General features: G+C 63.6%; 55 protein-coding genes and 2 pseudogenes (1 of these 57 running past the window's edge). 23 read left to right on the top strand and 34 right to left on the bottom strand.

From position 1 onward, the window contains the following. Nucleotides 1-265: 265 nt before the first annotated feature. On the top strand, nt 266-1,756 hold the full coding sequence (locus ACESL9_RS04980; protein WP_372614994.1) for a SulP family inorganic anion transporter: 1,491 nt from the start codon (nt 266-268) through the stop codon (nt 1,754-1,756). A 16-nt stretch (nt 1,757-1,772) separates the two neighbouring features. Beyond that, nucleotides 1,773-2,636, top strand: a complete 864-nt coding sequence (locus tag ACESL9_RS04985) for a universal stress protein (protein WP_372614993.1) — start codon at nt 1,773-1,775, stop codon at nt 2,634-2,636. A gap of 55 nt (nt 2,637-2,691) precedes the next feature. Here the strand turns inward: ACESL9_RS04985 and ACESL9_RS04990 are convergent, their stop codons facing one another. The 6 genes from ACESL9_RS04990 to ectA form a co-directional block, all read right to left on the bottom strand. After that, a complete protein-coding gene (locus ACESL9_RS04990) occupies nt 2,692-5,808 on the bottom strand; it encodes an efflux RND transporter permease subunit (protein WP_372674565.1) in 3,117 nt (1,038 codons plus the stop codon). Beyond that, nucleotides 5,805-6,914, bottom strand: a complete 1,110-nt coding sequence (locus tag ACESL9_RS04995) for an efflux RND transporter periplasmic adaptor subunit (protein ID WP_372674566.1) — start codon at nt 6,912-6,914, stop codon at nt 5,805-5,807. The genes ACESL9_RS04990 and ACESL9_RS04995 overlap by 4 nt, the downstream gene beginning before the upstream one ends. 265 nt (nt 6,915-7,179) lie before the next feature. Beyond that, entirely contained in the window at nt 7,180-8,616 is a 1,437-nt protein-coding gene (locus ACESL9_RS05000; protein ID WP_372614990.1) for an aspartate kinase, read from the bottom strand. Nucleotides 8,617-8,653: 37 nt separating this feature from the next. After that, nucleotides 8,654-9,046 carry an ectoine synthase gene (locus ACESL9_RS05005; RefSeq protein ID WP_372614989.1) on the bottom strand — a complete coding sequence of 131 codons (393 nt, stop codon included), beginning with the start codon at nt 9,044-9,046 and terminating at the stop codon, nt 8,654-8,656. Between the two features lie 4 nt (nt 9,047-9,050). Then, entirely contained in the window at nt 9,051-10,337 is a 1,287-nt protein-coding gene (ectB, locus tag ACESL9_RS05010; RefSeq protein WP_372614988.1) for a diaminobutyrate--2-oxoglutarate transaminase, read from the bottom strand. A gap of 54 nt (nt 10,338-10,391) precedes the next feature. Continuing rightward, nucleotides 10,392-10,928, bottom strand: a complete 537-nt coding sequence (gene ectA / locus ACESL9_RS05015; protein WP_372614987.1) for a diaminobutyrate acetyltransferase — start codon at nt 10,926-10,928, stop codon at nt 10,392-10,394. Between the two features lie 233 nt (nt 10,929-11,161). On the opposite strand from ectA, the gene ACESL9_RS05020 reads away from it, so the two are divergent. After that, on the top strand, nt 11,162-11,638 hold the full coding sequence (locus tag ACESL9_RS05020; RefSeq protein ID WP_372614986.1) for a MarR family winged helix-turn-helix transcriptional regulator: 477 nt from the start codon (nt 11,162-11,164) through the stop codon (nt 11,636-11,638). A gap of 30 nt (nt 11,639-11,668) precedes the next feature. On the opposite strand, the gene ACESL9_RS05025 is transcribed toward ACESL9_RS05020, so the two are convergent. The 8 genes from ACESL9_RS05025 to ACESL9_RS05060 all read right to left on the bottom strand — a co-directional run bounded on the left by ACESL9_RS05025 (nt 11,669) and on the right by ACESL9_RS05060 (nt 18,889). Continuing rightward, a complete protein-coding gene (locus tag ACESL9_RS05025; RefSeq protein WP_372615001.1) occupies nt 11,669-12,313 on the bottom strand; it encodes a 3-oxoacid CoA-transferase subunit B in 645 nt (214 codons plus the stop codon). Continuing rightward, nucleotides 12,306-13,001 (bottom strand): CoA transferase subunit A, encoded by a 696-nt coding sequence (locus ACESL9_RS05030; protein ID WP_372614985.1) that lies wholly within the window; start codon nt 12,999-13,001, stop codon nt 12,306-12,308. Before ACESL9_RS05030 ends, ACESL9_RS05025 begins: the two co-directional genes overlap by 8 nt. Beyond that, nucleotides 12,998-13,492 (bottom strand): GNAT family N-acetyltransferase, encoded by a 495-nt coding sequence (locus ACESL9_RS05035; RefSeq protein WP_372614984.1) that lies wholly within the window; start codon nt 13,490-13,492, stop codon nt 12,998-13,000. Before ACESL9_RS05035 ends, ACESL9_RS05030 begins: the two co-directional genes overlap by 4 nt. Then, nucleotides 13,489-14,829 carry an aspartate aminotransferase family protein gene (locus tag ACESL9_RS05040; RefSeq protein WP_372614983.1) on the bottom strand — a complete coding sequence of 447 codons (1,341 nt, stop codon included), beginning with the start codon at nt 14,827-14,829 and terminating at the stop codon, nt 13,489-13,491. Before ACESL9_RS05040 ends, ACESL9_RS05035 begins: the two co-directional genes overlap by 4 nt. Next, nucleotides 14,830-15,909, bottom strand: coding sequence for an ABC transporter ATP-binding protein (locus ACESL9_RS05045; RefSeq protein WP_372614982.1), 1,080 nt, complete (start codon nt 15,907-15,909; stop codon nt 14,830-14,832). 88 nt (nt 15,910-15,997) lie between these two features. Then, on the bottom strand, nt 15,998-17,167 hold the full coding sequence (locus ACESL9_RS05050; RefSeq protein WP_372614981.1) for a PotD/PotF family extracellular solute-binding protein: 1,170 nt from the start codon (nt 17,165-17,167) through the stop codon (nt 15,998-16,000). 50 nt (nt 17,168-17,217) lie between these two features. After that, on the bottom strand, nt 17,218-18,003 hold the full coding sequence (locus ACESL9_RS05055) for an ABC transporter permease (protein WP_372614980.1): 786 nt from the start codon (nt 18,001-18,003) through the stop codon (nt 17,218-17,220). Between the two features lie 13 nt (nt 18,004-18,016). Next, nucleotides 18,017-18,889, bottom strand: coding sequence for an ABC transporter permease (locus ACESL9_RS05060; protein WP_372614979.1), 873 nt, complete (start codon nt 18,887-18,889; stop codon nt 18,017-18,019). A 76-nt stretch (nt 18,890-18,965) separates the two neighbouring features. Here ACESL9_RS05060 and ACESL9_RS05065 point away from each other — a divergent pair, with 76 nt between their 5' ends. Next, nucleotides 18,966-19,949 carry a LysR family transcriptional regulator gene (locus tag ACESL9_RS05065; RefSeq protein ID WP_372614978.1) on the top strand — a complete coding sequence of 328 codons (984 nt, stop codon included), beginning with the start codon at nt 18,966-18,968 and terminating at the stop codon, nt 19,947-19,949. 10 nt (nt 19,950-19,959) lie between these two features. Here ACESL9_RS05065 and msrA read toward each other — a convergent pair whose 3' ends face one another. The 4 genes from msrA to ACESL9_RS05085 all read right to left on the bottom strand — a co-directional run bounded on the left by msrA (nt 19,960) and on the right by ACESL9_RS05085 (nt 23,173). After that, on the bottom strand, nt 19,960-20,469 hold the full coding sequence (msrA, locus tag ACESL9_RS05070) for a peptide-methionine (S)-S-oxide reductase MsrA (RefSeq protein WP_372614977.1): 510 nt from the start codon (nt 20,467-20,469) through the stop codon (nt 19,960-19,962). A 3-nt stretch (nt 20,470-20,472) separates the two neighbouring features. Next, a complete protein-coding gene (gene msrB, locus ACESL9_RS05075) occupies nt 20,473-20,913 on the bottom strand; it encodes a peptide-methionine (R)-S-oxide reductase MsrB (protein WP_372614976.1) in 441 nt (146 codons plus the stop codon). Between the two features lie 372 nt (nt 20,914-21,285). Then, nucleotides 21,286-22,062, bottom strand: coding sequence for a Bax inhibitor-1 family protein (locus ACESL9_RS05080; protein ID WP_372614975.1), 777 nt, complete (start codon nt 22,060-22,062; stop codon nt 21,286-21,288). Between the two features lie 151 nt (nt 22,063-22,213). Next, nucleotides 22,214-23,173 (bottom strand): NADPH:quinone oxidoreductase family protein, encoded by a 960-nt coding sequence (locus ACESL9_RS05085; protein ID WP_372674568.1) that lies wholly within the window; start codon nt 23,171-23,173, stop codon nt 22,214-22,216. 316 nt (nt 23,174-23,489) lie between these two features. Here ACESL9_RS05085 and ACESL9_RS05090 point away from each other — a divergent pair, with 316 nt between their 5' ends. From ACESL9_RS05090 to ACESL9_RS05120, 7 genes are all read left to right on the top strand, one after another. Then, entirely contained in the window at nt 23,490-23,864 is a 375-nt protein-coding gene (locus ACESL9_RS05090; protein WP_372614597.1) for a helix-turn-helix domain-containing protein, read from the top strand. Nucleotides 23,865-23,940: 76 nt separating this feature from the next. Then, nucleotides 23,941-24,750: an inositol monophosphatase family protein gene (locus ACESL9_RS05095; RefSeq protein ID WP_372614599.1), complete on the top strand. Its 810-nt coding sequence runs from the start codon at nt 23,941-23,943 to the stop codon at nt 24,748-24,750. Nucleotides 24,751-25,039: 289 nt separating this feature from the next. After that, a complete protein-coding gene (locus tag ACESL9_RS05100; RefSeq protein ID WP_372614601.1) occupies nt 25,040-26,380 on the top strand; it encodes an 8-oxoguanine deaminase in 1,341 nt (446 codons plus the stop codon). Between the two features lie 138 nt (nt 26,381-26,518). Beyond that, entirely contained in the window at nt 26,519-27,913 is a 1,395-nt protein-coding gene (gene mgtE / locus ACESL9_RS05105) for a magnesium transporter (protein ID WP_372614603.1), read from the top strand. Then, complete coding sequence (locus ACESL9_RS05110; protein ID WP_372614605.1) at nt 27,910-28,470, top strand: 5-formyltetrahydrofolate cyclo-ligase; 561 nt, start codon at nt 27,910-27,912, stop codon at nt 28,468-28,470. Before mgtE ends, ACESL9_RS05110 begins: the two co-directional genes overlap by 4 nt. Before the next feature lie 456 nt (nt 28,471-28,926). Then, the gene (locus tag ACESL9_RS05115) at nt 28,927-29,739 is read left to right on the top strand and encodes a TIGR00282 family metallophosphoesterase (protein WP_372614607.1); all 813 of its coding nucleotides are present in this window, start codon (nt 28,927-28,929) and stop codon (nt 29,737-29,739) included. A 135-nt stretch (nt 29,740-29,874) separates the two neighbouring features. Beyond that, nucleotides 29,875-31,653, top strand: a complete 1,779-nt coding sequence (locus ACESL9_RS05120) for an SLC13 family permease (protein WP_372614667.1) — start codon at nt 29,875-29,877, stop codon at nt 31,651-31,653. Nucleotides 31,654-31,678: 25 nt separating this feature from the next. Here the strand turns inward: ACESL9_RS05120 and ACESL9_RS05125 are convergent, their stop codons facing one another. From ACESL9_RS05125 to ACESL9_RS05165, 9 genes are all read right to left on the bottom strand, one after another. After that, nucleotides 31,679-32,566 carry a TonB family protein gene (locus ACESL9_RS05125; protein ID WP_372614609.1) on the bottom strand — a complete coding sequence of 296 codons (888 nt, stop codon included), beginning with the start codon at nt 32,564-32,566 and terminating at the stop codon, nt 31,679-31,681. Next, nucleotides 32,567-32,971, bottom strand: a complete 405-nt coding sequence (locus ACESL9_RS05130; protein WP_372674569.1) for an ExbD/TolR family protein — start codon at nt 32,969-32,971, stop codon at nt 32,567-32,569. Further along, on the bottom strand, nt 32,968-33,321 hold the full coding sequence (locus ACESL9_RS05135) for an ExbD/TolR family protein (protein WP_372614613.1): 354 nt from the start codon (nt 33,319-33,321) through the stop codon (nt 32,968-32,970). Before ACESL9_RS05135 ends, ACESL9_RS05130 begins: the two co-directional genes overlap by 4 nt. Nucleotides 33,322-33,340: 19 nt before the next feature. Then, a complete protein-coding gene (locus tag ACESL9_RS05140; protein WP_372614615.1) occupies nt 33,341-33,979 on the bottom strand; it encodes a MotA/TolQ/ExbB proton channel family protein in 639 nt (212 codons plus the stop codon). Next, entirely contained in the window at nt 33,979-34,413 is a 435-nt protein-coding gene (locus tag ACESL9_RS05145) for a hypothetical protein (RefSeq protein ID WP_372614617.1), read from the bottom strand. The genes ACESL9_RS05140 and ACESL9_RS05145 overlap by 1 nt, the downstream gene beginning before the upstream one ends. A 241-nt stretch (nt 34,414-34,654) precedes the next feature. After that, nucleotides 34,655-35,908 carry a lytic murein transglycosylase gene (locus ACESL9_RS05150; protein ID WP_372614619.1) on the bottom strand — a complete coding sequence of 418 codons (1,254 nt, stop codon included), beginning with the start codon at nt 35,906-35,908 and terminating at the stop codon, nt 34,655-34,657. A gap of 95 nt (nt 35,909-36,003) precedes the next feature. Continuing rightward, nucleotides 36,004-37,335, bottom strand: a complete 1,332-nt coding sequence (locus ACESL9_RS05155) for an MATE family efflux transporter (RefSeq protein ID WP_372614621.1) — start codon at nt 37,333-37,335, stop codon at nt 36,004-36,006. Next, nucleotides 37,328-37,837 (bottom strand): PaaI family thioesterase, encoded by a 510-nt coding sequence (locus ACESL9_RS05160; RefSeq protein ID WP_372614623.1) that lies wholly within the window; start codon nt 37,835-37,837, stop codon nt 37,328-37,330. The genes ACESL9_RS05155 and ACESL9_RS05160 overlap by 8 nt, the downstream gene beginning before the upstream one ends. Next, complete coding sequence (locus tag ACESL9_RS05165; protein WP_372674570.1) at nt 37,837-38,253, bottom strand: PaaI family thioesterase; 417 nt, start codon at nt 38,251-38,253, stop codon at nt 37,837-37,839. Before ACESL9_RS05165 ends, ACESL9_RS05160 begins: the two co-directional genes overlap by 1 nt. A gap of 242 nt (nt 38,254-38,495) precedes the next feature. Here ACESL9_RS05165 and ACESL9_RS05170 point away from each other — a divergent pair. From ACESL9_RS05170 to ACESL9_RS05215, 10 genes and pseudogenes are all read left to right on the top strand, one after another. Continuing rightward, nucleotides 38,496-38,843, top strand: a pseudogene (locus ACESL9_RS05170) (MerR family transcriptional regulator); the annotation flags it as partial. Between the two features lie 56 nt (nt 38,844-38,899). After that, nucleotides 38,900-38,986: pseudogene (locus ACESL9_RS05175) on the top strand (hypothetical protein); the annotation flags it as partial. Between the two features lie 58 nt (nt 38,987-39,044). Next, on the top strand, nt 39,045-39,452 hold the full coding sequence (locus tag ACESL9_RS05180) for a MerR family transcriptional regulator (RefSeq protein ID WP_372614627.1): 408 nt from the start codon (nt 39,045-39,047) through the stop codon (nt 39,450-39,452). A 52-nt stretch (nt 39,453-39,504) separates the two neighbouring features. Further along, complete coding sequence (locus ACESL9_RS05185; protein ID WP_372614629.1) at nt 39,505-41,280, top strand: acyl-CoA dehydrogenase C-terminal domain-containing protein; 1,776 nt, start codon at nt 39,505-39,507, stop codon at nt 41,278-41,280. A 46-nt stretch (nt 41,281-41,326) separates the two neighbouring features. Beyond that, on the top strand, nt 41,327-41,539 hold the full coding sequence (locus tag ACESL9_RS05190; RefSeq protein WP_372614631.1) for a hypothetical protein: 213 nt from the start codon (nt 41,327-41,329) through the stop codon (nt 41,537-41,539). A gap of 20 nt (nt 41,540-41,559) precedes the next feature. After that, nucleotides 41,560-42,696: an acyl-CoA dehydrogenase family protein gene (locus ACESL9_RS05195; protein ID WP_372614633.1), complete on the top strand. Its 1,137-nt coding sequence runs from the start codon at nt 41,560-41,562 to the stop codon at nt 42,694-42,696. Nucleotides 42,697-42,997: 301 nt separating this feature from the next. Next, nucleotides 42,998-43,630 (top strand): glutathione S-transferase family protein, encoded by a 633-nt coding sequence (locus ACESL9_RS05200; RefSeq protein WP_372614635.1) that lies wholly within the window; start codon nt 42,998-43,000, stop codon nt 43,628-43,630. Between the two features lie 26 nt (nt 43,631-43,656). Next, a complete protein-coding gene (locus ACESL9_RS05205) occupies nt 43,657-44,868 on the top strand; it encodes an acetyl-CoA C-acetyltransferase (protein WP_372614637.1) in 1,212 nt (403 codons plus the stop codon). Nucleotides 44,869-44,887: 19 nt separating this feature from the next. After that, entirely contained in the window at nt 44,888-47,092 is a 2,205-nt protein-coding gene (locus tag ACESL9_RS05210; RefSeq protein WP_372614639.1) for a 3-hydroxyacyl-CoA dehydrogenase NAD-binding domain-containing protein, read from the top strand. 322 nt (nt 47,093-47,414) lie between these two features. Then, on the top strand, nt 47,415-47,795 hold the full coding sequence (locus ACESL9_RS05215) for a hypothetical protein (RefSeq protein ID WP_372614641.1): 381 nt from the start codon (nt 47,415-47,417) through the stop codon (nt 47,793-47,795). On the opposite strand, the gene ACESL9_RS05220 is transcribed toward ACESL9_RS05215, so the two are convergent. The 7 genes from ACESL9_RS05220 to ACESL9_RS05250 form a co-directional block, all read right to left on the bottom strand. Beyond that, nucleotides 47,764-49,347 (bottom strand): fatty acyl-CoA synthetase, encoded by a 1,584-nt coding sequence (locus ACESL9_RS05220; RefSeq protein ID WP_372614643.1) that lies wholly within the window; start codon nt 49,345-49,347, stop codon nt 47,764-47,766. The genes ACESL9_RS05215 and ACESL9_RS05220 overlap by 32 nt on opposite strands. A gap of 61 nt (nt 49,348-49,408) precedes the next feature. Then, on the bottom strand, nt 49,409-50,716 hold the full coding sequence (locus tag ACESL9_RS05225; RefSeq protein WP_372614645.1) for a TRAP transporter large permease: 1,308 nt from the start codon (nt 50,714-50,716) through the stop codon (nt 49,409-49,411). Continuing rightward, complete coding sequence (locus ACESL9_RS05230; protein ID WP_372614647.1) at nt 50,709-51,245, bottom strand: TRAP transporter small permease; 537 nt, start codon at nt 51,243-51,245, stop codon at nt 50,709-50,711. The genes ACESL9_RS05225 and ACESL9_RS05230 overlap by 8 nt, the downstream gene beginning before the upstream one ends. Nucleotides 51,246-51,317: 72 nt before the next feature. After that, on the bottom strand, nt 51,318-52,454 hold the full coding sequence (locus tag ACESL9_RS05235) for a C4-dicarboxylate TRAP transporter substrate-binding protein (protein WP_372614649.1): 1,137 nt from the start codon (nt 52,452-52,454) through the stop codon (nt 51,318-51,320). Nucleotides 52,455-52,572: 118 nt separating this feature from the next. Next, a complete protein-coding gene (locus ACESL9_RS05240) occupies nt 52,573-53,352 on the bottom strand; it encodes an enoyl-CoA hydratase-related protein (RefSeq protein WP_372614651.1) in 780 nt (259 codons plus the stop codon). Continuing rightward, nucleotides 53,349-54,239: a crotonase/enoyl-CoA hydratase family protein gene (locus ACESL9_RS05245; RefSeq protein ID WP_372614653.1), complete on the bottom strand. Its 891-nt coding sequence runs from the start codon at nt 54,237-54,239 to the stop codon at nt 53,349-53,351. The genes ACESL9_RS05240 and ACESL9_RS05245 overlap by 4 nt, the downstream gene beginning before the upstream one ends. A 36-nt stretch (nt 54,240-54,275) precedes the next feature. Next, the gene (locus ACESL9_RS05250) at nt 54,276-55,016 is read right to left on the bottom strand and encodes a FadR/GntR family transcriptional regulator (protein ID WP_372614655.1); all 741 of its coding nucleotides are present in this window, start codon (nt 55,014-55,016) and stop codon (nt 54,276-54,278) included. Between the two features lie 448 nt (nt 55,017-55,464). Between ACESL9_RS05250 and ACESL9_RS05255 the strand changes: the two genes are divergently transcribed. Continuing rightward, entirely contained in the window at nt 55,465-56,475 is a 1,011-nt protein-coding gene (locus ACESL9_RS05255) for a phosphotransferase family protein (protein WP_372674571.1), read from the top strand. Nucleotides 56,476-56,486: 11 nt separating this feature from the next. Beyond that, nucleotides 56,487-56,726: the beginning of an acyl-CoA dehydrogenase family protein gene (locus ACESL9_RS05260; protein WP_372614659.1), read on the top strand. It continues 1,017 nt past the right edge of the window; only the first 240 of its 1,257 coding nucleotides appear in the window; the start codon lies at nt 56,487-56,489; its stop codon lies beyond the right edge, outside the window.

Here is a 56,726-nt window from a genome sequence, read left to right on the forward strand (position 1 = left end):
CGAGAATTCACCAGTCAATGCACGATAGCGTACCAGAAAACACCAAGGCCCGCACATCTTCCCTGACTTAAGACTTGGCAAACCCATCAAGACCCGCTAGGGCGCGCCGCAGCAATCGCGCAGCCGGTAAGACCGGGCGAGAGGCCATTGAGTTCGAGCCACGAACCCGATGTATCCCGCCTGCGCCCGTCGGACGCTCCAAAAAGACATCTATCAACAGGATCGAGACGCGGCGAACGCTCGTATCGACGAGGAATCCTCTTTCATGATCTCACTCGACGCCTACCGAAACCAATGGTTTGGCAATATCCGCGGCGACCTCATGGCAGGACTCGTCGTGGCATTGGCCCTGATTCCCGAAGCCATCGCCTTCTCGATCATCGCGGGCGTGGACCCCAAGGTCGGCCTGTTCGCAAGCTTCTCGATTGCCGTCCTGACAGCCCTCACAGGCGGGCGCGCGGGCATGATCTCGGCGGCCACGGCTGCCACGGCTGTTTTGATGATCACACTGGTCAAGGATCACGGCCTTCAATACCTGCTGGCCGCAACGGTTCTGGCTGGTCTGCTGCAAATCGCCGCTGGTATTTTCCGACTGGGGTTTGTCATGCGCTACGTGTCGAAATCTGTGATGACCGGCTTTGTCAACGCGCTGGCGATCCTGATCTTCATCGCGCAACTGCCCGAGCTGGACCCGCGCACGGTGACATGGCTGACCTATGCGCTGGTCGCCGCTGGTCTGGCCATCATCTATCTTTTCCCACTCCTGACACGGGCAGTCCCCTCGCCACTGGTCACGATCGTCGTGCTCACCGTTCTGATCATGGTGTTCGGCTGGGATGTGCGCACCGTTGGCGACATGGGCGACTTGCCCGATACTCTGCCGGTATTCCTGATCCCGCAGATTCCGCTGACGCTCGAAACCTTGTTGATTATCCTGCCCTATTCGGTCGCCGTGGCCGTAGTAGGTCTGCTGGAAAGCCTGATGACCCAGAATATCGTGGACGACCTCACCGATACGAAATCGAACCGCAACCAGGAATGCGTGGGCCAGGGCATCGCCAACACGGCCACCGGGTTCATCGGCGGCATGGCGGGTTGCGCAATGATTGGCCAGTCGATCATCAACGTCAAATCCGGTGGCCGCGGGCGGCTTTCATCTTTCGCAGCAGGGGTCTGCCTGCTGTTCATGGTGGTCGTTCTGGGCGATCTGGTCAGCCAAATTCCGATGGCCGCGCTGGTAGCGATCATGATAATGGTTTCGGTCGGGACGTTCTCATGGTCGTCGATCAAGTCGCTCGGGACGCATCCGCGCTCCTCCTCCATCGTGATGATCGCCACCGTCGTCACCGTGGTCTATACCCACAACCTCGCCATCGGGGTGCTGGTCGGGGTTCTCTTGTCGGGCATCTTCTTTGCCGGCAAAATCGCTCAACTGTTCAGGGTCACGACCACGATTTCCGATGACGGACGTGAACGGACCTATGTCGTCGAGGGTCAGCTATTCTACGGATCGGTCGAGGACTTCATGAACGCCTTCGATTTCAAGGAGGCACTCGAACGCGTCGTCATCGACGTAAGTCGCGCACATATCTGGGATATTTCCTCCGTTCAGGCGCTCGATATGGCCATTCTGAAATTCCGCCGTGACGGGGCCGAAGTCGACATCGTCGGCATGAACGAAGCGACCGAAACCATCGTCGACCGGCTTGCCATTCATGACAAGCCCGGCGCGATGGACAAGCTGATGGCCCATTGAACGAAGAGCAAGACAGATGACACAACAAACTCAAAAGATTGTCGCCCTCGTGGACGGCTCGCTCTATTCGACAAGCGTCTGCGACCATGCCGCATGGATATCCCAGCGCACCGGCGCCCCGGTCGAACTGATCCATGTCCTTGGCCGCCGCGAGGCACCCGAGAAACAGGATCTCTCCGGTGCCATCAAGCTCGGGGCGCGCACCGCGCTGCTCGAAGAGCTGGCCGAACTCGATGCCCAGCGCGCCAGGCTCATCAGCCACCGTGGCCGCGCCATTCTCGAAGACGCACGCAGCATCCTCGATAAGGCCGGCGTGACCGACATCACCACCCGGCTGCGGCACGGTGATATCGTCGAGGCCGTGGCCGAGGTCGAAGCCGATGCGCGCGTCGTTCTGATCGGCAAACGCGGTGAAGCGGCCGATTTCGCCAAAGGCCATCTCGGTTCCAACCTCGAACGTATCGTGCGCGCGAGCCATAAACCCGTATTTGTCGCCTCGCGCGCATTTCAGCCGATCGCAAAGATTCTGGTCGCCTATGACGGTGGGATTTCGGCGATGAAGGCCATCGACCACATCGCCCGCTCGCCACTATTTCGGGGGCTGGCGATCCATGTCGTCACCGTGGGTAATGAGACTGCCGAAGTGGCGAAAGGGCTGGAAAATGCCAGAGCCCTCCTAAAGGCCGCCGGGATCGAGGCCGAAACTTCGGTTCTGCCCGGCCAGCCCGAAACTGCACTCGGCAGGCTGGTGGAAGAGGAAGAGTTCGACATGCTGGTCATGGGCGCCTATGGCCATTCCCGCATCCGCAGCCTGATCATCGGATCGACCACGACAGAGATGATCCGCTCTTGCAAGGTTCCGGTCGTCCTGATGCGGTAAGAATGTATCGGATGCTCGGACGTCGGGGCATCACCCTTCTGGCACCCGTGCCCGCTCACTCGGCGGGTGCTTTGGAGCCTGCGACGGTACCAGCCTCCGACCCCAATTCCCGTTCAAGTGCGCGCTCGATATGACCACGCGGACGGGTGAACCGGGCCAGCAGGTCATAGATCACCGGCGTCACCACCAGCATAAGCAGCGCCGACAGCGCAAGCCCAGCGATAATCACCGTGCCAATTGCGTTGCGGCTCTCGGCCCCGGCCCCTGTGGCCAGAACCAGCGGCAGCGCGCCCAGAACGGTGGAAAGCACGGTCATCATGATCGGCCTAAACCGCAGCGCCGCCGCCATGATCACCGCCTCGCGCACGCTCTTGCCCTGATCGCGCAGCTGATTGGCAAATTCGACGATCAGAATGCCGTTCTTGGCCACCAGGCCAATCAGAAGAATGATCCCGATCTGACTGTAAATATTCAGAGAAAGCCCCCCCAGCGCCATTGCATAGACTGCGCCTGCCACTCCCGTGGGCACCGTCAACAGAATAGTGACCGGATGTATGAAACTCTCGAACTGCGCCGAAAGAACCAGAAAGACAATGAGCAGCGACAGCGCGAATACCATCCCCGCCCCGGCGGATGTGTCCTTGAACGTGCGCGATTGACCCTCGTAGCCCAGCTTGCCACTGGGCGGTATGATCTCGGCCGCCGCCGCCTCGACCCGGGCCAGAACGCTGCCAAGGTCTGCGCCCGGCTCCAGCGCACCCGACAACTGGATCGAGGGTAGCCGATCGAACCGGCGCAGCGAGGGGGCCGCAGCATTCTCTTGAACCGTGACCAATGCACCCAACGGGACCAGCGATTGCCCATCTCCCGAACGGATGAAAATGTTGTTGATATCCGAGGGCGAACGCCGGTCGCGTTCCTCGGCCTGCACGATCACCGGGTATTCCCGGCCTCTCGTCATGAATTCCGTCGCTTGCCGCGAGGCCAGCATGGTTTGCATCGTATTGGCAATGACCTCCACGCTGATGCCCAGATCATCGGCCCGTTCGCGGTCGATCTGCACATCAAGCTGCGGCAGGTTCTGCTCGAAATTGATCTCGGGATTGACCAGCCCCTCTATCTCTCCGGCCCGCTCCTGCAAGGCGTTGGCCCAGTCCTTGACACTGTCGAAATCCGGCCCGCTCACCACCACCTGGATCGGTGTCGAACTCCCGCGCAGGCCAAGCCCCGCCGGTGTGACCGGAAAACCGCGGGCCGACGTCAGATCGCCCATTTTCGGCCCGATCCGTTGTGCCACGTCCGCCGCCGACTGCTCGCGTTCGTCCCAGGGCGCAAGCCGAAAGACGACGAACGAGCGCCACGCCCGGTTGCCCCAGCCGGTAAAGGTAAACACCGTTTCGATCACGCCCTCGTCGCGCATCGGTCGCAGGATCTCCTCGACTTGCCGTGCGGCATTGTCCGTGTATTCAAGGGTGCTTCCCTGCGGCGCCGTGAGCGGGATAAATCCCACCCCCCGATCCTCCCGCGGGGCCAGTTCGCGTGGCAGCGCATCATAGAAAAGCACTGCGCCCCCGGTCACTGCACCGCCCAAAACGATGACAACCAGCGGCATCCGCACCGCCCGGCGCAAAATCCCGGCATAAAACCGCTGTACCCCCCCGCGCAGCCCGCTCTCGTCAGTGGGCGACGCGCCGGTGCCCTTGCTCAGCACTTTCGAAGCCAGCGCCGGGCAGGCGGTCAGCGCCACGAAGGTCGAAAATGCCACCGTCCCGGCCATGACCCAACCGAACTCGATGAAAAGCCGCCCTACCTGGCCCGGCATGAACGACAGCGGCACGAACACAGCGATCAGCGTGACCGATGTGGCCAGAACCGCGAATGTCACCTGCCGCGCGCCCCTGAGGCTGGCCACAAGCGGGCTCTCTCCGTCCTCGATGCGGCGCTGAATGTTTTCCAGCACCACGATCGCATCATCCACCACCAGCCCGATCGCCAGCAAGAGCGCCAGAAGTGTCAGGGTGTTGAGCGAGAACCCCCAGGCCCCGATCAGGATGAACGACCCCAGAAGCGACACCGGAATGGTGATCGCCGGGATCAGCGTGGCACGCAGACTGCGCAGGAAGAAGAGGATCACCAGCACTACCAGCCCGAGCGAGATCATAAGCGCCAGCACAACCTCGCGGATAGACGCACCCACGAAAAGCGCATCATCCGACCCCACCATGATCTCCATCCCCTCGGGCAGGGTCGGGCGCAGAGAGTCGAGCTCGGCCCGCACGGCGTTGGAAATCTGAAGGGTGTTCGACTGGCTCTGGCGCTGCACGGCCAGGCCGACCGCATCGCGCCCGTCACTTCGCGCTATGGTGGAATCGTCTGCCACCCCCGCCTCGACCCGGGCCACATCACCCAGCCGCACCGGGTATCCCGCCACCCGGTCGAGAACCACGTCGCGAAAATCGTCGATGCTCTGCAACCGGCTATTCAAGCGCACGGTCAACTCGCGGTCGCGGGACGTCACCTTGCCCGCGGGCAGCTCGATATTGTTGCGCAGAAGGGCTTGTTCCACATCCGCCACGGTCAGCTTGCGCGCTGCCAGCGCCCGCCGGTCCAGCCAGATGCGCACAGCAAAGGACCGCTCACCGTAAATGACGATATTGGCCACGCCATCCAGCGTGGCCAGCCGGTCGACAACGAAACGGTCCACGTAGTCGGTGATCTCGGCGGTGGTCATACGGTCCGATGTCACCGCCAGCCGCATCACCGGGTCGGCATCGGCATCGCTTTTCTCGACATCCGGCGGATCGGCTTCCTGAGGCAGGTTGGCACGCACGCGGCCAACCGCGTCGCGCACGTCGTTGGCCGCCACGTCGATATCGCGCCCGGTGTCGAACTCGATCGTGACGCGCGACCGGCCCTGGCGACTTTCCGAACTGATCGAGCGTATCCCCGAAATCGAGGCGACCGCCCCCTCGATGGTTTCGGTCACATCCGTATCGATAACCTCGGGGGCTGCACCGCGATAGGTGGTCGTGATTGTCACGACAGCATTGTCGACATCCGGCAATTCGCGAACCGAGATCTCGCGCAGCGCACTCAGCCCGAACACGATCAACAAAAGGCTCGCCACCGCCGCCAGAACCGGCCGGCGCACCGAAATGTCAGATAGGGTCACGATTCCGCCTCGTCCGTCATCTCGGACTCGTCCGACGAGCCGGTGTCCTCCAGCACGTCAACCTCACTGCCATCACGCACACGGTGCAGCCCCCGCACCACGACCTCGGCGCCCTCTTCGAGCCCCGACAGGATAGCGACCTCTCCCTCGCGCCGCACGCCGGTCTCCACCGTGACGCGCCGCGCCACGCCTTCCTCGACGCTGAAGACATAGGTTTCCGCAGCCTGAAAGATTATCGCCTCTTCCGGCACGACGACATGTTCGGCCTGTCCCAAGGTCAGTTCCAGCGAAATGAACATTCCCGCGGGCAAAACCCCTTCGGGGTTCGGGATAACGGCGCGGGTACGAAATGCACGGCTCACCGGATCGATCCGGGTGTCCACGGCCTCGATGGCGCCCTCAAAAATGCGGTCCTCGAACGCGGCGCTGGTGGCCTTGATGGTCTGGCCCTGGCGAATCCGCGCAAACAAGGTCTCGGGCAGCGAGAATTCGACAACCACCGCCGAAAGATCATCCAGCCGCGTAATCGACTGCCCTTCAGCGACGCGCGCGCCCTCGTCGACCTCTGCCAGCCCTACGATGCCGGCAAAGGGTGCGCGAATTGTCCGATCCTCCAGCCGCTGGGTCGCGCGATCGATCCGTGCCCGCGTTTCGGCCAGGCGTGCCACCGCCTCCTCAAGCGTGGCCTCGGCAACCGCGTTGGACAGCTTGAGTTGAGTTGACCGTTCCACCGCTTGCACGTGCTCTTGCAAACGCGCCTTGATCTCGGCGAGGTTGGCACGTTCGATCGTGTCATCGAGGCGCGCCAGGACATCGCCCTTCTCGACGCTCTGGCCCGGGGTGAAATTCAGCTCCTCGATCCGGCCAGAGGTCTCTGGGACGATTTCCACCGATTGCCGCGCCCGTGTCGTGCCGACAGCCTCGACCGTATCGCGCAACACCCGCAACTCGGCTCGTGCAGCCTCCACCGCCGCGACCCGCGAGCCACCGCCTGCTTGCGACGGCGCCGCCTCTTCGGACGCGAAATAACGCTGATACCCTTCGTATCCGCCATAGCCGAGCACGACCAGGACGCACAGAACAAGCAACTGTTTCCAAAGGGCCATGCGGGCTTTCCAACTCCTGATCCCGGCGCGAAAGCGCGCGCGCCCCAACCTTAAGGCGGGAATACGGCATAATACAACACCAACCGCACCCCTCACGAACTGGTGTTCACAAGCCGATTACGGTGCAGGCACAAGATCGGATCACACAACACCCACCGCGTTCAAGCGCCCAAGAACATGAAAAAGCCAGGTGCACAGGACACCCGGCTCTACTGATCTTTTCCGTGAACAGCCCACGATGAGGGCGGGCACAACATGTCGTCCGTTACGCGGCCAATTGAGGAGCTTTGCGTTCCGGCGCCTCGACAAAGGCGCCGTGCAGCAATTTGATCGCGGTGTCACAGGCATCCTCGGGCACGACAAACTGTACGTCGACGCTACCGGGCACATGCTGAACCGCGCGCACCCCGACATCACCCTCGCGCAGCGCGGCCAGACCACGCTCGACACTGTGCAAACCTTCGAGACTGCGCCCGATCACGGCAACCAATGCAAGCCGCGTGAGCCGCAGCTCGGCATTGGGGAAATGCGCGGTCAGATCGCGCTCGACCCGGCGCAGCGCCTTGCGCGACGCATCGAGATAGTGGGTAATCGTATTGGCATTGGTCGCCTTCGACACGATCCGCACCTTGTGCCGCGCCAAAACCTCGAGCACCTTGGAATCATACCCTTTGACGCCAACCATGTCCTGTTCAAAGAGCTCCAGCGCCGTCACCGGCAGCCCTGTCACGATCTCGACTGCTGCGTTTTCAGCGGGCTCCTCGTCGATCAGGGTGCCAGGATCGTCGGGGTCGAACGCATTGGTTACGCGCAGCGGGATCCCCGCCCTGCGCAGGATCTTGGCCGCATTGGGATGGATTGCCTCCATCCCAAGATTGGAAAGCTGATCGGCCACGTCATAATTGGTGTGCCCGAGCTTGCGCACCGCATCCTCGCCGACCAGCTTGGGGTCGGTCGAACTGAGGTGAAATTCCTTGTGAATGATCGCCTCGGCGGCTTCGGTCTGCGCGGCGATGTTCGAAAACGTAACCTCGGAATAGCCGCGGTCATATTCACGCATCAAACCCTCGCTGCACTGGGCATAGCCGGTCACGATCGGCAATTCGCTGGCGATATCCACATCCGCGAACCCCGCCGCGATCCGTTCTTCGAGAGTATATTCGTTCTCGTCGCGCCAGCCCGACAGATCGACAAAGCGCGCGTTGACACCGGCGCGCTGCAATGTCAGCGCAGCCACGAAGGCCGAATGCGCCTCGCCCAGCCCGGCCAGCAATTCGCGCGTGACCGCCATGTGATCAGACAGGCGGAAATGGCCATAGGAGCACAGCCTTTGCAGGTCGATCAGGCAGGAACGCGCGCCCTCGATCCGCTCGCGCACGAACTCGCTCGCTTGCGTACGATCTCCAGGTTGGTCAAGCACAGCCTCATGCGCGGCGACCATCTCCTCGCTGACCCGGGTCAGCGCGTCATGCCAACCGTGCGCGCTTTCATCATTGGCGAAAAGCTCGTAAACGCCGGCCTCACCGGTCTTCTTGTGCTCGAGCAGCAGGTCAGTGATCCCGCCAAAGGCCGAAACGACAAAGACCCGGTTGTAAAGCTCGGCTCCCTTGCGGTTGCCGATCAGAAGCGTGTCGCGCAACTCATCAAGCCGCGACATTGACGTGCCACCGATCTTCTCGACGGTGTGTTTCTGGAGTGTCATTCTTTCCGGCCCGGAGGTATCGCCCCGGGCCCCTCTTTCAACTGGTTTCTAGCGCGTAGGAGCCGTCGGCCTGGTGCACTTCGTTGCCGGTCACCGGCGGGTTGAAGCAGCACGCCATCACGAGTTCTTCCTCGGCTCGCAGGATGTGGCGGTCATGCTTGTTGAGCGCGTACATCACCCCCGGATGAATCTCGTGTGTCTCGCCGGTTGCAATGTCGGTGATCGACCCTTTGCCTTTCATGCAATAGACGCTCTCGAAGTGGTTCTTGTATTCGAACTCATGCTCCGATCCCTCTTCGAGAAAGGTGATGTGGAACGAGAATCCCATCCCGTCATCGGCCAGAAGCATCCGAACGCTGGTCCATTGCGCGTCTGCCACGACACGGTCGCGCTCGTTCTCGACGATCTTGTTGAAATCTCTCACGATCATTGGATTACTCCGCTGCCATCTTGGTTGTGTCCAGAACCTCGCGCGCAGCATCGAGCAGAATGCTCAGCCCTTTGCGCAGCGTCTCTTCGGACGTTGTCAGCGGCGCCAGGATCTTGACCACCTCATCTTCGGGGCCCGATGTCTCGATCACAAGGCCCTTCTTGAAGGCGCGCGCGCAAATCTCGCCGGCGAGTTCACCCGATCCGACATCCACGCCACGCATCAGCCCTCGGCCTTTCATGTTCGAGCCCTCGACCATCAGCGCAAGGCTTGCCAGCCCCTCGGCGATCACATCCGCCTTCACGGCGAGATCCTTTTCGAACGCGTCGTCCTTCCAGAACTTCTCGATCGCCACCTTTGCGGTGACAAAGGCATGGGTATTGCCCCGGAAGGTGCCGTTATGCTCGGCCGGGCCAAACACGTCATGTTCGGGACGCACCAGCACGAGGGCCATCGGCAGGCCGAAACCCGAGACCGATTTCGCCATGGTAACGATGTCAGGCTCGATCCCCATCTTCTCGAAGGAAAAGAATGTGCCCGTCCGGCCACATCCAGCCTGGATATCGTCGACGATCAACAGAGCGCCATGTTCGTGGGCCAACTCGGCCACCCGCTTGACCCATTCGGGCCGCGCGGCATTGAGCCCGCCTTCGCCCTGAACGGTTTCCAGCATGATCGCAGCAGGCGCATCCATGCCGGACGAGCGGTCGGACAACATCTTCTCCAGCAACTCGACCGTGTCGAAATCCGGACCCATGTATTCATCGAACGGCATCCGTGTGACACCGTTGAGCGTCATGCCCGCACCACCCCGGTGATAGCTGTTGCCGGTTGCGGCCAGCGCGCCCATCGTCACACCGTGAAACCCGTTGGTAAAGGCGATGACATTCGTGCGCCCGGTCACCTTGCGCGCCAGCTTCATCGCCGCTTCGACGGCGTTGGCGCCGGTCGGGCCGGTGAACATAACGCGGTGATCCATTCCGCGCGGTTGCAGAATATGCTTCTCGAAACTTTCGAGGAAGTCCGCCTTGACGTCGGTATGGAGGTCCAGCGCATGGGAAAGCCCGTCACTCATGACATGCTCGACCAGCGCGTTCTTCATGTCCGGGTCGTTGTGTCCGTAGTTGAGCGAGGAGCACCCCGCCAGAAAGTCGATATAGCTGCGCCCTTCGGCATCGGTCATTTCCGACCCCTGCGCGCTTGTGAACACCGTGTCGAAGCCACGGCAATACGAGCGCACTTCGGATTCGCGTCGCTCGAAGACAGAAATTTTGGATGACTTGTCAGTCATTGTGTATCCTTTTGGGATTGCTTTGATTTCAGTGTTCGCTGGCGGCAAGTCGCCTCAGGCTGCCTTGCGCAGCGTCTCGCGCTCCAGCGTGATCGTGACCATGTGTTCGGTCTCGTGACGCCCGCGGAAGTGGAGCGACTGGGTGAAATGGGCCTGTGCATCCAGCGTTCCATCGCGCAGATCCGAGAACTTGCGGAACAGCGCCCAGCTTGCCTCGTTGTCTGCGGTGATCGTGGTCTGAAGCCGGTTCACGCCATCGCATTCGTCGCGACGGATCAAGTGATCAAGCATCAGGGTGCCAAGCCCCATGCCACGCGCCCTGGATGACACGGCGACCTGCCAGACAAAGAAGGTCTCGGCATCATAGGGCAGCACATAGCCCGAGACCCACCCCATGATCTCGCCATCGATCTCCGCGACCACACAGGTGTCGCGGAAATGATCCGCTTGAAGCAGGTTGCAATACATCGAGTTCTCATCGAGCGGCTTGCAGGCGCGCACAAGTTCCCAGATAGCCGCGCCATCCGCGGCCTCGGGCTTGCGCAGAACCGGCTGCGCCTTCTTCCTGAGCTGCTCAACTGCATGGGTCATCTGAATGGGCCTCCTATTGCTTTGGAAGGCTAAGTAACAAGTTCTGGACTTTATTTCAAGTATCAAAGCATTTTTTTGGCAAGTACGGTCAATTTTAGATCGATAAGGCCGATTTCCTTTGTAAATTCTGCATAAATTGCTTAGATTGCCCTTTGCATAATTATTACAGGAGGCGATTGAACTTGAACTTTCCATCTGCCAACATTCTCGCGTTTCACCGCAAGGGGAAGACCATGGACCGCATCGACTCGAGTCTTGTCGCGTTGCGCCGCATCCTGCGCGCAACCGATCTTTACGGGCGCGACCTTGCACAATCCGCCGGCCTCACCGCCGCCCAGTTCCGGGTGCTGCAACTGGTTGCGGAAAAGGGTGATGCCACCGCCACCGCGATCGCCCAGCGCATGCGCGTCTCGCAGGCGACCGTGACCTCGCTGGTCGACAAGCTCGTGGCCAAGGGCGTTGTGGTGCGCGAGAAATCGCAGACCGACCGCCGCCAGATCAATATCTGCATCACCGACAAGGGGCGCGAAACCATCGCCGACGCGCCGGATGCGCTGCAACAGCGCTATGTGCGCAAGTTCCAGTCGCTTGAAGATTGGGAACAGGCGATGATCGTCTCCTCGCTCGAACGGGTGGCCACGATGCTCGACGCGGAGGATCTCGACGCCTCGCCCGTGCTCGATTCCCGCGACATTCGTTCCGGCACCTGACTGACGATCTTCTTGCGAAAGATCGTCGGCTCAGAACCGCGGCAACTCCCCCTCTGGGACAATCAGCCCGGCCCCCGTCGCCCTGACAACATCCGCCACGCTCAGCCCCTCGGCGATCTCGCGCAGGTGAAAGCGCCCCTCTGCCACATCGACCACCGCCATGTCCGTGAACACCCGGTTCACACAGGCAGTTGCGGTCAGCGGAAGACTGCATTGCTCCAGCAGCTTGGGGTTGCCCTTGCGATCCACATGCGTGGTCAGGACCACCACCCGTCGCGCCTTCTGCGCCAGTTCGATGCCCCCGCCCGCCCCAGGCGAGAACTTGCCCGGGATCTTCCAGTTGGCGAGGTCGCCGTTCTGCGCCACTTCGAAGGCGCCCAGCATCGTGAGATCCAGCCGCCCGCTTCGGACCAGCGCGAAACTCACCGCGCTGTCGAAGAAGGCGCTGCCCGGGATGGTTGACACATAGGCCCCGCCCGCGTCGATCAGGTTCCGGTCGGCCTGCTCATACGGCAATGTCGGGCCGATCCCGGAAAGCCCGTTCTCGGTATGCAGGCAGACCGGGAAATCCGCCGCCAGATGGTCGATCACCCGCGTCGGCAACCCGATGCCGAGATTGACCACCATGCCCCGCGCGATCTCGCGTGCCGCGCGCGCCACCATCCTCTCACGCACGTCTGACAACGCCATACTCCTCGCCCAGCGCGCCCAAGGGCACCAAGTGATCCACGAACGGCCCCGGCGTATGCACTTCCTCGGGTACGATACCGCCCGGCGCCACCACCTCTTCGGCCTCGGCAATCACCCTGTCGGCGGCCATCGCCATCAGTGGGCTGAAATTCCGCGCCGCCGCCGCATAGCACAGGTTGCCGAACGTGTCGGCGCGCGCTGCATGGATCAGCGCCACGTCGGCGCGCAACGCGGATTCCAGAACACCCTCGCGCCCGCCAAGCTCAACCCTCGTCTTGCCCTCGGCCAATTCAGTCCCCAGCCCGATATCCGTCAAGAAACCCATAAGTCCGGCGCCGCCCGCGCGCACCCGCTCGGCCAGCATGCCTTGCGCACAGAACTCGACCTCGATATCGCCAGCGTTCATCATCGCCATCGCCCGCGCGTTGAGCCCGATATGCGTCACGATCAGCTTTTTCACCATCCCCGCCGCCAGCAGATGATCGACACCCATGCCCTTCTCGTTGGCATCGTTCTTGATGATGGTCAGGCCCTTCGGCCCCTGCCGCACCAATTCACGGATGAGCGCGAAGGGTGTGCCCGGCACGCCAAAGCCGCCCAGCATTACCGTGGCGCCCTCGCCGATCCGCGACACCGCCTCTTCCATTACACAGCTCTTGTCGGCAAGTTTCATGTTTTCCCCTCGCCCACCAGCCGAACAAACCGCTCACCGACCAGCGCCATCGGCAAATCGTTGGCAAATCTCTCGAACCCCAGCCGATCATAGAACCGCACCGCGCCGCTATTGCCGCGGTTGGCCGTCAGCATGAGGTAGGCGGCATCCCAGCGCCCCGCCGCCTCCCGCGCCACGGCGGCGAGCAACCGGCGGCCCAGCCCGCTTCCACGTTGTTCCGGCGCGATCCAGAGATCCTGGACATACACCCCCGGCTCACCGCGCAGCGTCGAGAAATGCCGGAAATACAGGCTCATCCCGCAGGTATTCGCCCCGGCTTCGGCGATAACAGCCTCAAAAAACCCAGTCCCCCATGGGCCGTGGCGGTGCAGCGCCTTGGCATTGCCGGTATGGAGGTCATGATCTCCCAGATGCTCGGACAATGCCCGCAGCATCGCGTCCATCGCGCCGACATCATCCTCGGTCGCCAGACGTATCCGCGCCTTGATCACGCCGCGCGCCCTGTCTCAAGCCCCGCCTCACCCGCGAAATCCTCAAGCGCGGCACTCAGACCCTCAATGATCTCGTCGATCCCCTCCTCGCCGACGACCATCGGCGGGCAGACAAGAAAATGATCGCCCTCAAGGCCGCCACGCGTGCGCCGCGAATAAATAATCAGCCCCCGGTCATAGGCAATATCGACCAGCCGGGAATGCGCGTTCAGATCCTTGGGCAGTGGCGCCATGCTGTCGCGGTCGCTGACCAGTTCGAAGGCGAGCAATAGCCCCTTGCCACGCACATCACCTATAAAAGGGAACCGCTGCATCAGCGCCTCGAGCCGCGACTTGAGCCGTGCGCCCATCCGCTCAGCATTGCCAATCATGTCTTGGCGCGCGATCTCATCGAGGACCGCGACACCGGCTGCACAGGCCAGCGGGTTGCCCGCATAGGTATGCCCATGCACGAACCCACCCTTGTCGAGCACCGCCTCGACGATGTCCTCGCGCGCAATCATCGCGCCCAGCGGCACGTAACCACCGCCGAACCCCTTGGAAATGCAGATGATATCCGGCACCGTCTGCCAATGCTCGGCGCCCCAGAATTTGCCCGTGCGCCCACCGCCCGACATCACCTCGTCATGGATCAGCAGCACGCCGTAGCGGTCACAGATCTCGCGAATGCGCTGCATGTAGCCCTCTGGCGGCACCAAGGCCCCGGTTGATGCCCCGCCCACCGGCTCGACGATGAAGGCCAGCACCGTTTCCGGCCCTTCGTCGCGAATCTTCTGCTCCAGCATGTCGGCATAATGGTGGCCCGTCGCCACGTCCTCCATATCCAGGCCGTCGAGATAAGCGCGCGGCGCGGGAATCTTCGGCATCCGCATCAGCATCGGGTCAAATGGCGCGCTCATCGGCGCATATCCGGTCACCGCCAGCGCGCCCAGCGTCGCCCCATGATAGGACGGCATCCTCGAAATAACCTTGAACCGCTGCGCCTCGCCCTTCGCGATCGCGTATTGCCGCGCAAGCTTGATCGTGCTTTCCACTGCCTCGGACCCGCCCGAGACGAAAAACACCTTGTTGAGGCCCGGCGGCGACAGTTCGGCCGTCCGTGCCGCCAGCGCCTCGGAGGCTTCGGTCTGGAAATGCAGCCGATAGCCGAAGGTCGATTTCTCCATCTGTGCACGCATCGCCGTCAGAACGGCCGGGTTGGAATGGCCGATATTGCTCACCATCGCGCCGCTCGAGCCGTCAAGATAGCGTTTTCCGGCCTTGTCCCACATGTAGATGCCCTCGGCACGGTCGAGTTCCGGCCGCGCCAGGCGGCTTTGATAGAATAGATGGCTCATTCACGCCTCGTTCGCCAATACACTGCAATCGTCAGGGTTCAGAACCACCGACACCTCGTCCCCTTCGGCAAAGGGCACCCTATCAATCATGTTCATCGCCTGGAGCTGGGTCTCGCCAATCCGCACGAAGTAACGCGCCAGCTGGCCCTGATAGTCAACCGCCTCGACCACGCCGCGCGTCGAAACCGTGCCTTCGGGGGCCGCCCCTTCGGCAAGGTGCAGCTTCTCCGCCCGCATGATCAGCTTGCCTTTTGACGCATCGCCCAGATTGGTGGCACGGCTCGCCCGCAGAGTGACCGCCCCGAAATGCGGCACCTCGAGCGTCACATCATCCGCACCGCGCCCCTTCACATCGACATCCACGATATTGGACGCGCCAAGGAAGTTGGCCACGAACACGCTCGCCGGGTTATTGTAGACCTCTGCGGGTGCGCCAACCTGTTCGACCCGGCCATCGCTCATCACGATGATCCTGTCGGACATGGCCAGCGCCTCGGACTGGTCATGCGTGACAAAGATTGTCGTCACCCCGACCCGGTGCTGGATAGACTTCAATTCGACCCGCATCTCTTCGCGCAGGTTCGCATCCAGCGCCGACAACGGCTCGTCAAGCAACAGCACATCCGGCTCGATGACGATCGCACGCGCCATGGCGATCCGCTGTTGCTGGCCTCCCGATAACTGGCTTGGATACCGATCCTCGACCCCCGGCAGCCGCACGATATCGAGCGCCTCGCGCACCTTTTGCGCCGCGTCTGCCTTGCTCACGCCCCGGTATTTGAGGCCGAAGGCGATATTCTCGGCGATGGTACGGTGCGGAAACAGGGCGTAGTTCTGGAACACCAGCCCCAGGTTGCGCTTGTGGATCGGCACATCGTTGATCCTCTTGCCCCCGATCAGGATATCCCCGCCGGTGGGTCTCTCCAACCCCGAGATCATGCGCAGGATCGTCGTCTTGCCACAGCCTGACGGGCCCAGCAGCGTGGTGAATGTTCCCTCCTCGAACACCACATCGGATTCATGCACCGCCTTCAGGATACCAAAGGACTTGGTGATTTGCTTGAGTTCGACGCGGGCCATCGCGTGCCATCCCCGTTCTGGTCAGTTTCTGTTGGGACCGGGCCACGCAGAGCCCCGCGCGGCCCGGTCCGATGGTTTCAGCCCCGGATCAGCCGCCTTTCTGAACCCGGTTCCACATCGCGCCCTGCTTCTTCTCATGCGGGTTCCACGTCTCCGGGTTGCGGAACACCAGCGCCTCGAGCTTGCCGGTGGGGTCGAATGCCGGCAAGTTCTGCACTTCCTCGGGCATGTCGATCTTGGTCGGATCAAGCGCCGACGGGTATTTCTGACCTGCCGCCACCGCGATCGAGGTTTCCGGATCGAGCATGAAGTTCAGCAGTTCTTCCGCCTCTTCGAGCGGCGAACCTTCGAGCACGAACATCGACTCCATCCATGCCAGCCCGTTGGGCGGGTCCATGTAACCGATCGGGTGCCCTTGCGCCTGAAGCGCAGCCACCCGGCCCGACCAGGCCTCGGTAACCCAAATCTCTTCCTTGGCCAGGAGATCCATCAGTTCCGCGCCCGAACTCCAGTATTTCAGAACGAGGTCGCGATGCTCGCGCGCCTTGTCCCAGACCGCGTCCCAGTCCTCGATATTGTTGGGGTCCTGCCCCGATTGCAGCGCGCCGTACCACGCCCGGTTGGCCCAGTCGCCGCCCCAGCCGCCGATCTTGCCCTTGAGCTCCTTGTCAAGCAACAGGTCAGCGCCCAGCTCCTTCGCCTTTTCTTCGCTGATGTGCTTGGTGTTATAGGCAATGCCCGTGGTCCCGTAATTGTAGGGCACCGCCGAAAGCCCATCGGGCGTGATCGCGCGGAACGGCTCGATCATCGCGGTCATCACGTTCGCGAGGTTGGGAATGTTGTCCTCGTTCAGAACCACATGATACCCGTTATCAACCCAGCGCTTGTACCAGCTCACTCCCGAACTATGCAGGATGTTATGGCCCGAGGTGCTGCCTGCCGCCTTGATCTTGGTCAGAACCTCGTTCTCGCCGCCAAAGGTGGCATCGACCACCTCGTTCCCGGTGGCCTCCTCGTAGGGATCGAAGGCATGCTTGCGCAGCGCTTCCGAGACCACGCCGCCCCAGCCCTCGAAATGCAGTTCGGCGCCGGCGGCGCGGGCCTGGCCCGCCATCGCCGTCATGATCCCGCCCGAAAGCCCGGCGGTTATCCCGGCCGACCCCAGAAGGCCAAAGAAGGTGCGGCGATCCACATCGCCGTTGCCCACCGCCTCGCGCAGCTTCTCATAGCGTTTGGTGCTGTCCATTTTCCTGGTCATCATACTCTCCTTGTTGGTGGTTTATCGTTGGTCGTTTCCTGTCGGTCGGGTCATATCTTTCTGCGCGAGAAATAGCGCGCCAGCCCACCCGCCAGGAGCGGCACGCCGACCGTGATGCAGATCATCACGAAGCCCAGCGCGTTGATTTCGGGGCTGACCGAATGGCGCAGCATCCCGAAAATCTGCGTCGGCACCGTCTCCATGCCCGACGGACGCCAGAAGATCGTAGCGGTGATGTTGTCGAACGAGATGGTAAAGGCAAAGAGCGCCCCGGCAAAGATCGCAGGCAACAACAACGGGAATGTCACCGAGAAGAAGGTCTGCATCGGACTGGCCCCCAGTGAGCGTGCCGCTTCCTCGTACTCGCGGCGTATGCCCACCAGCCGCGCCTGCACCACCAGCACCACGAACGGCAGCGCGATGATCGAATGGCCCAGCAGCAGCAGGGTGAAACTGCGCGGCATGTGCAACCAGCGCAGAAAGATCAAAAGCCCCACCGCCAGCACTGTCTCGGGCACAAGAACCGGCGAGATCAGAAAAGTCGTGACCCAATCCTTGCCACGGAATTGATAGCGCACCAATGCCATCGCGGCCAGGATTCCGATCGTCGTTGCCACCAGCGCAGTCAGCAACCCGAGCGAGAACGAGGTGCGAAACGCCCGCATGATCGCCTCGTTCTCGAAAAGCGCATGGAACCAGCGCAGGCTCAACCCCTCGATCGGGAAGCCTCCGAATTGCGAACTGTTGAAGGCCAGCAGCAGGACCACCGCGATCGGGGCGAACATGAAGGTGTAAACCATGATCGTGTAGAACCGGATAAAGGCCCATGCGTTCATGCCCGTGTCTCCCTCACCCGAATGCCTTGGACAATTGGTTCAGCCCCATGAATCGGCTGTAGAGAATCACCACTGAGCCCAACAGCACAAGCAGCGTGAAGGAAAGCGTCGCCCCCATCGGCCAGTTGAGCTCCGTCACCACCGAATCGTAGATCAGGTTGCCGAACAGGAAATCGCTCGGCCCGCCAAGGATCAGCGGCGTCACATACGACCCGCCGGTCAACACGAAAACCAGCAGGCTCCCCGCCGCCAGCCCCGGCAGTGACAGCGGCAGGGTTACCTCGCGGAACGCTTGCCACGGCGTCGCCCCGAGCGTGCGCGCGGCCGGTTCGAGGTTCCGGTCGATGCCTTCGAGGCTCACGTAGATGTTCAGGATCATGTAGGGCAGGAACACGTGGATCAGCCCCACCATGACCGAGAATTCGTTGAACATCATCCGCACCGGCGCGTCCGCCAGCCCCAGCCACTGGAACAACCCGTTCAGCGCCCCCTGGTTGCCCAGGATGTGAATCCAGCTCAGCGTGCGGATGATGAAGCTCACCCAGAATGGCAGGATCAGCAGCAGTAAAAGCAGCCATTTGTGCCGGAATGTCGTCATCGCGATGAAATAGGCCGGCAGGTATCCCAGAACCGCCGCCAATACCGTCACCACGACCGAGATCTTCAGCGTCTTCCAGATCGCGCTGTGATAGTAATTGTCGCTGAAAAGCTCTTCCCAGTTGCCGAACTGAAACGCGACGCGGTCAACGGCAAGATCAACATTCTCGTAAAAGGAATAAACGAGGATGAACGACATCGGGATCACAACAAGCGCCGTGATAGCGATGAACGCCGGGGTCAGCAGCACCATGGGCCGCGTGTCGATCGGGGTGGCGGTGTCGGGCATTGCGTCCGTTTGTTTTTGGATTCCCTGTGAGAAAACGGTTGCATGGTGTAAGGAATTGCCCAAATTGATAATCCTTATGAATCACATCAATCCAATCAATGCAGAGCAGCAACCTGACCGTTTCACCGCCAATCTGGACTGGAACCTGCTGCGCACCTTCATCGTGATCGTCGAAGAGGGCTCGATCACGCGCGCCGCCAATCGCCTGTTGCGCGGCCAGCCCGCGATCAGCCTTGCGCTGCAACGGCTGGAACAGGAATTCGGCACAAGGCTGATCGACCGCGGGCGCGGTCATTTCGCGCTCACCGCCGCCGGGCGTGCGCTCTACCGCGAGTGTCTGGATATCCATGCCGGCATCGCCAAGCTGCGCGAGGCGACAACGCTGGCCCAGTCCGAGATTTCCGGCCATGTCACCATCGCGTTGGCCAGCCACGTCATCACGCCGCTGCTCGATGACCTGCTTGGCCGGACCTACCGCGCCCATCCGCGCGTGACCTACCGGATTCACTCGGCCACCTCGGCCAACGTGGCCGCCGCCGTTCAGGACCGCACCGCCAGCTTCGGCATCTGCCTGGTGAACCGGCGCTTTCCCGATCTTGATTACGGGCATCTCTACCGCGAATTCTTCGGCTTCTACTGCGGCCCGTCGCACCCGCTTTTCGGGCACGAGGGGCTGGGCGTCGAAGCGCTCAAGGGGCTTGATGCAGTCTCGTTCGAAACCGACGATCTCAACGATGCGCTGCGCCCCGTGGCTCTCCTGCGCCGCCAATACGAACTCGATCAGCGCATCGTCGGGCGCTCCTCGCATCTTGAAGAGGTGCGACGCATGATCCTGTGCGGTCTCGGCATCGGCGCCTTGCCCGTGCATGTCGCGCAGCCCGATGTCGAACAGGGCCGGTTGTGGCGCCTGCCGCCCTATGACGATCCGCCCGCCGTCGATATCTACCTGCTGACCAACCCGCGCAAACGGCTCAACCGCGCCGAAAAGCTGATGATCGACGCTTTTCAAGACGCGATCGCCAACAGCCCGCTCGCCGAACGCACCTATCCGTCGGCCTGAACCGTGCGCCTCACTCGGCCGCGTCGCGGCGCGGCAATACCCAGCCGGGGCGCGGGAAGTGGCAGGTATATCCGCCCGGATAGCGCGCAAGGTAATCCTGGTGCTCGGGCTCGGCCTCCCAGAAATCGCCCACAGGCTTCACTTCGGTCACGACCGGCCCGGGCCACAGCCCGCTGGCCTCGACATCGGCAATGGCCTCTTCGGCCACGCGTTTTTGGGTGTCATCCACGTAATAGATGCCCGAACGATAACTCATCCCGATATCGTTGCCCTGCCGGTTCGGCGTGGTCGGATCATGTATCTGGAAAAACATTTCCAGCAGCTGCCGGTAGCTCAGCACCTCGGGGTCAAAGATGACCTCGATTCCTTCGGCATGGGTGCCGTGATTGCGATAGGTCGCATTGGGCACGTCTCCGCCCGTGTAACCAACCCGGGTCGAAATCACCCCGGGCAGCTTGCGGATCAGATCCTGCATTCCCCAAAAGCATCCACCCGCCAGAACCGCGCGTTCCTCGCTCATTCGTCAGCCCTCCACCTGGTCAAGATAATCGCCATAGCCTTCTTCGGCCATTCGTGCCTTGGGAATGAACCGCAGCGCCGCCGAGTTGATACAATAGCGCAGCCCCCCCAACTCGGGCGGCCCGTCCGGGAACACATGCCCCAGATGCGAATCGCCATGTTTCGAACGCACCTCGGTGCGCACCATCCCGAGCGACGCATCGCGCAACTCAACGATATGGTCCGACTCCACCGGCTTGGCAAAGGCCGGCCAGCCACAGCCCGAATCGTATTTCATGGAACTCGTGAAGAGCGGCTCGCCCGAGACCACGTCGACATAAAGTCCCGGCTCGAAATGCCGGTCGTATTCACCGGTATAGGGCCGCTCGGTCCCGCTTTCCTGGGTGACCCGATATTGCTCCGGCGTCAGCCGCGCCAGCGCCGCGTCGCTCTTTTCATATGCCATCGCATGCCCTCGCCGTTGTTCGTACTCTAGATGGGGCACGATGCGGCTGTATTTCAAGAACCGCGTGCCGAATCTTGATCATACCCCTCCCTCGCCCGCCACTTCATCTCGCGCCAAATTCTCAAAATCCAACTGGCGCCACAGCCCTCCGCACAGAAGCGCGCGAACCTCCCGACACACAGCCGAGTCGGTCCGTGTCGGTACGCTCGGCAACACCGCATCGATCTCGACTTTGGCATGTTGCGCCACGGTTTTTTCTTGCGGGCACGAATACACGTTCAGAAGGTCCCGGCGCGGCAGGTTACCACCAGCGCGAACGCGAAAGGGCCGGTCGCTATGACCGGCCCCTCGACTCTGCTATCGGGTGGCGCGTTATTCCTGCTGGCCGAGGAACATGAGCAGGAACTGGAACATGTTGAGGAAGTCGAGATAGAGGTTCAGCGCCCCGTGGATCGCCGACTTCTCAAGCCATTCCGTATCGCCATGATGGGCATGGGCGAGATAGGTGCTCTTGATCCTCTGGGTGTCGTAGGCGGTGAGACCCGCGAAGATCAGGACGCCGATCATCGAGATCGCGTACATCATCGCCGGCGACTGGAGGAACCAGTTGATGATCATCGCGACCAGCAGACCGATCACACCCATGATCAGGAAGCTGCCCCAGCCCGAAATGTCCTTTTTCGTCGTGTAGCCCCAGAGCGACAGCCCAGCGAAGGCGATTGCCGTCACAAGGAAGGTCTGGATGATCGAATAGGACGTGTAGAAGATGAAGATCGAGCTGAGCGAGATGCCGATCAGCGCCGCAAAGGTCCAGAAAAAGAGCTGTGCACCCGCCGCAGATATGCGGTTGGTGAGCGCACCGAAGGCAAAGATCATGCCCAGCGGCGCGAGCATCACCACCCAGCGCAGCGGCGAGGTGTAGATCGCGGCGCCAAGAGCGGTCAGCATCTTGCCGTTGCCGATTTCCCCAACGGCATTGGCGGGGTCGGTCGTGACGGCAAGCCCGGCAATCGCCCAAGCCGCGAGCGCGGTGATGAGCATGCCGATGGACATGGTGCCATAGACCTTGTTCATATGGGCGCGCAGCCCTTCATCAATCGCGGAAGAGCGGGCACCCGCCGTAGTCCGGATCGTGTTGAGTTCAGCCATCAAAGCCTCCGATTTGAAACATCCATTCCCGGGCACGTCATGCGTCCGGGTCTTCGTTTTGAATATCGGTGAGCCTTCTTCACTTTTCAAGCGTTTCCGGACCGAAGCCCGTCGAATTGTCTGTTTGCGCCCATGCCGTGACCGAAGTCCGTCATACGGTGATCACCACCTTGCCGGTCGAGGCGCGGCGGCGCAGCAGGTCGAGCCCCTCGGCGGCGCGGTCGAGCGGCAACACGTGGCTGACATGCGGCTCGATTCGCCCCTGGCGATACCAGTCGAGGAGCGTGGAGAGGCTTTTTGTAACGATCGAAGGGCGGAACTTGAGGTAGCCGCCCCAGTAAAAGCCCAGAACATCGACATTTTTAACCAAAAGATGGTTGGCGGGAATCTGCGGCACATCGCCGCTGGCAAACCCGATGACGAGCATGCGCGCCTCGGGGTTGCAGGCGCGCAGGGCGGCGGTGAACTGATCGCCGCCCACCGGGTCATAGACCACGTCGGCTCCGCCCAGCGCCTTGACGCTCTCGCGGATGTCCTGGGTTTGCGCGTCGATGAGGTGATCGGCCCCGGCCCGCGCGGCGATCTCGAGCTTGTCTGCACCGCGGGCGCAGGCGATGACCCGGGCGCCCATCAGCTTGCCGATCTCGACCGCGGTAAGGCCCACGCCCCCCGCCGCGCCCAGCACCAGAAGGGTTTCACCCGGCTGCAGCCGCGCCTTGTGATCGAGCGCGACATGGCTTGTTCCATAGGCGATCTGAAGCGCGGCGGCATCGACAAAGGGCATGTCGTCAGGGATGGGTGTGACCCGCTCGGCGGGAAAACAGCCCATCTCGGCCAGCCCGCCCTGCCCGCCAAACACCGCGACACGGGTGCCCGGCGCGGGGCCGGTCACATCGGGGCCCAGCGCGTCGACCACACCCGCGACCTCCATGCCGAGCGTGAATGGCGGAGTGGGGGTCTCCTGGTACCTGTCCTCGCTCATCAGCAGATCGGCGAAATTCAATCCACAGGCGTGGATGCGCAAGCGAATCTCTCCTTTTACGGGTTCAGGCGTGTTAACCTGAGCCAAGCGAGGTGGTGTAGAGAAGGTCTCGATCTGGAAGGCGTGCATGACAAGGGCCCTGTGTGAATCTGACGAATCCGGTGACAGGCTCGATACGCCAGTTGGACCGGGTTTTCCACATTTTGCAAGAAGGTCTTTGTTTTCAATGCTTTCCTCGCAAGCTCAACACGCTGGAATAGATTGACGCTAGGGAAGGCTCGCCAAAATCGGGTGTAAAATTGTTGAAATTCCGTACCACCATGCTACAAGAGTCAAAGCGCGCATTTGCCCATCTTGGGCTCGGCTCCAGGTTGTCGGCAAAACCCACGATTTCATTTGGGGTGTGAGCCTGGTTTACGAGGAATGATTTGAAGAGGAGATGTGAATGGCACACCCTGTAGACGTGCATGTCGGAAAGCGCATTCGTCACCGTCGGTGGCTTCTGGGCATGACGCAACAACAATTGGCCGAAAAGGTCGGAATCAAGTTCCAGCAAATCCAGAAATACGAAACGGGGGCCAACCGGGTGAGCGCATCCCGCCTTTGGGATATTTCGGAAGCACTTGATGTTCCTGTGAGCTTCTTTTTCGAAGGAATGGACGTCGAGGCCGAGGTCGCGAAGGACCAGATCGATTCGATCCCTGCCGACCTCTTTGGCGACAAGGAGGCACTTGATCTTGTGCGCTCTTATTATTCCATTCCCGAGAACCAGCGACGGCGCCTGTTCGATCTTGCGCGTGTCCTGTCCGAGGTTGCCTGAACCGACGGACCGGCTTGAGCCCCGGCGCGGCGCGCGTTACCTCTGGGCCTGATATTGCAGGCAAGGGGCGGCGCGCGTGAACGACGACGACATCGAAAGGACCGCCCATGCGATGGCCGATGCCGCGCGACTGGCGGTCCTTCCATTTTTCCGAACCGAAAACCTCGTGGCCGAGGACAAGGGCGACAAGATCGCCGATGGCGGTTTCGACCCGGTGACCGAGGCCGACCGCGCTGCCGAAAAGGCAATGCGCGCGGTGCTCGGGGCACGGCGGCCGAACGATTCGGTGATCGGCGAAGAATTTGGAAAATCAAATGGTTCCAGTGGCCTGACCTGGGTTCTCGATCCGATCGACGGGACGCGGGGCTTTGTCGCGGGCAGCCCGACATGGGGGGTTCTGATCGCCGCGTCGGACGAACGCGGCGTGCGTCTCGGGATGATCGATCAGCCCTATATCGGTGAGCGGTTCTGGGGCGGGTTCGGGCAGGCGCGCATGACCGGCCCGCAGGGCGCGCGGGATTTGAAGACACGTGGCGACCGGCCGCTCGCGCAGGCGATTCTCTGCACCACCTTTCCCGAGGTTGGCAGCACGATCGAGGGCGCGGCTTTCCGCGAAGTTTCAAGGACTTGCAGGTTTACCCGCTATGGGCTGGATTGCTATGCCTACGCGCTTCTGGCGGCCGGTCACATCGACCTCGTGATCGAGGCGGGACTGTCGAACTATGACATCCAGGCCCCCATCGGCGTGATCGAGGCGGCGGGGGGCATCGTCACCGACTGGCAGGGTGGTCCGGCGCTGGACGGCGGTCGGGTGATCGCGGCGGCGGGACGCGCGCAGCACGCGGCGGCGCTGGAGATTCTGGGCCGGGTCGTGGCCGAAGGTTAACGATTCGCGATGGGCGGGAAACGGGGGGTGACTTGCGTGCACCGCCCAGCTGCCCCCCGGCTGCCGGGTCCGGCACGGGGCATTTGCGCGGCGGCTGTGAACGGGGCGTGCGGTGGGTTTGGCGAAACTTGAGGATTGTCCACGGTTCGACCGGCGGGTCGGGAAAATGGACTTGCCCGGCGCGCCCTTGGCCGGGATACTGACCCCGGTTGCGCGGTTCTTCGGTCCCTTTTCCACCGCGCCCGACGATTGCGGATGAGGGGGGCAGTCCGAACCGAGGGGACATGCCATGCCCGACATCCTGATCCGCAATGCCGATCACATCCTGACCATGAACGATGCGCGCGACGAACTGCGCGGTGCCGACATCCTGATCCGCGACGGGATGATCGTGCAGGTGGGCCATGGCCTGGCAACCGATGGCGACGTGATCGGGGCGGCGGGCTGCGTCGTGACGCCGGGACTGGTCAACACCCACCACCACCTTTACCAGAGCATGACGCGGGCGGTGCCGGGTGGGCAGGATGCGCTGCTCTTCGGCTGGCTCAAGACGCTTTACCCGATCTGGGCGCGGATGGGGCCGGAGGAGATCTTTGTCAGCGCGCAGGCCGGGCTGGCCGAACTGGCGCTGTCGGGCTGTTCGATGACATCGGATCACCTTTACCTTTATCCCAACGGCGCGCGGCTCGACGACACGATCGCGGCGGCGGCCGAGATCGGGCTTCGGTTTCACCCCACCCGCGGCGCGATGAGCATCGGAGAGAGCGCGGGCGGGTTGCCGCCCGATGCACTGGTCGAAAAGGAGACCGCGATTCTCGACGATTGCATCCGGGTGATCGACGCGCATCACGACCCGCACGAGGGCGCGATGCTGCGGGTCGGCGTGGCGCCCTGTTCGCCGTTTTCGGTAAGCCGCGAATTGATGCGCGATGCGGCGCTGCTGGCCCGCGACAAGGGGGTGATGCTGCACACCCACCTGGCCGAGAATGACGAGGATGTCGCCTATAGCCTTGCGACGTTCGGCTGTCGCCCAGGCCAATATGCCGAAGATCTGGGTTGGGTGGGCGATGATGTGTGGCATGCGCATTGCGTGAAACTGGATGGGCAGGAGATCGAGTTATTCGCGCGGACACGGACCGGCGCGGCGCATTGCCCCTGTTCCAATTGCCGCCTTGGCAGCGGGATCGCGCCGCTGCGCGCCATGCGCGATGCGGGGTTGCGCGTGGGGTTGGGGGTGGACGGGTCGGCCAGCAACGATACCGGGAACCTGGTGCTCGAGGCGCGCCAGGCGATGCTTTTGCAGCGGGTGGCGCGCGGCGCCGACGCGATGAGCGCGCGCGAGGCGCTCGAAATCGCGACGCGCGGCGGGGCCGAGGTGCTCGGGCGTCACGACTGCGGCCGGATCGCGCCGGGCAAGCGGGCGGACCTCGCGATCTGGGATGTGGGCGGCTTCGAGAGCGCGGGAAGCTGGGATCCGGCGGCGCTCCTGCTGGCCGGTCCGGTCGGGGTGCGCGATCTCTTGGTCGAGGGGCGCACGGTGGTGCGCGACGGGCGGATGGTGACGCTTGATCTGCGCGCGGTGCTGGCACGGCAAAGGGCGCTGGCGGCGCGGCTGGCCGGCGGGGCCTGAGGCCAGGTTGCCCCCCCTGGACAGGATGTCGGCGGTCGCGCCTGAGAGGCCGCGAAACCGGCCTCATTCGCCGCATTGCGGCTGTTCCTCGGGCGGGTTTGCTCCTATGGTCCGGGTGAACGGCAAAGGGCGCGCGCGATGGACGATCAGGAGCGGATGACCGAGGGCGAGACCCCGGTTGACGAGGAGGGATACGGGCTGAGCCGGCGCGACGTGTCGGCCATTCTCCAGGCCGTCGACATGGACGACCGCAACGCGCTGATCGAGCTGATGGAGCCGTTGCACGCGGCCGACATCGCCGACCTTCTCGAACAGATCGACAGCCAGGACCGGCGCCGGCTGATCGCGCTTTACGGGGTCGAGTTCGACGGCGACATCCTGTCGGAGCTCGACGAATCGATCCGCGAGGAAGTGATCGGGGTACTGCATCCCGAGGTTCTGGCCGACGCGGTGCGCGAGTTGGAAAGCGACGACGTGGTCGACCTGCTGGAAGACCTCGAAGAGCCGCAGCAGAGGGCGATCCTCGGCGCGCTCGACGACGCCGACCAGATGGTGGTGCGCCAGGCGCTGAGCTATCCGGAGGATTCCGCCGGCCGCCTGATGCAGCGCGAGGTGGTGGCGGTCCCCGAGCATTGGAGCGTGGGCGAGGCGATCGACTTCATGCGCGGCGAGGACGACCTGCCGGAGCAATTCTACCACGTCATCCTGGTCGACCCGCGCCACCGGCCCACGGGATACGTGACGCTGGGCAAGATCATGTCGGCGCCGCGTGCGCAGGCCTTGCAGGAGCTGACCGAGGACAGTTTCCGCACCATCCCCGTCGACCAGGACGAGGCCGAGGTGGCCTATGCGTTCAACCAGTATCACCTGATTTCCACGCCCGTGGTGGACGACGAGGGCCGCCTGGCGGGGGTGATCACCATCGACGACGCGATGATCGTGCTGGACGAGGAGCACGAGGAGGACATCCTGCGCATGGCGGGCGTCAGCGAGGAGGCGAGCCTGTCGGACAACGTGCTGAACACGCTGCGCGGGCGGGCCACGTGGCTGTTCGTCAACCTGATCACGGCGATCCTTGCCTCGCTGGTGATCGACCAGTTCTCGGAGACGATCAACCAGATGGTGGCGCTGGCGGTGCTGATGCCGATCGTCGCCTCGATGGGCGGCAACGCGGGCACACAGACCATGACAGTGGCGGTGCGTGCCATCGCCACGCGCGACCTGACCGGGCAGAACGCATGGCGCATCATCCGTCGCGAGCTCGTGGTCGGGGCGCTCAACGGGGCGCTGTTCGGCCTTACCATGGCGCTGGTGGCGGCGTTCTGGTTCGGGGTGCCGATACTGGCCGTGGTCATCGGCAGCGCGATGCTGCTGACCCAGACCGCGGCGGCCTTTGGCGGGATCGCGATCCCGATCCTGCTCGACCGGCTGCGGATCGACCCGGCGCTGGCCTCCGGGCCGTTCGTGACAACGGTAACCGACGTGGTGGGCTTTTTCTCCTTTCTGGGGCTGGCGGCATGGGTGTTGCTATGAACGACATGACAGAGATCAAGGCGGCGGCGCGCAAGGCGGCCTTTGCGCGCCGCAAGGCCGCGCATGAGGCGGCGGGGCCGGGTGAGGCCAGGCGGCTGAGCGAGGTACTGGCCGGTCACAGGGGCGTGCCGCTTTCGGGCTACATGGCGATCCGCACCGAGATCGACCCGATGCCCGCGATGGAGGAAGCCGCCGCGCATGGGCCGGTCTGCGTGCCGGTGATCATGGGGCGGGGTCTGCCGCTCAGGTTCTCGCGCTGGCGGCCGGGTTGCGCGCTGCGCGAAGGCCCGTTCGGCGCGATGATCCCGGCAGTGGACGAATTCATCGAGCCCGAGCTCCTGATCGTGCCCCTGGTGGCATTCGACCGGCGCGGCGGGCGGCTGGGCTATGGCGGCGGATTCTATGACCGCACGCTCGAGATGCTGCGGGCCAAGCGGCCGACGCTGGCCATCGGGTTCGCCTATGCTGCACAGGAGGCCGACGCGCTGCCGCTCGAGCCGACCGATCAACCGCTCGACATGATCGTGACCGAGACCGAGGTGATCGAGGTCGGATAGATGCGAAGCACGGGCGCACCCCTTGGTGCCGGGTGCAGGTGGAGAGCCGGGATGTTCGAGTATTTTCACCAAGAAAGAGAACCGATCGTTCCCGCTTGCACGCGAAACCGCCCCGGCACCCCGTTGCGGGGGTGACCGGGGCGGGTAGAGCATGGGCTCTTCCTTGGGCGGTCATCGGCTCTCCAGCCTGTACCGCATCGCCAGCCTCGCGCATCCCCCTTGACAAACCGTGAATCACCGCTCTTTCTTGGGAAAAATACTCACATGCGCGGCCTCGCGGCACGCACCGTGTTTGCGACGGCGCCCGCGGGGGCGGCGTTTCGGGGCCGAGCGAAGCGAGGCCCCCACCGCGACGCGGCATCGCCGCTGCGCAAGGCCCGGGGCGCTTCGCCGCCGCGTCGCCTGACCTGTGGGCAGGGCTTGCCCCCTGACGATCTTGGGCCTAGGGATCTCACCATGAAACTGCTTTTTCTGGGTGACGTGATGGGCCGGGCCGGACGGGCCGCCATCAGCGAGCGGCTGCCGCGGCTGCGCGAGGACTGGGGCCTCGATTTCGTGGTGGTCAACGGCGAGAACGCGACCAATGGCGCGGGGCTTTCCGGCGAACATGCGAAGTTGTTGCTGGATGCCGGTGCCGATTGCGTGACGCTGGGCGATCATGCGTTCGATCAGAAGGACATGCTGCAATTCATCGAGACCGAGACGCGGGTCATCAGGCCGGTGAATTTCGCCAAGGTGGCGCCGGGCAAGGGCGCGCGTGTTTTCGAGGCGACGCGCGGGCGCAAGGTTCTGGTGGCGCAGGTGCTGGGGCAGGTATTCATGAAGCGCGCCTTCGACGACCCGTTCAGCCAGATCGAAACCGTGCTCAGGGCGCATCCGCTGGGTGGCGCGGTGCAGGCGGTCATCGTGGATGTGCATTGCGAGGCCACGTCCGAGAAGATGGCGATGGGCCATTGGTGCGACGGGCGGGCAAGCCTGGTGGTTGGCACGCATACGCATGTTCCGACATCCGACACGCAGATCCTGCCCAAGGGTTCGGCCTACCAGTCGGACGCGGGGATGTGCGGCGATTACCTGAGCGTGATCGGCATGGACCCGGCCGAGCCGATGCGCCGTTTCGTGACCGGCATGGGCAAGACCCGCTTCACCCCCGCCATGGGCGAGGCGACGCTGTCGGGGGTCTATGTCGAGACCGATGACCGCACCGGGCAGGCCACACGCGTCGAAATGGTCCGCCTGGGCGGACGGTTGCAGCCATCGACGCCTTGATGCGCGGGCGGAATGTCGCGTTCTCGCCCGGTCCGGGCGGGATTGTTCCCTGCCGGGGCGGGCTGTATTGATGATTGATGCACAATACCCGCCCCGTATCGTCAGGGCGGCAGATCGGGCGGGACAACAGCCATGATGCAGGTTTTCGCATTTTCCCAGACCGGCGAGGCGATTGTCACGCTGGCCGTGGTTTTGGGCATGTTCGTGCTTTTCCTGCGCGAGAGCTATCCCACCGAGGTGGTGGCGATCGGCGGGGTCGCGGTTCTGCTGGCGCTCGGTGTGCTGCCCTATGACAGCGCGGTGCAGGCCCTGTCGAACCCTGCGCCCTGGACCATCGCGGCGATGTTCATCGTGATGGGTGCACTGGTGCGCACCGGGGCGCTGGATGCATTCACGAGCCTCGCCGACCGCAAGGCGCGGACCAGTCCGAGACTGGCCATCGGGCTGCTGATGGCTTTCGTCGTGCTGGCGAGCGCCGTGGTGTCGAACACGCCGGTGGTCGTGGTGATGATCCCGGTTTTCGTGCAACTGGCTCGGTCGCTGGGGGTTTCCGCCTCGAAACTGCTGATCCCGCTGAGTTACGCGGCGATTCTCGGCGGAACGCTCACGCTCATCGGGACATCCACCAACCTCTTGGTGGACGGGGTGGCGCGGGCGCAGGGGATGGCGCCGTTCACGATTTTCGAGGTGACGCCGCTGGCCGCGATCCTGGTGGCCTGGGGGATGGTCTACCTGCATTTCATCGCGCCGCTCCTGCTGCCCGAGCGGGACAGCATGGCGATGCTCCTGTCGGACCGGTCGCAGATGAAGTTCTTTACCGAGGCGGTGATCCCGCCCGAAAGCAACCTCATTGGCCGCGAGGTGACCGGCGTGCAGCTTTTCAAGCGCGAGGGGGTGCGGCTCGTCGATGTCATCCGCGGCGATGCCTCGCTGCGCCGCAATCTCGAGGGGGTGACCTTGCAGGTCGGCGACCGGGTGGTGCTGCGCACGCGCATGGCCGAGCTTCTGAGCCTTCAGCGCAACAAGGAGCTCAAGCGGGTGGACCAGGTGAGCGCGGTCGAGACGACGACGGTCGAGGTTCTGATCACGCCGGGCTGCAAGATGGTGGGGCGCAGCCTGGGCAAGCTCAGGCTGCGCCGACGTTACGGGGTCTACCCGCTGGCGGTGCATCGCAAGAACCAGAATATCGGGCGCCAGCTTGACGACCTGGTGGTGCGGGTGGGCGATACGCTGCTGCTGGAGGGAACGCCGGAGGATATTCAGCGGCTGGCCGCGGACATGGAGCTTGTCGATGTCTCGCACCCCTCGGCGCGGGCGTTCCGGCGCGGCCACGCGCCGGTGGCGGTGCTGGCGCTTCTGTCGATCGTCGGCCTGGCAGCGCTGGGAGTGGCGCCGATCTTCCTGCTGGCGGTTCTGGCCGTGGCGGTGGTGCTTCTGAGCCGCTGTATCGACGCCGACGAGGCGTTTTCCTTCATCGACGGGCGGCTTCTGGCGCTGATCTTCTCGATGCTGGCGATCGGGGTGGCGCTGGAAAGCTCGGGCGCGGTGCAGATGATCGTGGGCGCGATGGCGCCGCTGCTGTCGCTCCTGCCCGCGGCTCTGATGATCTGGGCGATCTATCTTCTGACCAGCGTCCTGACCGAGATGGTCAGCAACAACGCCGTGGCGGTGGTGATCACGCCCATCGCCATCGGCCTTGCCGAGGCGATGGGGGTCGATCCGCGCCCCTTCGTGGTGGCGGTGATGGTGGCGGCAAGCGCGGCCTTCGCCACGCCCATCGGATACCAGACCAACACGCTCGTCTACGGGCCGGGCGGATACAGATTCACCGATTTCATGAAGGTGGGCATTCCGCTCAACCTGTCGGTGGGGCTGCTGGCCAGCGCGGTCATTCCCTTCATCTGGCCGTTGTAGCGCGCAGGGTGCGAGCTTTCCTCGATCAGCGGCCCCTGATCCGGATCGAGAACCGCCGCTGCGCGCCTTGCGGCGGCCTCGGGAACGGCGCGGCCCCGCGCACGATGCCCAGCGCCGCCCGGTCGAGCGCGTCCGATCCCGAACTGCGCGCAATGCCCGCCTCGGCCAGCGCGCCGTTGTCGGCGATGGTAAAGCCCACCACCGCCTCGCCCCGCGCATCGACCCGCGGCTGCCCCGCCCGCGTGAGCTTGCGCATCACCTGACCGGGGTAGTTGCTTGCCGCCGCATCGCCCGCCGCATCCGCCTCGCCCTGCGTCGCACGGCTCGTGGCCGGGGCCTGTGCCTGCCCGGTGGCCGTGCCGGCCCGGTTGTCGTGCGCGGCGTTACCCTTCGGGGCTGGGTCGCGCGCAGGGGCCGGGCGGGCCTCCTCGCGGGCCGGGTCGCGCCGCCTGGGACGCACGGATTGCTCCACCGCCGCACTTTCGGGTGTGGCCCCCGCGATCCGCTCCTGCGCCGGGGGGGCGTCATCGGCACGGGCCGGCGCCTCGGCCGGCAGCGCCGCCTCGGCCTCGACCGGCGCGGCCCGCTCGGGACGCCCGGCGTCGGCATCCACGGTTTCGGCCCGCTCCGCGCGCGCGGCTTCTCCCGCGACCGGCTCGGCCACCTCGGCCCGGGCGACCTCGGCCCTCTCGGGCGCCTCAGGCCGCACCGCGTCCACCGGGGCCTCGGCCTTCAGGCGCCCCGCCGCCATGTCGGCAAACCCCTGGCCCAAACGCACCTCGCCCGCGCCCGACGCGCCCTCGATCTCGGCCGCCTCGCGACCGACCGGCCCGAGGCCGAGGAGCACCGCCCCGTGCACCGCCACCGCCAGCCCCAGGGCCACCAGTTTCGCGATGTTGGACCCGGCCACCATTCACAGCCCCCGCTCGGTCACGATCACCACCTGCCCGGCCCCCGCGGCACGCAGCGCCCGCCCGATCCGCACCAGATCGGCGGCGGGCAGGTCACGGTCGGGCACCACGCGCGCGCGCTCCGCGTCGGGCTGTGCGGCCACGAAATCCGCCACATCCTCGACAACCTCGCCGCGCCAGCGCATCCCGCCATCGGCCAGGATCACCAGTGCATCCGCCGGGGCAACCCCTTCGAGATCGGCCGCCTGCACCAGCCGCAACTCGCGCTCCAGCGGCCGCGCCAGCGTGCCCGCAACGAGGAAGAACACCAGCATCAGGAACACGATGTTGATCAGCGCGATGGTCGGCTCGCGGTCCTTGCGAACGCCCGACCGGCGCAACCCCGCGCTGCCCATGCCCTGCCTCATCCCGCCTCCAGCACCGTCACGCGCAGCCCCGGAACCTCGCGCAGCACGACCAGAAGATCGGTCAGCCGCTGCGCCGTCACCGCCGCGCCCATCGCCACGATCACCGGCACCTCGCCGTCCCCCTCGGAGAGCGCATCCAGGGTCCCGGCCACCTCGTCGAGCCCGGCCTCGATCCCGTTCACGCTCACCCGTCCGGGACCAAGCCGCAGGAACACCGGCCGCGCCTCGCCCGGCACCGCCCCGGCCCCAGCCGTGGTCAGATCGACCTCGCCGAAACGGGTGAATGTCGAACTCAGCATGAAGAACAGCAGCAGAAGGAAAATCACGTCGATGAGCGATGTCATCGACATCCGGCGTCGCCGCCGGGCCCTACGCATCGCCCATGGCGCCCGCTGCGCCGGGCCTGCCCGCAGGGGCCAGGATGGTGTGAAGCGCCTTTTGCGCCAGCACCCGCTCGGCATCCATCCGCGCCTCGAACCAGCTCAGGAGCAGCGCCGTCGGCATCGCCACCGCCAGCCCCACCGCCGTGGTCAGAAGCGCCACCCAGATCCCCCCGGCCAGAACCGAAGGATCGACCTGCGCCCCCGCCGCCTGCAACGCCTGGAACGCGGAGATCATGCCCAGAACCGTGCCGAACAGCCCCAGGAGCGGGGCCAGCTGCGCCACCGAATCGAGCAGCCGGAACCCCGATTCGAGTCGCGCAAAGCGCTGTTCCGCCTCGGCCTCCAGCCGCCGCACATCCGCCGCACCGGCCATTGCCATCGCCACCACCGGTCGCAGGTAACTGGTCGAGCGGTCGAGGTGGCGCTGCGCCTCGTCCCCCGCGCCCCGGTCCCATGCCGTGACCGCATCGCTGAGCGCGCGGTGCCGCCCGACCCCGGCGGCCGCGAATTGCCACAGCTTGTAAAGCACGACCGCCAGCACCAGCACCGACAGCCCACCCAGGAGCAGCACCACCGGCCCGCCGAGGTCGGCGATCCGCGCCAGCGCCTCCGAAAGTTGCCCCATCACCCGATCAGCTCCACGTCCGTCCGACTCTCAAGCTCCAGCCCCTCCATGCAGGCGCCCGGCGGCAACCCGTCGCCCGCGCAGGTCTCGCTCCCGTTGATCAGCACCCGGCCCAGCCCGTCACAGGCCAACCCCGGCACCACGAATTGCCGCACCCGGGGCCGCGCCGCAGGCAGCGCGCCGAAGTCGAACAGGGTCAACCGCTCGACCCGGCCCTCCGCGTCGAAAAGCACCGCCTCGAACACCGCGTTGTCGATGTCATGCGCATGACCGTTCTGGATCACGAAACTGATCCGGCAGGCCCCTTCGACCGGGTCGAGCGAATTGAGCTCGATTCGCACCCCCGGGCCCTGGTCCTCCTCAGCCTGCCCCGGCAGCGCGGCAGCGACGAGGCAGACCAGCGAAAGCGCCAGATGAAATCCCCGAAATCCCATGTCTCAAATCCCCCGGATTGCGCGCAGGAGCGACCCGGGCCGCTCCCGACTCAGCCCTCACATACCACCCGGCCCCCAGCCTGACAATTTCGCCGCCACAGTCATGGTCGCCGCCCGCGTTAACGAATTTCGTTTGCGTCCATCACCATTTCGCCCGGCAGCCGGGCGACAGCCGGACGGTGCACGTGAATCACCCCCCGAATTCTCGCGGAAAATCGCGTTAACCCCGCGTGACGTAGCGTTAACCTCCGCCACCCAGCGCGGCCAGCAACCCGCGCGACGGGCGGCCCGTGACTGCGACGCCCTGCGCCGCCTGCCAGTCGCGGATCGCCGCTTCGCTCTTCTTGCCCATGACCCCGTCGGCCCCGCCAGTGTCATAGCCCCGCGCCGTCAGGCGGCGCTGGATTTCCTTGCGATCGTCGATGGTTAGCCCGTTGTCATCCGGCGGGAACCGCCCCCTGAGCGGCCCGCCCCCGGCCAGCCGATCCGACAGGTATCCCACGCCGAGCGCATAGTTTTCCGAGTTGTTGTAGCGCAGCAAGACATTGAAATTGCTGAAGATCATGAAGGCCGGCCCGTCCGGCCCCGCGGGCAGAAGGACCGATGCCGCGCCATGATCCGGCAGGCTCCCGCCCGCCGCCGGCCGCACCCCCATCGCCGCCCATTCGCTGACCGCGCGCCCCTTGCCGCGCCCGGCCAGGGCGGCGTCAAACCCTTCTGGCGCAACGATTTCCAGCCCCCAGCGCCGCCCACCGGTCCATCCGGATTTCGCCAGGTAAGCCGCCGCCGAAGCCAGCGCATCGGTGGGATCGTCGGACCAGATATCGCGCTTTCCATCGCCCCGGAAATCCACCGCGTAGGACTGGTAAGTGGTTGGAATGAATTGGGTATGCCCCATAGCACCGGCCCAGCTCCCGGTCAGGCGCGCGGGCGTGGTATCGCCCCGCTCAAGGATGCGCAGGGTGGCCAGAAGCTGGCTTTCGAAGAACGCCCCCCGCCGCCCGTCAAAGGCCAGCGTGGATGTCGCTGAAATCACGGGGATATCGCCACGCCGCGTGCCGAATTGGCTCTCCACCCCCCAGATCGCCGCGACAATCTCGGGCGGCACGCCGAACCGCTCCTCGATCTCGCCCAGAATGGCACCGTGTTGCGCAAACGCCGCCCGCCCCCGCGCGACCTTTTCCTCCGACGCGACGATGGCAAGGTAATCTTCGGTGGTGCGGGTGAACTCGGTCTGGTTGCGGTCACGTTCCACCACGCCGGGCAGGTATCCCGCCCCGCGAAATGCCGCATCGAGCGTGGCGCGCGAAATCCCCGCCGCCTCGGCCCGCTCGCGGAAGGACGCCACCCAGGCGTCGTAGCCGGGGTTTGCTTGCGGTTGCAGGCCCGGATCGTCCGGAACCGTGGCCGCTGTCATGCGCCCCGGTCCCGCACGGCACCCTGCAGCCAGCCCGGCGATCGCACCCATCGTGAAAAAACGTCTCGTGACAGTCATTTGCCCCGCCTCTGCCCGGATTTTCTGTTTTCCCCGAGTGTGATGCAAGGCGAGATTCGGCACAAGCCCGGAGCCTGCCATAGGCGGAATTCGGGTCAGGCCAGCGCGGCCGCCCGTTCCAGCGCCTTGTAACGCATCCCCAGCGTCAAACCACGCACCACGAAAGAGACGTGCATCGCCAGCCACAGCCCGTGATTGCCAAGCGGTCCGATCAGCGCCCAGACCGCCAGCCCGTAGATCACCGACGTCACCAGCATCATGTTGCGCATGTCCGCCGTCCGCGTGGCACCGATGAAGATTCCGTCGAGCATGACGAGGCCGAGGATCATCACCGGCGCCGCGATCACCCAGGGCAGATAGACACGCGCCGCCGCGCGGACCTCCTCGTCCACGGCCATAAGGTCGATGATCAACGGTCCGAACCCCCAGAACGCGGCCGCCATGACCAGTGCGACGATTGCGCCCCAAAGGCTCGTCATGATGGCGGCGCGCCGCAACCGCGCCACCGCCCCCGCGCCAAACGCCTGCCCGACCAGCGCCTCGGCAGCAAAGGCGAATCCGTCCATCGCGTATCCGGTGATATGAATGAACTGCAAAAGCACCTGGTTCGCGGCCAGCGCCACGTCGCCGAACTTGCCCCCGAGCAGCAGGAAGGACACGAAAATCCCCTGCAACAGGACCGACCGGATCAGGATATCGGTGTTGACCACCGCCATCCGGCGCAGCTTTGAGCGGTCGAACACGCGCGTCCAGTCGCGCCAGTCCGGCACCCGGAACGCCGCCCGGCACAGCCACAGCCCGAACCCAAGCGCCGACCATTCGGCCAGGAACGTGGCCCACGCCACGCCCGCCACGCCCATCTCCAGCCCCAGGACGAACCAGAGGTCGAGCACCACGTTGACCCCGTTCATCCACAACAAGAGCCAAAGCATTCCGCGCGAGCGCTCCTGCCCGATCAGCCAGCCGGTGATGCCATAGATCGCGATCGCCGCCGGGGCGGACCAGATGCGGATGCGCATGTATTCACCGGCCAGCACCTCGACCGTGTCACTGACCGGAGCCACGCGGAACGCGCCTGCGAAAACGAGCGTTTGCAAGGCGATCAGAACCGCACCCCCGGCCAACCCGATCATCAGCGACCGGGTGAGGAGCGCCGCGACCTCGGCGCGGTTGCCCGCCCCCGCCGCCTGGCTGGTGAGGCCGGTGGTCCCCATCCGAAGGAAGCCGAAGATCCAGTAGATCGCCGACAGGATGATCGCCCCCACGCCCACCGCCGCGATCGGCTCGGGTGCGGGGATCTGGCCCACCACCGCCGTATCGACCGCCCCGAGGATCGGCACGGTTACATTGGCCAGCAGGATCGGAATGGCGATCTTCAGGACACGGGCATGGGTGATCGTGCCGCCGCCCTGCGCGGCCTCAGCCATGGCGCGGCGGCATCAGGAAATGCCCCGTCGCCTGGGCATAGGCACGGTTGCGGTTGTCCTGCCACGCCTCGACATGCACGCTGGCATAGCGCCGTCCCGAGCGGTTGACCTCGGCCCGCGCATAGGCATCGCGCGGCAGGCCCGAGCGCAGGTAATCCACCGTGAAATCAATGGTCTTTGGCAGGCGTGGCAAATGGCCCCTGACGATGTCTTCGACCATTTGCTCGCCGCTCTGGATCTCGTCCCAGAGCACCGCCCAGCTCAGCCCGATCACCGCCGTCACCTCGAGAAAACCCGAGGTCGCGCCGCCATGCAGCGCGGGCAGGAGCGGATTACCGATCAGCTTTTCGTCGAAGGGCATGATCGCGGTCAGCTCGTCGCCGCGCCGCTCGAACTCAATCCCCATGTAGTTGATATAAGGCACCCCATGCACCAGCGCCGCCAGCGCGGCATCGCGGCGTTGCTTGATCACCTGGACCGGCTCGGGTTTCCTGTGCGCCATCACTTCGCCTCCACCGTGAAGGCCCCGGAGGCCGTCGCGACGGGGCGGCTTTCGTCCTCGTCCATGGCCACGGCGCGCACAAAGGCGACCGAGCGGGTGATGTGATAGCATTCGGCGCGCGTCTTGATCGCCTGCCCGGCGGTGGCGGGGCGCATGTAGTCTATTCGAAGGTCGATCGTTGCAGTGCTCGAAGGTGAGGCCGGATGGCTCATCGCCGCCGCACCGCAACACGTGTCCATCAGGGCCGAGACCGCCCCCCCATGGATCACGCCGGTTTCCGGGTCACCGACAAAGCGCGCGTCATAGGGCATGACGATCTCCGCCACCCCGTCGCCGATATGGGTCAATTCCATCCCAAGCGCCTTGGAATGCGGGATCGCCTGAATGAACTGTCTTGCGATCTTTGTCTTGTCCATCGCACTCGTCACTCCCATTTTCGGGGTTGCAGCCATGTTTGAGCAGGTATGCCATGGCACCGCAAGCGGGGAAATGACCTTGCGTCCTTTCACTGGAGGGCCTTGATGCAGGCGCGGAAATTTCAATACTGCAGCGCAGAAGCGGCGGGAGGACGCCTCACCTCGAAGCCCGCCACGGGGCTGCGCGGGCAGTTGCCCTTGCCGGCGTGACGCAATACCATCCCGAGCAAAGGGGAACCACGATGTCCGAGATCCGACTGTCCTTCAAGGAAATGTGCGAGCGGTTCGACGTGACACCCCGCACCCTGAGATATTACGAGTATATCGAACTGCTCCAGCCCGAGCGCGAGGGCCGCGCCCGCTATTATGGCGAACGCGAGATCGAGCGCATGATTCTCATCCTGCGCGGCCGCAAGTGGGGCTTTCAGCTCGAAGGTATCCGCCAGTGGCTGCTGATCTATGAAAAGGACGGTTATCACGCCCGAAAGGCATGGGTGAAATCGGCCAACAACCAGCTCGAAGTGCTGCGCGCGCAGCTTGAAGAGCTCAAGGATGCGATCGCGACACTGGAACAATCGCGCGACGGCACCGTGAAACTGATCGAGATCGAGGATGAGGGCGGCGATATCGGCGAGGCCTTCCGCCCCAATATCGAGATCGAGTTTCGCCCCGACGAGCCGGCAAAGGCGAAGTGACGCCACGTTACGCTTACGTCAACGTAAGCTTTACTTGAATCGCCGCTATCAAATCATCAGGTTCATGGCATCTGACACGTAGCCGGAGCCGGACTCATGCCCGATTCAGACGACCTGATGTCCATTCGCCAGATGTGCGCGGCCTATGACGTGACGCCGCGCACCCTGCGGTTTTACGAATCCAAGGAACTGCTTTTCCCGGTTCGAGAAGGCCAGAAACGCCTCTTCACGAAGAGCGACCGCGCCCGGCTCAAGCTGATCCTGCGCGGCAAGCGGTTCGGGTTCTCGCTCGAGGAAATCCGCCAACTGCTCGAGCTTTACAACATCGGCGACCAGCAGCAGACCCAGCTTCAGCGCACCTATGAGATCGCCCAGGACCGCCTGGCCGACATGGAGCGCCAGCGTGCCGAGCTCGACGAGGCGATCGCCGAATTGAGAGAACAGCTCGACTGGGGCGCCAAGATCATCGCCTCCATGAACCAGGCGAAAAAGGCCGCCGAATAGGTCGGCAAACCAGACCCAGAGACCGAAACGACAGACCGACAGGACAAGATCCATGCCAAGCTACACCGCCCCGACGAAAGACCTGCAATACGTGCTGCATGACGTGCTGCATGTCTCGGACTCCGATGTCCCCGGCTATGCCGAGCTTGAACCCGATTTCACCTCTGCCGTGCTTGAGGAGGCCGGTAAACTGACTTCCGAGGTGATCGCCCCGCTCAACGCCGTGGGCGATACCGAGGGCTGCAAGCTGGAAAACGGCGTCGTGCGCGTGCCCACCGGTTTCCAGGAGGCATTCGACCAGGTCCGCGAAGGTGGATGGCCTGGCCTTGACATGCCCGAGGAATATGGTGGCCAGAACATGCCTTACGTGCTGGGCACGGCGGTAGGCGAGATGTTTTCCGCCGCCAATCAGGCCTTCACCATGTACCAGGGCCTGACCCATGGCGCGGCCTCTGCCATTCTCGCCCATGGCAGCGACGAACAGAAAGACACCTACCTGCCCAAGATGGTGTCGTGCCAATGGACCGGCACCATGAACCTGACCGAGCCACATTGCGGCACGGACCTGGGCCTGATGCGCACCAAGGCCGAACCGCAGGACGATGGCACCTACAAGCTCACCGGGCAGAAGATCTTCATCTCCTCGGGCGAACACGAGATGGCCGAGAACATCATTCACCTCGTGCTTGCGAAAATCCCTGGTGGCCCCGAGGGCATCAAGGGCGTCTCGCTCTTCATCGTGCCCAAGTTTCTCGTCAAGGACGACGGCTCTCTCGGTGATCGCAACGGCGTCACCTGTGGCAAGCTCGAAGAAAAGATGGGCATTCACGGCAACTCGACTTGCGTGATGAACTATGACGGCGCGACCGGCTATCTTCTCGGGCAGGAACACAAGGGGATGCGCGCCATGTTCACCATGATGAACGAGGCCCGTATCGGTGTCGGCATGCAGGGGCTGGCCCAGGCCGATGTCGCTTATCAGAACGCGCTGGCTTATGCCAAGGACCGGCTGCAGGGCCGCGACGTGACCGGGGCCAAGAACCCCGATGGCCCGGCCGATCCCTTGATCGTGCACCCCGATGTGCGCCGCATGCTGATGGATCAGAAGAGCTTTGTCGAAGGTGGGCGCGCCTTCATCCTCTGGGGCGCGTCGCTCATCGACAAGGCGCACCGCGCCGAGGACAAGGACGCCGACGGCCTGATCTCGCTCATGACCCCCGTCATCAAGGGGTTCCTGACCGACGAAGGCTTCGACATGACGATCACCGCCCAGCAGGTCTTTGGTGGCCACGGTTACATCGAGGAATGGGGCATGTCGCAATTCGCCCGCGACGCCCGCATCGCCATGATCTACGAAGGCGCCAACGGCGTGCAGGCGCTCGACCTCGTCGGCCGCAAGCTGGCCCAGGACGGGGGCAAGCATGTCATGGCCTATTTCGACCTGGTCAAGACTTTCTGCTCGGATAACAAGGATGTGGAGGGCATGGCCGATTTCGTCGAGCCGCTGAAGAAAGCGTCCAAGGACCTTCAGGCCGCAGGCATGTATTTCATGCAGAACGGCATGAAGAATCCCAATGCGGCACTTTCCGGGTCGAACGATTTCATGCATCTTTTCGGCCATGTCTGCCTTGGCCTGATGTGGAGCATGATGGCCCGCGCGTCGCTCAAGGCGCTGGAGGATGGCACCCCGGACGCTGCGTTTCACGAGACAAAGCTTGCCACCGGGCGCTATTACATGACCCGCCGCCTGCCTGCCACGGCCATGCACCTTGCGCGAATCGAAAGCGGAGCAGACCCTGTGATGGCGCTCGACGCCGAGGCGTTCTGAGCCAGGCCGGGCACACCCCGGCCCCCACACACCCCGGAGGAGAGACATGCCCAAACGCTTTCGCCTGACCCGCCGCTTTCCCGTCGCGATGACGGAGGACGGTTATCGCAGGCTCAAGCGGTTCGCCACCGAGGCCGGGCTCGACGAGGGCGAGGCACTGAGCTTCCTGTTCGAACATTTCGACAGCGTCACCAATCACGAGAACCTGACTGCGCGACTGCGCCTTTTCAATTCCGAACTGGACGCGCGCAAACGATAATATCCTTGGGAGGGGGACACATGTCACTCTGGATGACCGAAGATCACAAGATGCTGGCCGACATGACGGCGCGCTTCATCGCCGAGGAATGGGCGCCCCATTTCGAACGCTGGCGCAAACAGGGCCAGATGGACCGCTCGGCCTGGAACGAGGCCGGTGAACTGGGTCTGCTCTGCCCCTCGATCCCGGAGGAATATGGTGGCGCGGGCGGCGATTTCGGGCACGAAGCGGTGATCATGATGGAACACCCGCGCGCCAACCTGGCCAGCTGGGGCAACCCGATCCATTCCGGCATCGTCGCTCATTACATCCTCGCCTATGGCACCGAGGAGCAGAAACAACGCTGGCTGCCCAAGATGGTTTCGGGCGAGATGGTCGGCGCGCTCGCCATGACCGAACCCTCGACCGGCTCGGACGTGCAGGCGATCAAGACCCGGGCCGTCAAGGACGGCAACTCGTATCGCCTCTCGGGCCAGAAAACCTTCATCTCCAACGGTCAGCACGCCGAACTGATCATCGTCGCCGCCAAGACCGACCCATCACAGGGGGCGAAGGGAGTCTCGCTCGTGGTCGTCGAGACCGAGGGCGCATCGGGCTTCACACGTGGCCGCAATCTCGACAAGATCGGGATGCACGCCGCCGACACGTCCGAACTGTTCTTCGACAATGTCGAGATTCCGCCCGAGAACATCCTCGGGCTGGAAGAAGGCCGCGGCTTCTACCAGATGATGCAGCAACTGCCGCAGGAACGGCTGATCATCGCCTGTGGTGCCGTGGGCGCCATGCAGGGCGCGGTGGAGCGGACGATCGAATATGCAAAGACGCGCGAAGCCTTCGGCGGCCCGCTCACGCAATTCCAGAACACCCGCTTCAAACTGGCCGAGTGCCAGACCAAGCTCACAATCGCCCGCGCCTTCCTCGATGAATGCATCAGCGAACACCTGCGCGGCGAGCTCAGCGTCGAAAAGGCGGCGATGGCCAAATACTGGACCACCGACACGCAGGGCGAAGTACTAGACGATTGCCTCCAACTGCATGGCGGCTACGGCTTCATGCAGGAATATGCCATCGCCGAAATGTGGTCCGACGCGCGGGTGCAACGGATCTATGGCGGCACCAACGAGATCATGAAGGAACTGATCGCGAGGTCGCTTTGATGCAGTCAACGACGGTGCATGATGTCCCCTTCGGACCGCTTCGCGGAGAGTATTTTCGGCAAGATGAAGCTAGTGGATGGTCCACCCCGCCCCCGGCGCTCTGCTGCCTCGGGCGCCATGACACCGGCGGGCGGGGCTTCACCTTGCACGGTCATGGGCTCTCCAGCCTGTTCCGCACCTCAAGACATGACGCATTAACCTTAACGTCCGGTAAAAATGCCCCTTCACCTTGCCGGAAATACTCCACGGGGGTCCGGGGGTGTGAAACCCCCGGTCTGCATTTGCAAACAGGGAGCCACCCATGACCCTCAAACTCCATTGCTTCGGCGAATCCGGCAATTCCTACAAGGCCGCGCTCGCACTTGAACTCTCCGGCCTCGACTGGGAGCCAGTCTTCGTCGATTTCTTCGGCGGTGCGGCGCGCAGCCCCGAATACCGCGCCCGGAACGTGATGGGTGAGGCGCCGATGCTCGAAGACGGTGACCTCTGCCTCACCCAGTCCGGCGTAATCCAGCAATGGATCACCGACCAGACCGGCAAGTTCGGCGGCACGCCGGACGAGAAATACGAGGTGCTGCGCTGGGTCTTGTGGGACAATCACAAGCTCAGTTCGCCCGCCGGCATGACCCGTTTCCTGATGAATTTCCTGCCCGAGGACAAGCGCCCTGCTGACGTGATCGCCTTCATGCAGGGCCGCCTCAAACCCGCCTACCAGGTGCTTGACACCCACCTTGCGGGGCGCGACTGGATCGTGGGCGACGGGATCACCAATGCCGATCTCTCGTGCTGTGGCTATCTCTTCTATCCCGAACCATTCGGTTTCGACCGCAAGGACTGGGCCAATATCGACCGGTGGCTTGCAAATATCGAAGGCACCCCAAGCTGGAAACATCCCTATGACCTGATGCCCGGCAACCCGTCCGACAGGGCGTGACCGGAACCCGCGAAAAGGAGACCAAAATGACCGACGCCTATATCTACGACACCGTGCGCACACCGCGCGGCAAGGGCCGCAAGGACGGCAGCCTGCACGAAGTGACGGCCCCGCGCCTCTCGGCCATCGCGCTCAACGCCATGAAGGACCGCAACAACCTCGAAGGCCACGCCGTCGAAGACGTGATCTGGGGTAACGTCACCCAGGCCGCCGAACAGGGCGCCTGCCTTGCGCGCACGGCCGTGCTCGCCTCCGATCTCGACGAGAGCATCCCCGGCCTCGCCATCAACCGCTTCTGCGCCTCCGGCCTCGAGGCGGTGAACCTCGCCGCCAACCAGGTCCGCGGCGGCGCGGGCAACGCCTATATCGCGGGCGGCGTCGAATGCATGTCCCGCGTGCCCATGGGCAGCGACGGCGGCGCCATCGCTGTCGATCCGCAAATCACCTTCGACCACTATTTCGTGCCGCAAGGTATCGGCGCCGACATCATCGCCACGAAATACGGTTTCTCGCGCGACGACGCCGATGCCATGGCCGTCGAGAGCCAGAAACGCGCCAAGGCCGCCTGGGAAGACAAGCGTTTCGCCCGCTCGATCGTACCGGTGCATGACGTGAACGGCCTGCCGATCCTCGATCGCGACGAATACATGCGCCCGGGCACCGACATGCAGACACTGGGCGCGCTGAAACCCAGCTTCCAGCAGATCGGCGAACAGATGCCGGGCTTCGACAATGTCGCGCTTCTGAAATATCCCGAGCTAGAGCGGATCAACCATATCCACCACGCCGGCAATTCCTCGGGCATCGTTGATGGTGCAGCAGCCGTTCTGATCGGCAGCAAGGAATTCGGCGAGAAACACGGGCTGAAGCCCCGCGCCCGCATCCGCGCCACCGCCAAGATCGGTACCGACCCAACTATTATGCTCACCGGCCCCGTGCCCGTGACGAAAAAGATCCTCGCCGAGAACGGCATGGATATCGGTGATATCGACCTCTTCGAGGTGAACGAAGCCTTCGCAAGCGTCGTGCTGCTTTTCGAACAGGCCTTCGGCGTCGATCACGCACGCGTCAACGTCAACGGCGGCTCGATCGCGATGGGCCACCCGCTGGGCGCGACCGGGGCGATCATCCTCGGCACTCTACTCGACGAACTGGAACGCGCCGACAAGGAAGTCGGCCTTGCCACGCTCTGCATCGGCTCGGGCATGGGCGCGGCCACCATCATCGAACGCGTGTGAGCGCAAAGGAGCACAAGACATGGCTGATTTCACAATGGAAAAAGGCGCCGATGGCGTCGCTGTCATCACCTGGGACGTGCCCGGCAAGAGCATGAACGTCATGCGCGCCGACGCGCTGCTCGAACTCGACAAGCTGATCGACGAGGCGCTTGCCGATGACGCGGTCAAGGGCATCGTCATCACCTCCGGCAAGCCCGACAGCTTTGCCGGCGGCATGGACCTGACCGTTCTGGCCGACATGAAGACCAACGCGGGCGACGAACCGGCGCGCGGCCTTTTCGAGGGCGTGATGCAGATGCACGGGCTTCTGCGCAAGATCGAGCTTGCGGGCATGGACCTCAAGACCAAGAAGGGGGGCAAACCCATCGCCGCCGCCCTGCCCGGCACCGCCGCGGGCATCGGGCTCGAGTTGCCGCTGGCCACGCATCGCATCTTTGCCGCCAACAATCCCAAGGCCAAGATCGGCCTGCCCGAGATCATGGTCGGCATCTTCCCCGGTGCCGGCGGCACCACTCGGCTGGTGCGTAAACTGGGCGCGATGGGCGCCTCGCCCTACCTGCTCGAGGGCAAGATGGTCGAACCCGACAAGGCGCAAAAGGCAGGCCTCATCGACGAGGTGGTGGATGATCCGCTCGCCGCCGCGAAAGAATGGGTGTTGAATGCCACGGACGCCGATCTCGTGAAACCTTGGGATGCCAAGGGCTACAAGATGCCCGGCGGCACGCCTTATCACCCGGCGGGTTTCACGACCTTCGTGGGTGCCTCGGCCATGGTGCATGGCAAGACCCAGGGCGCGTTCCCGGCGGCCAAGGCGCTCTTGTCGGCGGTCTATGAAGGCGCACAGGTGCCCTTTGACACCGCGCTCAAGATCGAGGCGCGCTGGTTCACCAACATCCTGATGAACCCATCGTCTGCGGCGATGATGCGCTCGCTCTTCGTCAACAAGGAGGCGTTGGAGAAAGGTGCCGTTCGGCCGAAGGACGTGCCCGACCAGTCGGTCAAGAAGATTGGCGTTCTGGGTGCCGGCATGATGGGCTCGGGCATCGCGCTCGTCTCGGCCATGGCGGGGATCGAGGTTGTGCTGATCGACCGCGACGACGAGACCGCCGAACGGGGCAAATCCTATTCGGCCGATTACTTCGACAAGGGGATCAAGCGCGGCAAGTCCACACCCGAGAAAAAGCAAAAGGCGCTTGGCCTGATCAACGCCACCGCGGATCTTTCCGCGCTCGAGGGCGCCGACCTGATCATCGAGGCGGTGTTCGAAGACCCGAAAGTGAAGGCCGACATGACCCGGAAGGTTGAAGAGGTGATCGACGAGGAGTGCATCTTTGCCTCCAACACCTCGACCTTGCCGATCACCGACCTTGCCAAGGCCAGCACGCGCCCCGAGCAGTTCATCGGCATCCACTTCTTCTCGCCGGTGGAAAAGATGTTCCTGGTCGAGATCATCAAGGGCCGCGAAACCGGCCCGCGCGCCGTGGCCAAGGCGCTCGACTACGTGCGCCAGATCCGCAAAACGCCGATCGTGGTCAACGATGCGCGGTTCTTTTACTGCAACCGTTGCATCATACCCTATGGCAACGAGGCCACGCGCATGGTCACCGAGGGCGTCGCCATGCCGCTGATCGACCATGCCGCGCGGCAACTGGGCTTTCCGGTCGGGCCGATCCAGCTTGGCGACGAAACCTCGATCGACCTCGCCGCCAAGATCACCCGCGCCACCAAGGAGGCCATGGGCAATGAATACCCCGCCTCCGAGGCCGACGACCTGGTGTTCTGGATGGAGGAACAGGGCCGTCTCGGTCGCAAGTCCAAGGCCGGGTATTTCGACTATGACGAAAACGGCAAGCGGCTGGGATACTGGAAAGGCATCCTCGACAAGTATCCGCTGGCCGATGAGCAGCCCCCCCTGCAAGAGGTGCAGGACCGGCTGATGTTCGCGCAGGTGCTCGAAGCGGTGCGCGCGCTGGAGGAAGGCGTGCTCGAAGACATCCGCGAAGGCGACGTGGGCGCGGTTCTCGCCTGGGGCTTTGCACCATGGTCGGGCGGGCCGTTCTCCTGGCTCGACATCATCGGCGCGCCTTACGCGGTCGAACGCTGCGAGGAACTGGCCGCGAAATTCGGCGATCGCTTCACGCCCCCCGCGCTCCTGCACGAGATGGCCGAGAAGGGTGAAACCTTCTACGGTCGTTTCGCCCCGGACCAGGCCAAGGCCGCCTGAGGCGCAAGCACCTCTCGGCCTCGCAGAACTCTGCGAGGCCGAGTTTCATTGCCAGCCTCAGGCTCGCGGGATGGGGCTGGCCATGTCCGGGTCTGTGTCCATTTATTCGAACGCAATCGGCGATTGCCGCGCCCGGTTTACATGCAGACTGAACACGTCCCGCCGGGCATAATGCCAGGCAACATCGAACTTGCGTCGTGACGCACGCGCGGCGGGAACATCGATGCCTCGATCAAGCTCGCGCATCCGATGACCCAGTACCTGCATTCGCGTGCGATTTGCCGCATGGTCGGTCGCAATCGCCGCATATCAAGAAAGGGGCGTGCGCGAGGATGACGAATGGCGCAGACGCGACAGGTGCCCCACGGCGCCAGGAAGCCCGCCCCGGCGCGGCCACCGGGCTTGCGGCAAGGACGGTCTTGTCAGATTGTGCGGCATCCGTCCGAGAGATTCCGAGGGAAACCGCATCCGGGCGCCGATTGTCGAAAACAAGGGCTCACTGGCCCGGCTCCAGGCGGTTCACCTTACGCGCAACGGCATCCGTGCCGATATCGCCCACAACATCAACGAAGCGACCGCTTTGATGCTGGAAAAGCCTTACCGGATCCTCTCGGACAAACTCATGCTCAGCGATCAAAGCGCGCTCGCCGTGGCCGACTTGGCAAACGGACCTATCCTTCGTCGAACACCCCCGCATACGTGACCCGAAGATCGCGTTTCAGGATCTTGCCGCTGGCGTTCTTGGGCAGTTGATCCGTGACTTCGATATGTTTCGGAGCCTTGAAATGGGCCAGCGCGTCGCGGCAATACGCCATCACCGCATCTGCGCTCAATGTGGCGCCTGACTTCGGCACGACCACGGCAGTCACGGCCTCGATCCACTTGGGATGCGGCACACCGAACACCGCGACCTCGGCCACGTCGGGATGGCGAAAGATCGCTTCTTCAACCTCGCGACTGGCCACGTTCTCGCCCCCGGTCTTGATCATGTCCTTCTTGCGGTCGACCACATACAGGTATCCGTCCTCATCGAAACGGCCCAGGTCGCCACTATGGAACCAGCCGTTGCGGAAGGCCTCGGCCGTCTTTTCGGGATCGTTGTAATACTCGGTGATCAGGTGCGGGCTGCGGTGCACGATCTCACCCACCTCGCCCACGGGCACGGGGATGTCATCGTCATCCACCACCAGCGTTTCCACGTTCAGCGAGGGGCGTCCGGCCGAGCCCAGCTTGCGGAGTTGGTCCTGTGGTTTCAGGATGGTGGCGAGCGGCGCCATTTCCGTCTGGCCATAGAAGTTGAACAGCCGCATCTGCGGCAGGCGCTGCGACAGTTCCTCGATCACCGCGGTGGGCATGATCGACGCGCCGTAATAGCCCGCGTTCAGACTGCTGAGGTCACGCTTGTCGAAGTCGGGATGGCGCAGCAGGGCGATCCAGATCGTCGGCGGGCAGAAAAGCTTGGTCACACCATGGGCTTCGATGGCTTCCAGCATTGCCGCCGGGTCGGCCTTGTCGTGCAGGATCGACGTCACGCCCAGATAGAGATCGGGGCTGAGAAAGCAATCCAGCTGCGCGCAGTGAAACAGAGGCAGGCAATGCAGCGACACGGCGTCCTCGGTCATTTCCCCGTCGACCATGCAGCTTGAATACTGTGCATAGAGCGCCCCCGAGGTCAGTAGCGCGCCCTTGGGTCGGCTTTCGGTGCCGCTGGTATACATCATCTGGATAGGATCGTCGGCATGAACGTCGTGCCAGACCTCGGTGGTGTCATCGTGGTCCAGAATGTCCGCGACCGGCTGCCAGCCATCGGGCGGGGTCACGCCCGCGTGCGGGATGGCGAAACGCAGCATGTCGCCCTGCCCCATCTCGGTCAGGGCGGCGTCGGCGGTTTCGCAAAGCGAATCCTCGGCAATCATCATCTTTGCGCCGGAATGACCCAGGATATAGGCCACGTCGGGCGCGGTCAGCATGAAGTTCACGGGCGTCGTGACCGCCCCCAGCCGCGCGAGCGCATAGCGCAGCACGACGAAGGCGCGGTTGTTGTGCGTGAACAACGCCACGCGGTCGCCCATGCCAACGCCCCGTGCGGCCAGCGCGTTGGCTGCGCGGTTTACCGCGGTGTCCAGTTGAGCGAACGTGTCGGTCTGGTCGCGAAAAACCAGTGCCACCTTTTCTGGCACGCGACGCGCCGAACGGCGCAGCATGTCGGCCAGTTGTTGCCCGCGGGCGCGGCGGATCAGTTGTTCGGTTTGCATGGTTTCATCCTCTTGTCTTGTCGTCGCTCAACCGGCGCGGCCCCGCGCCGGCCCGTTCGGATCAGCCTCTCAGGCTCGGCAGCCACAGCACCAGCTCCGGAAAGGCGCACAGGATCGCAACCAACACCAGGTCCATCACGATGAACCAGGCCACGCCGCGGAAGATGGCCGAGGTTGTCACGAGGTTGCCCACCACGCTTTTGATGACAAACACGTTCATGCCGATGGGCGGCGTGATCATCCCGATTTCCAGCAGCTTGGTCAGCACGATGCCGAACCACAGCAGGCTCCAGCCCGCGGCATCGACCACCGGCAGGATGATCGGCAGCGTCAGGAGCATGGCGCCGATGGGTTCCAGAAACATGCCCATCAACAGATAGACACATACGATGCCGATCATCAGCAACACCGGGCTGGACGCGATGGAAAGGATGCCTTCGGACAGGAAATCGCCCGCCCCGGACAGCGCCAGGAACCGTGTCAGCAGGCTGGCACCAATGGCGATGATCAGCAGCGCGGCGGTCGTCATCAGCGTCTCGCGCGCGGCGGTCATAAAGCGGTCCAATGTCATCCTTCCGCTGACAGTGGCCACGAGGCAGGCCAGAGACGCACCCACGGCGCCCGCCTCGGTCGGTGTAAACACCCCGCCGAACAATCCGCCGAAAATACCGATGATGATCAGCAGAATCGGCCAGGTCTCACGCAGCGCTATCAGCTTCTCGCGCAGCGTCACGCTGGAGTCACGCTCGGGGGCAAGGTCGGGGTTCAGCCACACCCGCAGCAGCACAACCAGCGTATACCCCACTGCCGTCATCAGGCCGGCGACTATCCCACCCAGAAACAGGGCCGAGATCGAGATCTGCGCGATAACGCCATAAAGGATCAGGATGATCGAGGGTGGAATGAGCGCGCCGATCGTGCCAGCCACCGCCACCGTGCCGGTGGCCAGTTCCGGGTGATAGCGCTGCTTCATCATCTCGGGGATGGCGATGCGCCCCATCGCCGCCGAACACGCGATGGACGAGCCAGAGACAGCGGCGAACCCGGCCGAGCCAAAGATCGACGCGATCGCCAGTCCGCCCGGCAGGCTGGCCAGCCAGATGCGCGCGGCGTTGAACATGCCGCGTGTCAGCTGCGTGTGATAGCTGATGAAGCCCAGGAACAGGAACATCGGGATCGAGCTGAGTAGCCAGCTTGAGGCGAATTTATAGGGGATGATGCTCATCGAACCCCAAGCCACGCGCGGCCCCATCAAAACGTAAAGCCCGGTGAAAGACACCGCGATCAGCGCTATTCCGATGGGCACGCGCACCGCGATCAGGGCAATCAGTGCGGCAAGGCCGGTCAGGCCGATTTCAACATCAGTCATTTATGAATTTCACATCCGTATCGGTTTCGCTCAGGCCGTTTTGCGTGCCGGTTACGGTGGCGATCACGCGATAGGCCGCGATCAGCGCCATCAACGCGGCGCCCACAGGAACAAACCAGAAGCTTTGCCAGATCTCGACCAGCTGGCTGCCCTGCTCCATCGTGGCGCCGCCACGAGTTTTGCTGACAGCCTCGATATAGCCACCGATCATCACGACCACCAGAACCGCAACCGTCAGCACGCCCGAGAACACCGAAAGCACGTTGCGCGGCCGTGGCGGCATCAGGTCAGTCAGAATCTCGACCGAGATATGAGCCCGCTTTTCCTCTGCCACGCCCAGAGCGATGAAGGCGACGAAGACCATGTAGTAGTTGGCCACCATCACGATCGTGCCGGGCACGGGCGCGTTGAACAGATACCGTCCCAGCACGTCGGCCGTGACGTGCAGCATCATCAGAACGACACAGATCGCCCCGATCATGGACGCGAATTTCGCCAGATGCGACAAGGCTCTGCCGATCATGAACATGGGTTGTCTCCATCAGCCAAGGGGCCGGGCGCCAAGAGTGGTGGCGCCCGGCGTTCGTCACGGAACGCGGTGTTACTTGCCGTAGCTGGCGACATCGATCTTCGAAAAGATCTCTTCCCAGTAGATCTCGGCCAGTTCCTCGCCGCTGTCGACATCCTTGGTCAGCTCGGTCCAGCGCGAGAGGCTCTCGGTCAGGGCGGCGGCGGCCTCGGCGCCGGTTTCAATGCCGAACCGCTCGTTATAGATTTCGGCGATGGCGTCCTTGTCATTCTCGATGAATTCGCGGTTCATCGCCACGATGTCATCAGGGGCGGGGCCGTATTCGATGTCCATGTCGGGCGCACGTTCGCGGCCGGCACGACCCTCTTCGATATAGACCCAGGCGATATCGGCGGCCAACTCGGCATGCGCGCGCATCATCGCTGCTTTGGCGTCATCCGAAAGACCGTTCCAGCTGTCCTTGTTCATCGTGAAGGGCACGTTGAACTGCGCACCCGGCGCGCCGACATAGACATAGTCCACCACGTCGATGAAGCCGAAATTCACGAAATCGGCGGTGTTCGACATGGTACAATCGACGACGCCCTGGCTGAGGCCCTCAAGCGTTTCGTTTACCGACATCGAGACCGGTGTCGCGCCGACCGACTCCGCCCAACGCGACCAATATGCGCCCGCGGCGCGGATCCGCTTGCCCTCGAGATCGTCGGTACCGGTCAGAGGCACCGCGCATTGCAGCACGTAGGAGGTGGTCGAGGACGCTCCCAGATACACCTGGTTCTGCGCCGACATCTCGTCCATGCAGGCGGGGCAATCGTTCATCACGTATTCCATGATGGCGCCGGTAAAGGCGAGGCTGCTCAGCTCGCCGGCGAATTCCTCGAGCTCGACCAACTCGGAAAACTCGGCCAGCATGTTCAGCGTCGGATATTCCCCCGGGAAATAGGCCAGCAGGTTGCCCGCCACATCGGCGATACCGTCGCGCAGACCGGCGTTGATTTCGGAAAAGCTCAGCAGAGACAAGGGGAACACTCTCACGGTGACATCGCCGTCACTATATTCTTCCACCGCCTTGGCGTAGTCCTCGATCTTGGCGGTTGGCGCCGAGTTGGGCGGCCAGCCCCCTGCAAAGCTGAGATTAGCGGCATTTGCCGCACCAGCGCCCGCCAGAACGGTTGCTCCGGCAAGCAGGGTCTTGATCGTCATTTTCATGGTGGATTCCTCCCGTTTAACCATGGTTTTCCAGTCTTGCCCGGCCCTGGGTGGCCGGAAATTCGTTATGAGGCGTCACTGATCGCCCGCTGCAGGCCCCTTCCAGCGCACCGATGGCTCATCCTTCGAACCGCGCCTGGCGCTTCTCGCGGAATGCTGCCAGGCCTTCGGCAAAATCACGCGTCTCGCCCGCCGCTCTCTGTAACCGGCGCTCGGTTTCCAGCGCGGTGTCAAAATCGCTGTCGGCCGCGCTCCAAGCCGCCTTTCGGATCAACGCATAACTCTGGCTGGGCCCCTCGGCCAGCTTTTGCGCAATGTTCTGCGCGGTGTGTTCCGCAACGTCATCTTTGGTCAGGCGGGTGACCAGCCCCCAGTCGAAGGCCTGTTCTGCCGAAATCTTTTCGGCCAGCAGCATCATCTCCATCGCGCGCACGCGACCGACCGCACGGGTCAGCAACCATGTTGCTCCACCATCAGGAACCAAGCCGATTCTCGCGAAAGCTTCGAGGAAGTAGGCGCCCTTGCCCGCCACGATAATATCGCAGGACAACGCCAGCGACGCACCCACCCCGGCCGCAGCGCCCCGCACCACCGAAATCAGCGGCACCGGCAGATCGCGGATCGTGTGCATCAGCGGGTTGTAATCCTCTTCCAGCGTGGCCCCCACGTCGAATCCTGCAATATCCTCGGGCATCGCCGCCTTGAGATTTGCACCGGTGGAAAACGCCCGCGGACTGCCCGCCAAAACGATCGCGCGCGCGCCATTTGCGGGTTCCGAATGCAACAGCGTACGCAAGTCCTGCGCCATTTGCGGCGTCATCGCGTTCATCGTGGCGGGATCGTTCAGCCGCAGGGTCGTCACCGCACCCACGCGTTCAATCAGAATTGCGTCGCTCATTTGTCCCCTCCTGCGCTCCAGCCCGGTTCTTGCCACCAAGGGTAGAAGCCCGGCATGTCACGCGAAACCCTGTCGGAAAAGGCGGGCGGGCGCTTCTCAAGGAAACTGGCCACACCTTCGGCAGCGTCACCGGATGAACTGCGCGCAGCGATGGCGCGACTGTCGATTCGATGCGCCTGCATCGGGTGATCGGCTCCGGCCATGCGCCACATCATCTGACGGGTCAGCGCGATGGACACCGGCGCCGTGTTGTCCGCGATTTCGCGGGCAATCGAATTGGCCGCCTCCAGCAGGTCGCCCGGCGCGTGGACCGAGCGCACCAGCCCGCCCGCTCGCGCCTCGTCCGCATCAAACACACGGCCCGAATAGCACCATTCGAGCGCCTGGCTCATGCCCACGAGGCGTGGCAGGAACCAGCTCGAAGCGGCCTCGGGCACGATTCCACGCCGGGCAAAGACAAAGCCGAAACGCGCGGTCTCCGACGCGATGCGGATGTCCATCGGCAGTTGCATGGTAGCCCCGATGCCCACGGCAGGGCCGTTGACCGCCGCGATCACCGGCTTCAGGCAGTTGAACAGCCGAAGCGCCAGGATTCCGCCCATGTCCCGATTGCCCGCATCGTCCCACACATCAGGATCGGTCGCCGCCGGATCGACCCGTGCCGCGGTAAAGGCGTTGTCGTCGTCAAGGTCCACGCCCGCGCAGAAGCCGCGCCCGGCCCCGGTGACGATGACGGCGCGCACATCGTCGTCGGCATCGGCGGCATCGAGGGCCGCCAGCATCTCTTCCATCATGACCCGCGTAAAGGCATTCATGCGGTCAGGTCGGTTCAACGTCAGTGTCATGACCCCACTGTCAAGGTCGGTCGTGATCGTCTGGCCAGTCATTGTCCTAGGCTCCTGTATCATGTGTGGGTCCGACACCTATGACAACGCCCGGGCATTCAAGGCGATCTCATCTTCCAGTCCTGCGATCTGGGCGCCGCGCCAGAAATCCTCGATATGCATGCGCGCCCATTTTTCGGCGCGGTCGGCATCACGATCACGCAGCGCCGCGATGATGTTCGAATGGGCTTCGATCTGGCGCTTGTAGAATTTCGGCGCGAAGGGCGCGATCTGGGCAAACCCGCGAAAGAGCAAGAGCGCGATCGGCTCGCGCGCCAACCCGAGCACACGGTTATGACCCATTTCCGCAACCCGGGAGTGGAACCGTTCATCCAACTCGATCGTGCGCGCCATCTCGCCTTCGCTGCCAACCAGATCGCCATGCAACGCCTGAAGAGCATCGATTTCGTCGCTTGTGGCACGCTGCGCCGCCAGCCGTGTGGCCAGGGGCTCGGTTACCATGGTCACCTCCCACAGCTCGCGGAAGGTCACCTTCATCAGCGCCATCGCCCGACCAGCGCGCGTCGTCAGCTGATCGGCCTGCGGCACGGCCACCTCGAGCCGCCGGGGCGAGGGACGGTGCACAAGGCCGTCGCTTTCCAGTTGCCGCAACCCTTCGCGTACGGTCGAGCGGGTAACGCCGAACAGCGCGCCCAATTCCGCCTCTCCCGGAAGCTGATCGCCTGGCTTGAGTTCACCGCGCAGGATCTGCGCCTCGATCTCTTCGGCGATCTGCTGATACGCGTAGTTCACGTGGATCGGCTTGGCTGTCAGGCCCATGCAACACTCCCGCCACGCAACGCGCAACTGACAGGCACAAGCCGGGCCCGGCGAGCACAGGTGATGGAAGGGCGGCAACTCAGCATCCGAAGATCCGTTATGGTCTGACAATGTGACATACTGATCGCGATTCCCACATTCTGTCAACAGCCCAATCCATAGCCCCCAAACGTTTCCGTGACACTTCACTGCACCATGGGCAAACCATCGCTTTCAAAGGCAGAGGCGCAAGTGTTTCTGATGTTTACGACAGCTATTTCAGTGACCCGCAGGAAAGCCCGACAGCGCCTGCGAGAGCCCGTAGGTGCATGTCATGAAAGTGATTGACCGTCGACGTGCCGCCCATTATGTCGCATTGTCAGACACTCCAGATCGATCGATTGGGCTTCATGTACCGATATCGCCAGACGAAACATGCCAAAATGATACCAACCGCTCGGATCACCAAATGACAGGGCAGCCTGATTTTGATCCAGCCTTTCTGGAACCTGTCCTTGGTGGGCCGGTGCGTCTGACTGCGATAGATGGTGGACAGTCCAACCCCACATGGTTCGTCACATGCAATGGGCGTGACCTCGTGCTGCGCAAGAAGCCGCTTGGCGCGACCCTCGACAGTGCCCACGCGATCGAACGGGAGTATCGCGTGATCTCCGCGCTGCAAGAAAGTGCGGTTCCGGTGCCGCGGCTGGTCCTGTTCGAATCCGATCCCGACGTGATCGGCACTGCGTTCTACCTGATGGAGCGGATCGATGGCACGGTTTCGGGCCGCACCGACCTGCCGGAACTGGGTGCCGCCGGCCGCCGCGCGTTGCATCTGGATGCCGCGCGCATTCTTGCCCATCTGCACAGCCAGGACATCAAGGCGCTGGGGCTCGAGGATTTCGGTCGTTCCACGGCTTATTACGACCGGCAGGTGCGCCGCTGGCGTGGGCAGTGGCAGGCTCTCGAAGCGCGCGAGGATCCCCGCATCGACGCCATGGCAGACTGGTTCGCGAGCAACATCCCGCCCGAAAACCCCACCACGATCGTTCACGGCGACTATCGCATCGGTAACGTCATCTTTGCACGCGAACCCGCGCGCATCACGGGCGTGCTGGATTGGGAGTTGTCCACCCTCGGCGATCCGCTGGCAGACCTGGCGCATTGGTCGATGTTCTATGACCTGCGCCCTGATCAGATGGGCGGGTTGTCCGGACTCGACCTGAAGGCGCTCGGCCTGCCGGACCGGGAGGAGTTTCTAGATACATACCGGGCAGCAGGTGGCTGCCCCACTGCATTGGGCGTGTTCCACCGCGCCTTTGCGATGTTCCGCATGGCCGTGATCCTCGAAGGGATCATCGCACGCGCGGAAGCAGGGCATGCCGCCGGCGCGAACGCGCGCGCCGTCGGTGCGCTGGCCCCCCAATTCGCGGATCTCGCCGAGATGCTGCTGTCCACCGACAAACCCCTCACGCCCTGAAGGAGCACATGATGGATTTCGCCTATTCCGACAAGACCAAGGCCATGCTGAGCCAGTTGCAGGATTTCATGGAGGATCACGTTCTGCCTGCGAACCGGCAGTTTCACGAGATTGCCCATACCGGTGCCTACCCGACCGAGGTGATCGAACCGCTCAAGGCCAAGGCATACCAGGCCGGGCTGTGGAACATGTTCTCGCCCGAGCTGGAGGATCACCACCCGGGCACCCGGCTGACAAACCTGGAATACGCG

Origin of the sequence: Aquicoccus sp. (assembly GCF_041686535.1) — a bacterium.
Lineage (GTDB): Bacteria > Pseudomonadota > Alphaproteobacteria > Rhodobacterales > Rhodobacteraceae > Aquicoccus.

Bases quoted from the DNA above. Each gene is read 5' to 3' on its own strand.
- ACESL9_RS04980 (WP_372614994.1), top strand. From the start codon at position 266: ATGATCTCACTCGACGCCTACCGAAACCAATGGTTTGGCAATATCCGC.
- ACESL9_RS04985 (WP_372614993.1), top strand. From the start codon at position 1,773: ATGACACAACAAACTCAAAAGATTGTCGCCCTCGTGGACGGCTCGCTC.
- ACESL9_RS04995 (WP_372674566.1), bottom strand. From the start codon at position 6,914: ATGGCCCTTTGGAAACAGTTGCTTGTTCTGTGCGTCCTGGTCGTGCTC.
- ACESL9_RS05000 (WP_372614990.1), bottom strand. From the start codon at position 8,616: ATGACACTCCAGAAACACACCGTCGAGAAGATCGGTGGCACGTCAATG.
- ACESL9_RS05005 (WP_372614989.1), bottom strand. From the start codon at position 9,046: ATGATCGTGAGAGATTTCAACAAGATCGTCGAGAACGAGCGCGACCGT.
- ectB (WP_372614988.1), bottom strand. From the start codon at position 10,337: ATGACTGACAAGTCATCCAAAATTTCTGTCTTCGAGCGACGCGAATCC.
- ectA (WP_372614987.1), bottom strand. From the start codon at position 10,928: ATGACCCATGCAGTTGAGCAGCTCAGGAAGAAGGCGCAGCCGGTTCTG.
- ACESL9_RS05020 (WP_372614986.1), top strand. From the start codon at position 11,162: ATGGACCGCATCGACTCGAGTCTTGTCGCGTTGCGCCGCATCCTGCGC.
- ACESL9_RS05030 (WP_372614985.1), bottom strand. From the start codon at position 13,001: ATGAAACTTGCCGACAAGAGCTGTGTAATGGAAGAGGCGGTGTCGCGG.
- ACESL9_RS05040 (WP_372614983.1), bottom strand. From the start codon at position 14,829: ATGAGCCATCTATTCTATCAAAGCCGCCTGGCGCGGCCGGAACTCGAC.
- ACESL9_RS05045 (WP_372614982.1), bottom strand. From the start codon at position 15,909: ATGGCCCGCGTCGAACTCAAGCAAATCACCAAGTCCTTTGGTATCCTG.
- ACESL9_RS05050 (WP_372614981.1), bottom strand. From the start codon at position 17,167: ATGACCAGGAAAATGGACAGCACCAAACGCTATGAGAAGCTGCGCGAG.
- ACESL9_RS05055 (WP_372614980.1), bottom strand. From the start codon at position 18,003: ATGAACGCATGGGCCTTTATCCGGTTCTACACGATCATGGTTTACACC.
- ACESL9_RS05060 (WP_372614979.1), bottom strand. From the start codon at position 18,889: ATGCCCGACACCGCCACCCCGATCGACACGCGGCCCATGGTGCTGCTG.
- ACESL9_RS05065 (WP_372614978.1), top strand. From the start codon at position 18,966: ATGAATCACATCAATCCAATCAATGCAGAGCAGCAACCTGACCGTTTC.
- msrA (WP_372614977.1), bottom strand. From the start codon at position 20,469: ATGAGCGAGGAACGCGCGGTTCTGGCGGGTGGATGCTTTTGGGGAATG.
- msrB (WP_372614976.1), bottom strand. From the start codon at position 20,913: ATGGCATATGAAAAGAGCGACGCGGCGCTGGCGCGGCTGACGCCGGAG.
- ACESL9_RS05080 (WP_372614975.1), bottom strand. From the start codon at position 22,062: ATGGCTGAACTCAACACGATCCGGACTACGGCGGGTGCCCGCTCTTCC.
- ACESL9_RS05085 (WP_372674568.1), bottom strand. From the start codon at position 23,173: ATGCACGCCTTCCAGATCGAGACCTTCTCTACACCACCTCGCTTGGCT.
- ACESL9_RS05090 (WP_372614597.1), top strand. From the start codon at position 23,490: ATGGCACACCCTGTAGACGTGCATGTCGGAAAGCGCATTCGTCACCGT.
- ACESL9_RS05100 (WP_372614601.1), top strand. From the start codon at position 25,040: ATGCCCGACATCCTGATCCGCAATGCCGATCACATCCTGACCATGAAC.
- mgtE (WP_372614603.1), top strand. From the start codon at position 26,519: ATGGACGATCAGGAGCGGATGACCGAGGGCGAGACCCCGGTTGACGAG.
- ACESL9_RS05110 (WP_372614605.1), top strand. From the start codon at position 27,910: ATGAACGACATGACAGAGATCAAGGCGGCGGCGCGCAAGGCGGCCTTT.
- ACESL9_RS05115 (WP_372614607.1), top strand. From the start codon at position 28,927: ATGAAACTGCTTTTTCTGGGTGACGTGATGGGCCGGGCCGGACGGGCC.
- ACESL9_RS05120 (WP_372614667.1), top strand. From the start codon at position 29,875: ATGCAGGTTTTCGCATTTTCCCAGACCGGCGAGGCGATTGTCACGCTG.
- ACESL9_RS05125 (WP_372614609.1), bottom strand. From the start codon at position 32,566: ATGGTGGCCGGGTCCAACATCGCGAAACTGGTGGCCCTGGGGCTGGCG.
- ACESL9_RS05130 (WP_372674569.1), bottom strand. From the start codon at position 32,971: ATGAGGCAGGGCATGGGCAGCGCGGGGTTGCGCCGGTCGGGCGTTCGC.
- ACESL9_RS05135 (WP_372614613.1), bottom strand. From the start codon at position 33,321: ATGTCGATGACATCGCTCATCGACGTGATTTTCCTTCTGCTGCTGTTC.
- ACESL9_RS05140 (WP_372614615.1), bottom strand. From the start codon at position 33,979: ATGGGGCAACTTTCGGAGGCGCTGGCGCGGATCGCCGACCTCGGCGGG.
- ACESL9_RS05145 (WP_372614617.1), bottom strand. From the start codon at position 34,413: ATGGGATTTCGGGGATTTCATCTGGCGCTTTCGCTGGTCTGCCTCGTC.
- ACESL9_RS05150 (WP_372614619.1), bottom strand. From the start codon at position 35,908: ATGACTGTCACGAGACGTTTTTTCACGATGGGTGCGATCGCCGGGCTG.
- ACESL9_RS05155 (WP_372614621.1), bottom strand. From the start codon at position 37,335: ATGGCTGAGGCCGCGCAGGGCGGCGGCACGATCACCCATGCCCGTGTC.
- ACESL9_RS05160 (WP_372614623.1), bottom strand. From the start codon at position 37,837: ATGGCGCACAGGAAACCCGAGCCGGTCCAGGTGATCAAGCAACGCCGC.
- ACESL9_RS05165 (WP_372674570.1), bottom strand. From the start codon at position 38,253: ATGGACAAGACAAAGATCGCAAGACAGTTCATTCAGGCGATCCCGCAT.
- ACESL9_RS05180 (WP_372614627.1), top strand. From the start codon at position 39,045: ATGCCCGATTCAGACGACCTGATGTCCATTCGCCAGATGTGCGCGGCC.
- ACESL9_RS05185 (WP_372614629.1), top strand. From the start codon at position 39,505: ATGCCAAGCTACACCGCCCCGACGAAAGACCTGCAATACGTGCTGCAT.
- ACESL9_RS05190 (WP_372614631.1), top strand. From the start codon at position 41,327: ATGCCCAAACGCTTTCGCCTGACCCGCCGCTTTCCCGTCGCGATGACG.
- ACESL9_RS05195 (WP_372614633.1), top strand. From the start codon at position 41,560: ATGTCACTCTGGATGACCGAAGATCACAAGATGCTGGCCGACATGACG.
- ACESL9_RS05200 (WP_372614635.1), top strand. From the start codon at position 42,998: ATGACCCTCAAACTCCATTGCTTCGGCGAATCCGGCAATTCCTACAAG.
- ACESL9_RS05205 (WP_372614637.1), top strand. From the start codon at position 43,657: ATGACCGACGCCTATATCTACGACACCGTGCGCACACCGCGCGGCAAG.
- ACESL9_RS05210 (WP_372614639.1), top strand. From the start codon at position 44,888: ATGGCTGATTTCACAATGGAAAAAGGCGCCGATGGCGTCGCTGTCATC.
- ACESL9_RS05220 (WP_372614643.1), bottom strand. From the start codon at position 49,347: ATGCAAACCGAACAACTGATCCGCCGCGCCCGCGGGCAACAACTGGCC.
- ACESL9_RS05225 (WP_372614645.1), bottom strand. From the start codon at position 50,716: ATGACTGATGTTGAAATCGGCCTGACCGGCCTTGCCGCACTGATTGCC.
- ACESL9_RS05230 (WP_372614647.1), bottom strand. From the start codon at position 51,245: ATGTTCATGATCGGCAGAGCCTTGTCGCATCTGGCGAAATTCGCGTCC.
- ACESL9_RS05235 (WP_372614649.1), bottom strand. From the start codon at position 52,454: ATGAAAATGACGATCAAGACCCTGCTTGCCGGAGCAACCGTTCTGGCG.
- ACESL9_RS05240 (WP_372614651.1), bottom strand. From the start codon at position 53,352: ATGAGCGACGCAATTCTGATTGAACGCGTGGGTGCGGTGACGACCCTG.
- ACESL9_RS05245 (WP_372614653.1), bottom strand. From the start codon at position 54,239: ATGACTGGCCAGACGATCACGACCGACCTTGACAGTGGGGTCATGACA.
- ACESL9_RS05250 (WP_372614655.1), bottom strand. From the start codon at position 55,016: ATGGGCCTGACAGCCAAGCCGATCCACGTGAACTACGCGTATCAGCAG.
- ACESL9_RS05255 (WP_372674571.1), top strand. From the start codon at position 55,465: ATGACAGGGCAGCCTGATTTTGATCCAGCCTTTCTGGAACCTGTCCTT.